At 61.4% G+C, this 57,671-nt stretch carries 49 protein-coding genes and 1 tRNA gene (1 of these 50 only partly in view); 29 read left to right on the top strand and 21 right to left on the bottom strand.

Features of this window, described 5'->3' with window-relative positions:
- Window positions 1-465 precede the first annotated feature (465 nt).
- On the top strand, window positions 466-1,479 hold the full coding sequence (locus LVD10_RS02730; protein ID WP_232942900.1) for a coiled-coil domain-containing protein: 1,014 nt from the start codon (window positions 466-468) through the stop codon (window positions 1,477-1,479).
- Window positions 1,480-1,559: 80 nt separating this feature from the next.
- On the opposite strand, the gene thpR is transcribed toward LVD10_RS02730, so the two are convergent.
- Window positions 1,560-2,189, bottom strand: a complete 630-nt coding sequence (gene thpR, locus LVD10_RS02725) for an RNA 2',3'-cyclic phosphodiesterase (protein WP_237061724.1) — start codon at window positions 2,187-2,189, stop codon at window positions 1,560-1,562.
- A 145-nt stretch (window positions 2,190-2,334) separates the two neighbouring features.
- Between thpR and LVD10_RS02720 the strand changes: the two genes are divergently transcribed.
- Entirely contained in the window at window positions 2,335-2,811 is a 477-nt protein-coding gene (locus LVD10_RS02720; protein WP_232942898.1) for an Hsp20 family protein, read from the top strand.
- A gap of 11 nt (window positions 2,812-2,822) precedes the next feature.
- Window positions 2,823-3,458, top strand: a complete 636-nt coding sequence (locus tag LVD10_RS02715; protein WP_237061723.1) for a class I SAM-dependent methyltransferase — start codon at window positions 2,823-2,825, stop codon at window positions 3,456-3,458.
- A 70-nt stretch (window positions 3,459-3,528) separates the two neighbouring features.
- Here the strand turns inward: LVD10_RS02715 and LVD10_RS02710 are convergent, their stop codons facing one another.
- Window positions 3,529-4,530: a GlxA family transcriptional regulator gene (locus tag LVD10_RS02710; RefSeq protein WP_232942896.1), complete on the bottom strand. Its 1,002-nt coding sequence runs from the start codon at window positions 4,528-4,530 to the stop codon at window positions 3,529-3,531.
- Window positions 4,531-4,704: 174 nt separating this feature from the next.
- Between LVD10_RS02710 and LVD10_RS02705 the strand changes: the two genes are divergently transcribed.
- The 11 genes from LVD10_RS02705 to LVD10_RS02655 all read left to right on the top strand — a co-directional run bounded on the left by LVD10_RS02705 (window position 4,705) and on the right by LVD10_RS02655 (window position 20,161).
- A complete protein-coding gene (locus LVD10_RS02705) occupies window positions 4,705-6,561 on the top strand; it encodes a beta-ketoacyl synthase (protein WP_237061721.1) in 1,857 nt (618 codons plus the stop codon).
- Between the two features lie 60 nt (window positions 6,562-6,621).
- Window positions 6,622-7,212 (top strand): cupin domain-containing protein, encoded by a 591-nt coding sequence (locus tag LVD10_RS02700; RefSeq protein WP_232942894.1) that lies wholly within the window; start codon window positions 6,622-6,624, stop codon window positions 7,210-7,212.
- Window positions 7,213-7,460: 248 nt separating this feature from the next.
- Window positions 7,461-9,617: a fatty acid oxidation complex subunit alpha FadB gene (gene fadB / locus LVD10_RS02695; protein ID WP_232942893.1), complete on the top strand. Its 2,157-nt coding sequence runs from the start codon at window positions 7,461-7,463 to the stop codon at window positions 9,615-9,617.
- 11 nt (window positions 9,618-9,628) lie between these two features.
- Window positions 9,629-10,804: an acetyl-CoA C-acyltransferase FadA gene (fadA, locus tag LVD10_RS02690; RefSeq protein WP_232942892.1), complete on the top strand. Its 1,176-nt coding sequence runs from the start codon at window positions 9,629-9,631 to the stop codon at window positions 10,802-10,804.
- 193 nt (window positions 10,805-10,997) lie between these two features.
- Window positions 10,998-11,082, top strand: a tRNA-Leu gene (locus LVD10_RS02685).
- A gap of 191 nt (window positions 11,083-11,273) precedes the next feature.
- Window positions 11,274-12,587 (top strand): trigger factor, encoded by a 1,314-nt coding sequence (tig, locus tag LVD10_RS02680; RefSeq protein WP_232942891.1) that lies wholly within the window; start codon window positions 11,274-11,276, stop codon window positions 12,585-12,587.
- A gap of 183 nt (window positions 12,588-12,770) precedes the next feature.
- A complete protein-coding gene (clpP, locus tag LVD10_RS02675) occupies window positions 12,771-13,412 on the top strand; it encodes an ATP-dependent Clp endopeptidase proteolytic subunit ClpP (protein ID WP_232942890.1) in 642 nt (213 codons plus the stop codon).
- 152 nt (window positions 13,413-13,564) lie between these two features.
- Complete coding sequence (gene clpX / locus LVD10_RS02670; protein ID WP_232942889.1) at window positions 13,565-14,854, top strand: ATP-dependent Clp protease ATP-binding subunit ClpX; 1,290 nt, start codon at window positions 13,565-13,567, stop codon at window positions 14,852-14,854.
- A 392-nt stretch (window positions 14,855-15,246) separates the two neighbouring features.
- Entirely contained in the window at window positions 15,247-17,652 is a 2,406-nt protein-coding gene (gene lon / locus LVD10_RS02665) for an endopeptidase La (protein WP_232942888.1), read from the top strand.
- 254 nt (window positions 17,653-17,906) lie between these two features.
- Window positions 17,907-18,179 carry a non-specific DNA-binding protein Hbs gene (gene hbs, locus LVD10_RS02660; protein WP_010132873.1) on the top strand — a complete coding sequence of 91 codons (273 nt, stop codon included), beginning with the start codon at window positions 17,907-17,909 and terminating at the stop codon, window positions 18,177-18,179.
- Window positions 18,180-18,289: 110 nt separating this feature from the next.
- Window positions 18,290-20,161, top strand: a complete 1,872-nt coding sequence (locus LVD10_RS02655) for a SurA N-terminal domain-containing protein (RefSeq protein ID WP_232942887.1) — start codon at window positions 18,290-18,292, stop codon at window positions 20,159-20,161.
- A 160-nt stretch (window positions 20,162-20,321) separates the two neighbouring features.
- On the opposite strand, the gene LVD10_RS02650 is transcribed toward LVD10_RS02655, so the two are convergent.
- Window positions 20,322-21,872 carry a LysM peptidoglycan-binding domain-containing protein gene (locus LVD10_RS02650; protein ID WP_232942886.1) on the bottom strand — a complete coding sequence of 517 codons (1,551 nt, stop codon included), beginning with the start codon at window positions 21,870-21,872 and terminating at the stop codon, window positions 20,322-20,324.
- A gap of 198 nt (window positions 21,873-22,070) precedes the next feature.
- Window positions 22,071-22,841: a hydroxyacylglutathione hydrolase gene (gene gloB, locus LVD10_RS02645; protein WP_232942885.1), complete on the bottom strand. Its 771-nt coding sequence runs from the start codon at window positions 22,839-22,841 to the stop codon at window positions 22,071-22,073.
- Window positions 22,842-23,030: 189 nt separating this feature from the next.
- Between gloB and LVD10_RS02640 the strand changes: the two genes are divergently transcribed.
- Genes LVD10_RS02640 through dnaQ form a run of 3 tightly spaced genes read left to right on the top strand, consistent with a single transcriptional unit; the run spans window position 23,031 to window position 25,011 of the window.
- Complete coding sequence (locus LVD10_RS02640; protein ID WP_237061719.1) at window positions 23,031-23,819, top strand: class I SAM-dependent methyltransferase; 789 nt, start codon at window positions 23,031-23,033, stop codon at window positions 23,817-23,819.
- A 21-nt stretch (window positions 23,820-23,840) separates the two neighbouring features.
- A complete protein-coding gene (gene rnhA / locus LVD10_RS02635) occupies window positions 23,841-24,278 on the top strand; it encodes a ribonuclease HI (RefSeq protein WP_232942883.1) in 438 nt (145 codons plus the stop codon).
- Window position 24,279: 1 nt separating this feature from the next.
- Window positions 24,280-25,011 (top strand): DNA polymerase III subunit epsilon, encoded by a 732-nt coding sequence (gene dnaQ / locus LVD10_RS02630; protein ID WP_232942882.1) that lies wholly within the window; start codon window positions 24,280-24,282, stop codon window positions 25,009-25,011.
- Between the two features lie 37 nt (window positions 25,012-25,048).
- Here the strand turns inward: dnaQ and nhaB are convergent, their stop codons facing one another.
- Complete coding sequence (nhaB, locus tag LVD10_RS02625; protein WP_237061717.1) at window positions 25,049-26,602, bottom strand: sodium/proton antiporter NhaB; 1,554 nt, start codon at window positions 26,600-26,602, stop codon at window positions 25,049-25,051.
- Between the two features lie 322 nt (window positions 26,603-26,924).
- Here nhaB and LVD10_RS02620 point away from each other — a divergent pair, with 322 nt between their 5' ends.
- The 7 genes from LVD10_RS02620 (at window position 26,925) to LVD10_RS02590 (ending at window position 34,457) form a co-directional block, all read left to right on the top strand.
- On the top strand, window positions 26,925-28,622 hold the full coding sequence (locus LVD10_RS02620) for a FimL-related protein (RefSeq protein WP_232942880.1): 1,698 nt from the start codon (window positions 26,925-26,927) through the stop codon (window positions 28,620-28,622).
- Between the two features lie 13 nt (window positions 28,623-28,635).
- A complete protein-coding gene (gene nudC, locus LVD10_RS02615) occupies window positions 28,636-29,454 on the top strand; it encodes an NAD(+) diphosphatase (RefSeq protein ID WP_237061715.1) in 819 nt (272 codons plus the stop codon).
- 17 nt (window positions 29,455-29,471) lie between these two features.
- Window positions 29,472-30,122, top strand: a complete 651-nt coding sequence (locus tag LVD10_RS02610) for a cation/multidrug efflux pump (protein ID WP_232942878.1) — start codon at window positions 29,472-29,474, stop codon at window positions 30,120-30,122.
- 21 nt (window positions 30,123-30,143) lie between these two features.
- The gene (gene sohB, locus LVD10_RS02605; RefSeq protein ID WP_232942877.1) at window positions 30,144-31,301 is read left to right on the top strand and encodes a protease SohB; all 1,158 of its coding nucleotides are present in this window, start codon (window positions 30,144-30,146) and stop codon (window positions 31,299-31,301) included.
- Window positions 31,302-31,341: 40 nt separating this feature from the next.
- On the top strand, window positions 31,342-32,349 hold the full coding sequence (locus LVD10_RS02600) for a YhdH/YhfP family quinone oxidoreductase (protein ID WP_237061714.1): 1,008 nt from the start codon (window positions 31,342-31,344) through the stop codon (window positions 32,347-32,349).
- 169 nt (window positions 32,350-32,518) lie between these two features.
- Entirely contained in the window at window positions 32,519-33,784 is a 1,266-nt protein-coding gene (locus LVD10_RS02595) for a patatin-like phospholipase family protein (protein WP_232942875.1), read from the top strand.
- Window positions 33,765-34,457: a DUF4919 domain-containing protein gene (locus tag LVD10_RS02590; protein WP_232942874.1), complete on the top strand. Its 693-nt coding sequence runs from the start codon at window positions 33,765-33,767 to the stop codon at window positions 34,455-34,457. The genes LVD10_RS02595 and LVD10_RS02590 overlap by 20 nt, the downstream gene beginning before the upstream one ends.
- A 28-nt stretch (window positions 34,458-34,485) precedes the next feature.
- Here LVD10_RS02590 and LVD10_RS02585 read toward each other — a convergent pair whose 3' ends face one another.
- The 5 genes from LVD10_RS02585 to LVD10_RS02565 all read right to left on the bottom strand — a co-directional run bounded on the left by LVD10_RS02585 (window position 34,486) and on the right by LVD10_RS02565 (window position 39,850).
- Window positions 34,486-36,741 (bottom strand): ATP-dependent helicase, encoded by a 2,256-nt coding sequence (locus LVD10_RS02585; RefSeq protein WP_232942873.1) that lies wholly within the window; start codon window positions 36,739-36,741, stop codon window positions 34,486-34,488.
- A 59-nt stretch (window positions 36,742-36,800) separates the two neighbouring features.
- On the bottom strand, window positions 36,801-38,531 hold the full coding sequence (locus LVD10_RS02580) for a SulP family inorganic anion transporter (protein ID WP_232942872.1): 1,731 nt from the start codon (window positions 38,529-38,531) through the stop codon (window positions 36,801-36,803).
- Between the two features lie 129 nt (window positions 38,532-38,660).
- Entirely contained in the window at window positions 38,661-39,089 is a 429-nt protein-coding gene (locus LVD10_RS02575) for a DUF6691 family protein (RefSeq protein ID WP_232942871.1), read from the bottom strand.
- A 3-nt stretch (window positions 39,090-39,092) separates the two neighbouring features.
- Complete coding sequence (locus tag LVD10_RS02570; protein WP_232942870.1) at window positions 39,093-39,527, bottom strand: YeeE/YedE family protein; 435 nt, start codon at window positions 39,525-39,527, stop codon at window positions 39,093-39,095.
- Window positions 39,528-39,535: 8 nt separating this feature from the next.
- Window positions 39,536-39,850, bottom strand: coding sequence for an ArsR/SmtB family transcription factor (locus tag LVD10_RS02565; RefSeq protein ID WP_255701149.1), 315 nt, complete (start codon window positions 39,848-39,850; stop codon window positions 39,536-39,538).
- Window positions 39,851-39,957: 107 nt separating this feature from the next.
- Here LVD10_RS02565 and LVD10_RS02560 point away from each other — a divergent pair, with 107 nt between their 5' ends.
- The 3 genes from LVD10_RS02560 to LVD10_RS02550 all read left to right on the top strand — a co-directional run bounded on the left by LVD10_RS02560 (window position 39,958) and on the right by LVD10_RS02550 (window position 43,170).
- Entirely contained in the window at window positions 39,958-40,839 is an 882-nt protein-coding gene (locus tag LVD10_RS02560) for an MBL fold metallo-hydrolase (protein WP_232942869.1), read from the top strand.
- An 86-nt stretch (window positions 40,840-40,925) separates the two neighbouring features.
- Complete coding sequence (locus LVD10_RS02555; protein ID WP_232942868.1) at window positions 40,926-41,339, top strand: protein tyrosine phosphatase family protein; 414 nt, start codon at window positions 40,926-40,928, stop codon at window positions 41,337-41,339.
- Between the two features lie 43 nt (window positions 41,340-41,382).
- Window positions 41,383-43,170: a SulP family inorganic anion transporter gene (locus LVD10_RS02550; protein WP_237061712.1), complete on the top strand. Its 1,788-nt coding sequence runs from the start codon at window positions 41,383-41,385 to the stop codon at window positions 43,168-43,170.
- A 37-nt stretch (window positions 43,171-43,207) separates the two neighbouring features.
- Here the strand turns inward: LVD10_RS02550 and LVD10_RS02545 are convergent, their stop codons facing one another.
- From LVD10_RS02545 to LVD10_RS02520, 6 genes are all read right to left on the bottom strand, one after another.
- The gene (locus tag LVD10_RS02545) at window positions 43,208-44,584 is read right to left on the bottom strand and encodes an MBL fold metallo-hydrolase (protein WP_237061710.1); all 1,377 of its coding nucleotides are present in this window, start codon (window positions 44,582-44,584) and stop codon (window positions 43,208-43,210) included.
- A 304-nt stretch (window positions 44,585-44,888) separates the two neighbouring features.
- Entirely contained in the window at window positions 44,889-45,734 is an 846-nt protein-coding gene (locus LVD10_RS02540) for an alpha/beta fold hydrolase (RefSeq protein ID WP_237061708.1), read from the bottom strand.
- Between the two features lie 552 nt (window positions 45,735-46,286).
- Window positions 46,287-46,721 carry a DUF4174 domain-containing protein gene (locus tag LVD10_RS02535; protein ID WP_237061706.1) on the bottom strand — a complete coding sequence of 145 codons (435 nt, stop codon included), beginning with the start codon at window positions 46,719-46,721 and terminating at the stop codon, window positions 46,287-46,289.
- Window positions 46,722-46,756: 35 nt separating this feature from the next.
- The gene (locus LVD10_RS02530) at window positions 46,757-47,419 is read right to left on the bottom strand and encodes a flavin reductase family protein (protein WP_237061705.1); all 663 of its coding nucleotides are present in this window, start codon (window positions 47,417-47,419) and stop codon (window positions 46,757-46,759) included.
- Between the two features lie 12 nt (window positions 47,420-47,431).
- The gene (locus LVD10_RS02525; protein WP_237061704.1) at window positions 47,432-47,824 is read right to left on the bottom strand and encodes a thiol-disulfide oxidoreductase DCC family protein; all 393 of its coding nucleotides are present in this window, start codon (window positions 47,822-47,824) and stop codon (window positions 47,432-47,434) included.
- 100 nt (window positions 47,825-47,924) lie between these two features.
- Complete coding sequence (locus tag LVD10_RS02520; protein WP_237061703.1) at window positions 47,925-48,257, bottom strand: hypothetical protein; 333 nt, start codon at window positions 48,255-48,257, stop codon at window positions 47,925-47,927.
- A gap of 241 nt (window positions 48,258-48,498) precedes the next feature.
- Between LVD10_RS02520 and LVD10_RS02515 the strand changes: the two genes are divergently transcribed.
- A complete protein-coding gene (locus LVD10_RS02515; protein WP_237061702.1) occupies window positions 48,499-50,073 on the top strand; it encodes a hypothetical protein in 1,575 nt (524 codons plus the stop codon).
- A 22-nt stretch (window positions 50,074-50,095) separates the two neighbouring features.
- On the opposite strand, the gene LVD10_RS02510 is transcribed toward LVD10_RS02515, so the two are convergent.
- From LVD10_RS02510 to LVD10_RS02490, 5 genes are all read right to left on the bottom strand, one after another.
- Entirely contained in the window at window positions 50,096-50,770 is a 675-nt protein-coding gene (locus LVD10_RS02510) for a haloacid dehalogenase type II (protein WP_237061700.1), read from the bottom strand.
- Window positions 50,771-50,866: 96 nt separating this feature from the next.
- Window positions 50,867-51,445: an antibiotic biosynthesis monooxygenase gene (locus tag LVD10_RS02505; RefSeq protein WP_232942858.1), complete on the bottom strand. Its 579-nt coding sequence runs from the start codon at window positions 51,443-51,445 to the stop codon at window positions 50,867-50,869.
- A gap of 402 nt (window positions 51,446-51,847) precedes the next feature.
- The gene (locus LVD10_RS02500) at window positions 51,848-54,178 is read right to left on the bottom strand and encodes a xanthine dehydrogenase family protein molybdopterin-binding subunit (protein WP_232942857.1); all 2,331 of its coding nucleotides are present in this window, start codon (window positions 54,176-54,178) and stop codon (window positions 51,848-51,850) included.
- The gene (locus tag LVD10_RS02495; RefSeq protein ID WP_232942856.1) at window positions 54,171-54,674 is read right to left on the bottom strand and encodes a (2Fe-2S)-binding protein; all 504 of its coding nucleotides are present in this window, start codon (window positions 54,672-54,674) and stop codon (window positions 54,171-54,173) included. Before LVD10_RS02495 ends, LVD10_RS02500 begins: the two co-directional genes overlap by 8 nt.
- Window positions 54,675-54,676: 2 nt before the next feature.
- Window positions 54,677-55,984: a cytochrome c gene (locus tag LVD10_RS02490; protein WP_255774493.1), complete on the bottom strand. Its 1,308-nt coding sequence runs from the start codon at window positions 55,982-55,984 to the stop codon at window positions 54,677-54,679.
- Between the two features lie 436 nt (window positions 55,985-56,420).
- Between LVD10_RS02490 and katG the strand changes: the two genes are divergently transcribed.
- Window positions 56,421-57,671 carry the 5' portion of a catalase/peroxidase HPI gene (gene katG / locus LVD10_RS02485; protein ID WP_237061697.1) on the top strand. Its footprint extends 1,020 nt past the window's final position, so only the first 1,251 of its 2,271 coding nucleotides appear in the window; its start codon is at window positions 56,421-56,423; its stop codon lies off the right edge, out of view.

The raw sequence follows: 57,671 nt of genomic DNA, 5'->3' as shown, positions 1-57,671 counted from the left end.
TGAGAGCTTCGGGACCGGAGGCCAACGGATTCGCAACGATTATTTTGCCGCCGTGCGGCTCAAGGTGTTTTACGTCCGGGCTCCAATCTCATCGAGATCAGCTTTTTGCTCCCTGTTACCCATAATGCTCCCGCCAAGAAAAAAATCAAGCGTTGCGACGGTAAAAATGTCACAAAAATGTGACCCGAAATGGTGCCCCCGGGCAGCGAAAAGTTCCGTCGCGAGGTGAGTGTTTAGTGACCGACTGCAAGCCGCCAGTCGTTGCAGTGCCGGCGGGCGCTGCGTAGAATGAGAGCCCAGTGCCCGGCGTGGGCGCTCGGCAATTTGGGGAACAAATAAAGCGATTATCCGTGACGCACTTGCCTTCCAGCAGCTGGCCTGGTTATTGCAGCTGCTTTCCCTTCGGGGGCCCGGGCGGGGCAGGGTGCGTAAAACGAGAGCAAAATAGGTAACAGGTTCTTGATTATGGTGGTAGCGAGGTACTGCAAGTGGGTTGGGCTGGCGGTTGCATTGGGTTGGGGAGCGACGGCTGTTGCCCAGACCCAGGCGACCCTGAACGCGGAGAAGAACCGTCTTGCGCGGATGGAGCAGTCGCTGGAAAACCGCATGGTGGAAGCCGAGGACTTCGAGAATGAGCTCCTCGCCTACGACTACAAGCTCGGTGAGGCACGTGACTCCCTGGAAGAGGCGCGCGAAAACTATGAACAGAGTCGTATCGAGTTGACCCGTGCAGAGCGCGAGCACAAGCGCAACGCCGACACCAACTCCGAGCGCCAGCTGCGCAAGGCGAAGCATGCCTTCAAGATGGCGCAGCGTGGCGTGGACAGTCGTTCCCGGAGGGTGGAGATCATCCAGTCCAATTACGAGGAGCTCAAGGCAGAGGAGCAGAGCGTCCAGCAGGCGATTGCCCGCAGCCGTGATCGAATCGCCGCCCAGAAGAGCAAGGTGGATGGACTGGTTGCAGCAATGCTGCAAAAAGCTGAATCGGCTCGCCGCGCAGAGAAGCTCGCGAAAAGCCAGCCCCCGGTAAAAAAACCGGAACTGCCGGAGCCGTCCATGGCAAAGGCGGCCGAGGCGCAGGATACAGGTTCTTCCGCGGCAGCCCAGGGCGAGGCGCTGGATGAAATCGATGAGGAGCTCCTGGCTTACGTAAAGCGGGAACAGGCACGCCTGAAAGAGTTGATGGCAGAGAAAGGCGAGGGGCAGGGTACGCACACCTTCAAATCCCTCACACTGGAGTCATCCCGGGGAGATCCCCATGATTTTGAGTTTCTGGGCCATAACCAGTATCGCGTCGTGGCCCCGGTAGAGGCCGGGCTGCAGACCTATGAGGTAAGTGGTTTCAGTACCCTCAAGTTCCGGCGGACCATCCCGGCAGAGGATGCGGGCAAAAACTACGTGTTTATCCTCGATGCACGCCGCCTGTCGCGGCCGCGGTTAATCATGTATCCCGAATACGCGCTGTCTTACCTGGATTGATTGCTGCAGGTGCCGGCCGGGGAATTCACCCAGGCCGTCTTGTAAAGAAGCCCGCTTTCAGCGGGCTTTTTTTATGGTTGTCAGTTGCGGGTGGCATCGTCGCCCGGAGTCGCTCGCACTTCCAGTAAGGCCTCGAACAGCGGCGTGTACTGGCTTCCACCGGGTGCCATTTCACTGCGATATAGCACCAGGTTGTCCAGCTGCACCACGAAGTCCAGCTGCTCGGCGGGAAAGCGGCCGAATCCCCGGCGGTTACGCCCCAGTGTAAAGTGGGGGCGGAAAGCGGCGCTTTCGGGTTTCATGCCAAGATCGCGCATTAACTCCCGGCAGCCGTTGTGCAGCCGGTCCAGGCCCGGGTTGCTGATCATTTCCGCGGCCAGCAGGCCGGCCCGTGGGCGTGGGAAGGGGCCCAGGGACACGACCCTGGCCGAGCAGGCGGTGGCGTTGTCGGCGATCTCTACCAGGCCCCTCTCGATGGCGGGAACCAGCTCGGGAGAGGTCTCGCCCAGGAATGCCAGTGTCAGGTGGCGGTTGCTGGCACTGGTCCAGCGGGTTTTATCCCTTCCGGGGGGCAGCAGGCGCCGTGCGTGACCAACCAGTCCATCCAGGAAGTGCTGGGTGGCGCGGTCGGGTTGGATGCCGATAAACAGGCGAACCGAGTCGCTCCCTGGCTGCCCGGGCGCGTTCTTCTCCCCTTTCCGTTTCGACATAAAAATCCCTGTTTTCCAGTCTTGAAAAGCTTACGCATGCCCCTATATCAGTTGTACGGGCAGGGTGCTCGAATGAGGCTCTCCCGCAGCGCCCGGTCTTCGGACGGGCATATCGTGAATATTGCTCTGAATTGAGGATATGACAATGCGTAATTTTGATTTTTCCCCGCTTTACCGTTCCGCTATTGGCTTTGATCGCATGGCCAACCTGTTGGATACAATGACTGCGAGCGAGCAGAACCAGCCCGCATACCCGCCCTACAATATTGAGCTTACCGGCGAGGACAGCTACCGGATAAGCATGGCGGTTGCCGGGTTTGACAAGTCAGAACTGGATATCCAGGTGGAGCAGAATCGCCTCACCGTAAGCGGCAAGCAGTCTGATGAATCGGCTGATGGGCGTAAATTCCTGCACCGCGGTATCGCGGCGAGGGACTTCGAGCGGCGCTTCCAGTTGGCCGATCATGTGAAGGTGGTGGACGCGAACCTTTCCAATGGCCTGTTGCATATCGAGCTGGTGCGGGAAATTCCCGAGGCAATGAAGCCCCGTTCGATCGAGATCGGAGAAGGCCGGTTGCTGCAGTCAGACCGGAATACCACCGGTGAAGAGCAGGCTGCCTGACACTTTTCCAGTTGAACCAGGACTGTCCACTGTGCGGCCACAGCGCCGCACAGCCCTACCACACGGATAAGTATCGACCTTACTACCAGTGCGCGGAGTGCGCACTGGTATTTGTGCCTGCGGAATTTCATCTCGGGGCCGCGCAGGAGCGTGCCTACTACGACCTTCACGAAAACTCTCTGGAAGATCCGGGCTACCGCCGGTTCCTGTCCCGTTGTGCTGTCCCCCTGCTGGAAGCCTTGCCTGCGGCATCCCGTGGGTTGGATTTTGGTTGCGGGCCGGCTCCGCTGTTGGCGAAGATGCTCTCCGAAGCGGGACACTCGGTCTCCATTTACGATGCATTCTATGCCCCCGATACCAGTGTGCTGGAAGAAAGCTTCGACTTTATCGTGGCCACAGAGGTTGTTGAGCATCTTTCCGCGCCGGGCGAAATACTGGAGTTGCTCTGGTCGCGACTCAATCCCGGTGGGCTTCTCGCCCTGATGACCAAGCTGGTGATATCACCAGAGCGTTTTGCCAGCTGGCACTATATCCGCGATCCGACCCATATCTGTTTTTTCAGTGAAAGGACATTTGCATGGCTGGCGGATCGCCTGGGGGCCCGCATGCGGCTGGCTGACCGGGATGTGGTGTTCCTGCGTAAATAGAGACACAGCCGCGGCCGCAGCAGGCGGCAGCTGTGCTGCATCACCCGCCGTGCCCGGGCACAGGGTTGCCCTACGTGTTGACCCGAAACAGTTTCGCGCGGACCGTAGTGCGGTACTCGCTGGGTGTAGTGGCGAGAAACTTCTTAAACAGCGCAGTAAAGTGGCCCATGTCCTGGTAGCCCACCTTCTCTGCAATCTCGTTGACCGACAGGTTGCTCGACTGCAGTAATTCCCGCGCCATATCGACTCTGACATTCTGCAGGTACTGGAGTGGGGTCTGCCCGGTGGCCAGCTTGAAGCGTCGGTTGAAGGAGCGCACGCTCATGTCAAAGTGTTCCGCCACTTCGCTCAGGCGTACCTCTTCGCTGCAGTGTTCCTTGAGCCACGTCTGTGCCTGTACAATTTCCTCGTCCGGGTGCAGGTGCACCGAACCCTCGGAGTAGGCGATCTCCTCGAACGGCCGGCGGATTTCGTGGGAAAAGTTACGCTCCACATGACTGGCCACGGACGAGCCGTAGAGCTGGCGGATCAGGTGGACGGTTACATCGGCCAGCGCATTGACGCTGGCTGCGCAAAAAAGCTTTTCCGCCTGGGTGATGAAGTACTGCCGCTTGAGTTTCACCTGGGGGTAGTCACTGGCAAAGCGCTCAAAGTAATGCCAGTGCGTGGTTGCCGGTTTTCCGTCCAGTAGACCCGCTTCCGCCAGGAAGCATACGCCGGTGCCCACGGCGCTGATTGCGGCACCGCCGGCGGCCTGTTTCTCCAGCCACTCCAGCAGTGCCCCGGAGCGGCGCAGGGCCGGTCGCGGATTGCGCCACAGTGCTGGCAGGTAGATGATATCGCTGTCGGGGGCATCCGCCAGCGCCGCATCGGGGGCCAGCGGGAAGCCGGAGCGGGTTTTCACCGGTTTGCCGTCGAGGCTTACGGTGAGGATACGCATCCCGCTGTCACCGTCCCCGCCGTCCAGTCCCTCGGCGCGGGCGCGGCTCTGGGCGCCGCGAAGCATTTCCAGTGGCAACACGGTTCCGGTTGCCAGCATCTGGTCGATCAGTACAAAGGTGACGGTTCGCATTACTTCTCTGAACTCTGGATACCTGAAACAAGGAAAAGCAGGCCCCGGGGATGCCGCTGGCCAGATACTCAATTTTGCTGGCCAGTATGCCCATAACGAGGCCGATTCGCCACCCCCTAAACTGACCTACCGTCGAATTTAGTCAATTTCTCAGCCTTGCAGCTGGAGGTAAGGATGCAGCGCCTACCCGTCATCACCGCATTTGGCGGTTTCAACCCCGCCGGACGCAGTTCCTTTCACCGGGGCTATCACCGCCTGGTGCTCGACAGCCTGGGAGCGTCGGAGCGCGCCGATACCCTGGCGGACCTCGCCGCATTGATGGGCCTGCGCCAGGGCGAGGAAGCCGGGCAGCCCGTCGATGCTGCACTGGAGCGGCGCGTGCTGGACGGCACCCTGGTGCGGGAGCTGGAGCAGCGCTTCTACGACTACCGCAAGTGCCACTATCACCAGCCGGCAGAGCTCAGCAACACCGAGGGTTTCACCTTCGAGATGACGGCCCGCCAGCTGCCGGACCCGTTGCCGGAAGATTGGCAGGTTGAGTCCCTGGGCGAGGGCAGGGTGCGGGTCCACTGCAGCGGGCTGTCAGTGATGCTGGACAGTTACCGGGAGATCCCGGTGGCTTCGGCGGGGCAATTGCCCACCGGTTTTGAACCCTCCCGGGAATATAACTCCAGATTCCATCCCCGCGGCCTGCAGCTTGCGATCCTTGGCGCCTCCGATGCGGTGCAGTCCCTGGGAATCGACTGGGATACGGTGGTGTCCGCGGCGGGTCCCGACAAAATCTCGGTCTACGCCAGTTCCGCCATGAGCCAGCTTGACCCCTACGGTAATGGCGGCCTGTTGCAATCCCGCTTGCGCGGCACACGGGTAAGCTCGAAGCAGCTGGCGCTGGGCCTGACCAGTATGCCTGCTGACTTTGTAAACGCGTACGTGCTGGGTAGTGTGGGTACGACCGGCGCGGTTGCCGGTGCCTGCGCCACCTATCTCTACAACCTGCGTGCGGCAGTGGAGGATATTCGCCACGGGCGTGCACGCGTGGCCGTGGTGGGTGCCGCCGAGGCCCCGTTGGTGCCCGAGGTGGTGGATGGCTACACCACCATGGGGGCGCTGGCCAATGTCGACGGGCTGCGGAAGCTGTTCCCGGGGGAAATCGACTACCGTCGCGCGAGCCGGCCGTTCGGGGAAAACTGCGGTTTTACCCTCGGTGAGGGCAGCCAGTGGGCGATACTGATGGATGATGAGCTGGCCCTGGAGCTGGGTGCCAGTATCCACGGTGCAGTGGCCAACGTATTCGTCAACGCGGATGGCACCAAAAAATCCATTTCCGCCCCCGGGCCCGGTAATTACCTCACGGTAGCCCGTGCACTGGCGGAAACCCGGGCAATTGTTGGCGAGGAGAGCCTGCGCCGGCGCAGCTTTGTCCAGGCCCATGGATCCAGCACGCCGCAGAACCGCGTCACCGAGTCCGCTATTTTCGACCGGGTAGCCGGCGCTTTCGGCATTGAAGGCTGGCCGGTATGCGCGGTCAAGGCATACCTGGGGCACACAGTGGCCGCCGCCAGTGGCGACCAGCTGATCACCAGCCTGGGTATGTTCAGGCGGGGCATCCTGCCCGGGATCACCACCATCGACAGGGTGGCGGATGATGTCCATCACCAGCACCTGGATATCTCACTGGAGCACCGCGAACGGGCGCCGGAATCCCTGGATGTCGCTTTCCTCAACTCCAAGGGCTTCGGCGGCAACAATGCCACGGCGAGCGTGCTCGCCCCGCACCTGGTGGAGAAAATGCTGGCCCGGCGGCATGGGGAGAAAGCCCTGTCCGCGGCTCGCCAGCGCAATGAGGCAGTGCAGGAACGGGCGCTGGAATACGACCGCCGCGCTTCCCGGGGCGACCTGAATGCGATTTACCGTTTCGGCGAGGGGCTGGTGGACGAGAGTGCCATCGAGGTGTCTGCGGAGCGCATGACCCTGCCGGGCCTGGAGCCCGTAGAGCTCCCTGCTGACAATCCTTTTGATGATATGTGCTAAAGCCTGTTGCTGCCGGTTGCGAATGGCGTAGACTGATCCCACGCAACAGGCAGGTGGCTTATGGCGGAAAGCGAACCGGCGGTAAAGCCGCCGGACCTCAAGGATGGAGATGACGTCGGCTCGCGACTCAAGGCCGTGCGCAGTATGCATGGCTGGTCCCAGCGGGAGCTTGCCAAGCGGGCTGGCGTCACCAATGCCACAATCTCCCTGATCGAGCAGAATCGGGTAAGCCCCTCAGTGGGCTCGCTCAAGAAGGTGCTCGACAGCATCCCCATGTCGCTGGCGGAATTCTTTACGCTGCAGTTCGACGACTCCTCCCAGGTTTTTTTTCGTGCCGATGAAATGCCGGACATGGGTACCGGTGTGATCCAGTACCGGTTGGTGGGCGCGGGGATCCAGGGGCGCGAAATGTCCATTCTCTACGAGGTGTACCCGCCGGGCGAGGACACCGGTCCGGAGATGCTGAGCCATGCGGGCGAGGAGGGCGGGGTCATCGTATCCGGCCAACTGGAGGTAACGGTGGGCGCCGAGGTTGCCGTCCTGGGGCCCGGGGACGGCTACTATTTCAGCAGTCGCAGGCCGCACCGTTTTCGCAATCCCGGGGACTGCGACTGTATTCTCGTCACTGCCAATTCACCGCCCAGTGTCTGATCGGTCTCGCCATTGGCGCCGGTGCCTTTTGCCAGCGTCGATACTGGTTGGTGAATTTCTGAACTCTGATACTTGTGGGGCCATCCAATTTGTAAGAAATGGTATTCAAACGAATGTTTGAATCTGGCTATACTAGGGCTGGCTGACCGAAATGGAGTGAGGCGTCACTGCCTGGCGTACGCTTCACCCGGTCACAGAAAAACTTCGACCCCGGGCCGACCCGTGCCCTGAATCCAAGAGGTCAATCAATGTTATTTAAAGGCAAAGCGCTAACTGTGCAGATGCTGGACAACGGCATCGCCGAGCTCAACTTCAATCTTGAAGGGGAGTCTGTCAACAAATTCAATCGCCAGACTGTGGGGGAGCTCTCCGAAGCACTGGACGCGATTGAGGCGGCGGACGGCCTGAAAGGCGTGCTGCTCACCAGTGGCAAGGGTGTATTCATCGTCGGTGCCGATATCACCGAATTTGGCGGCGCTTTCTCGGCCGGCCCGGAAGGCATCGCCGACCTGATGAACAAGAACAACGAGAACTTCAACCGCCTGGAGGACCTGGGTGTGCCCACCGTGGTGGCCATCAACGGTTTCGCCCTGGGCGGTGGTTTTGAGGTTTGCCTGGCGTGTGATTACCGGGTTATGGGTGACCAGGGCAAGGTTGGCCTGCCGGAAGTCAAGCTGGGCCTGATCCCGGGTTGGGGTGGCACCGTGCGCCTGCCGCGCGTGGTAGGTGTGGATGTTGCGGCCGAGTGGATCGCTGCCGGCAAGGAACAGAAACCGAATGCGGCCCTCACCGCCCACGCCGTGGATGCGGTGGTTGCCAATGACCAGCTCAAAGACGCTGCGCTCAAGCTGCTGGGTCGCGCCATTGACGGCGAGCTGGATTACCAGGCGCGCCGCGAGATCAAGAAATCGCCCATCCCCCTGAATGACACCGAGGCCATGATGGCCTTCTTCACCACCAAGGCTTTTGTTGGTGCGCAGGCCGGACGCAACTACCCCTCACCGGTGAAGGCGGTTGAGTCCATCGAGCAGGGCTACAAGGTGGACCGCGATGAGGCCCTGAAGATTGAGCAGCAGAAGTTCATCGAGTGCGCCCAGACCGATACCGCCGAATCGCTGGTGAACCTGTTCCTGAATGACCAGAAGATTGGCAAGGTTGCCAAGGGCTGGGAAAAGAAAGCCGATAAGAAGATTGAGCGCGCCGCCGTGCTCGGTGCCGGCATCATGGGAGGCGGTATCGCCTACCAGTCTGCCTACAAGGGCACGCCGATCAAGATGAAGGACATCGAGCAAAAGGGCATCGACCTGGGCCTGAAAGAGGCCAACAAGCTGTTGACCAAGCTCGTCGACCGCGGACGCATGACGCCGGCAAAAATGGGCGAGACCCTCAACCGCATCGAGCCGACCCTGAGCTACGACGGCTTCGACGACGTCGACGTAGTGGTCGAGGCAGTAGTGGAAAAGCTGAAGGTCAAGCACTCGGTGCTGTCCGAGGTGGAAGGCAAGGTCAGTGACGACACCGTGATCGCTTCCAACACTTCGACCATTTCCATCGACAAGCTGGCCGAAGCCCTGAAGCGCCCGGAAAACTTCCTCGGCATGCACTTCTTCAACCCGGTGCACAAGATGCCGCTGGTGGAGGTGATTCGGGGTGAGAAGACCTCTGACAACGCCATTGCCCGCGTGGTGGCGTTCGCCAACAAGATGGGCAAAAAGCCGATTGTAGTGCGTGACTGCCCCGGGTTCCTGGTGAACCGTGTCCTGTTCCCGTACTTTGCCGGCTTCTCCATGCTGGTCCGCGACGGTGCCGACTTCCAGGAAGTCGACAAGGTCATGGAGCGCTGGGGTTGGCCGATGGGTCCGGCCTACCTGATGGATGTGGTTGGCATCGATACCGGTGTCCATGCCGAGGAAGTGATGGCAGAAGGTTTCCCGGAGCGCATGGGCAAAACCTTCAAAGCTGCATCCGATGTCATGTACGAGGCCGGGCGCTACGGCCAGAAAAATGACAAGGGCTTCTACAACTACGAAGAAGACAAGAAGGGCAAGCCCAAGAAGGTGGCTACCGATGAGGCCTACGAGCTGCTCAAGCCGCATGTGGCCGAGCGCCGCGAGTTCGACAAGGACGAGATCATCGAGCGCATGATGGTCCCCATGGCTACCGAGCTGGCCCGTTGCCTGGAAGAAGGCATTGTGGATTCACCGGCCGAGGCCGATATGGCGTTGATCTACGGCATCGGCTTCCCGCCCTTCCGCGGTGGCATCTTTGCCTGGCTGGACAAGGTCGGTATGGATGAATTCGTGAAGATGGCAGACAAGTACGCCGAGCTGGGTGAGCTGTACAAGCCCACTGAGCGCATGCGCGAAATGGCCGCCAACGGCACTACTTACTACGGCGACAAGTGAGGAGAGTTTCGATGAGTTTAGATCCCAGAGATGCCGTAATTGTCGATTACGCCCGTACGGCCATGGGCCGTTCCAAGAATGGCGTTTACCGCAATGTGCGCGCGGACGATATGTCCGCGGAGCTGCTGAAGAAATTCCTGCAGCGCAACGAGAAACTGGATCCGGCTGAGATTGATGACCTGATCTGGGGCTGCGTGATGCAGCGTGATGAGCAGGGCTTCAACGTGGCTCGCTTTATCCTGCTGCGTGCCGGCCTGCCGCACACAATTCCGGCGCAGACCGTGAACCGCCTGTGCGGATCCTCCATGTCCTCACTGCACACTGCTGCCGCCAATATCCGTGCCGGCGTAGGCGATGTATATGTGGTTGGTGGTGTCGAGCATATGGGCCACCTCAATATGATGGAGCATGTCAGCCCCAACCCGATGCTGGGTCGCCATATGGCCAAGGCTGCCGGCTCCATGGGCATGACCGCCGAATACCTGGCGATGATGCACGGTATTCAGCGCCAGCAGATGGATGAATTCGGGGCCCGTTCGCACCAGCGCGCTGCCGCTGCCACCAAGGAAGGCAAGTTCAACAGGGAGATCATCGCCATCGAGGGGCACGACGAGGACGGCGTACCCTTCCTGGTGGAGACTGACCAGACCATCCGCCCGGATACCACAGCGGAGGGGCTGGCGCAGCTCAAGCCGGCGTTCGATCCCAAGCATGGCCAGGTGACCGCCGGTACTTCCTCGCAGATTACCGATGGCGCATCCGTCATGCTGGTAATGTCCGCCGAGCGCGCCAAGGCGCTGGGGCTGGAGCCTATTGCCAAGGTGCGCGAAATGACCCTGGCGGGCGTTGATCCCTCCATTATGGGATACGGGCCGGTGCCTTCCACCAAGAAAGCGCTCAAGCAGGCGGGCCTCACTATCGACGACATCGACAAGGTGGAGTTGAATGAGGCCTTCGCGGCACAGGCTCTGCCGGTGCTGAAGGACCTGGACCTGCTGGACAAGATGGACGACAAGGTCAATCTGTATGGCGGCGCCATCGCCCTGGGTCACCCGTTTGGCTGCTCCGGGGTGCGGATCACCGGTACGCTGTTGTCCGTGATGCAGAACGAGGGTGGTAACCTGGGTGTGTCGACCATGTGTATTGGTCTGGGCCAGGGCATCACCACGATCGTCGAGCGGGTCTGATAGATCCAGCCAGACGTGGAGAGGGCGCCTTCGGGCGCCCTTTCTGCATGTGGGGGCTGCGTGGCGGCCCGGCGAGGCCCCAATTTGTTGAAGCGCCCCGGTGGCTGTGGCACAATCTGCTCCCCCTGTCGCGGGGCCCTCGGGTCAATGCAGTAAAATGCATATATATCAATGAGTTAGCGGCAGTGGCCACGGGGACGTGGTGGAATTGGTAGACACGCCAGATTTAGGTTCTGGTGCCGCAAGGTGTGGGAGTTCAAGTCTCCCCGTCCCCACCAAGCAATGTTAAGCGCAGTCCGTTTGCCGGCCCTGGATCAGTGGCGAGGCGCGGGCTGTTTGTATTTGGCGTATACCGGGCCCGGTGCTCCCATGCTCCGGCCCGCGCCTGAGAGAGGTCGACCGGGTGAGCCCGGCGGCCATCACGAGCTGGCGCTGCGGCGCGACTACAGAGAGTCTCACGAGGATTAAGATGCAGGTTTCCATCGAAACAACTTCCGGCCTGGAGCGTCGTCTGACCGTCAACCTGCCGGCGGAAGTCGTCGATAAAGAAGTGGATAAACGTCTCCAGCAGGCGGCCAAAACCGTACGTATGAACGGTTTCCGCAAGGGCAAAGTGCCGATGAAAGTTGTTCGCCAGCGCTACGGTGCCGGTGTGCGCCAGGAAGTCCTCGGTGAGGTGATGAGCCGCTCTTTCTACGAGGCAGTGCAGCAGGAGCAGGTTAAGCCTGCCGGCCAGCCGAGCATTGAAGCCAAGCAGACCGCACCGGGTGAGAACCTGGAGTACGTGGCGACCTTCGAAGTCTACCCGGAAGTGGAGCTGGCTGACCTGGCCGAGATCACTGTCGAGCGTCCGGTAGCCGAAGTGACCGACAAAGATGTCGACAACATGATCGACGTACTGCGCAAGCAGCAGTCCGGCTGGAAGGAAACCAAGCGCAAGGCCCAGAAGGGCGACCGCGTTGTGATCGATTTCGTCGGTCGCAAGGACGGCGAGGAGTTCGAGGGCGGCAAGGGCGAGGATCACCAGCTGGTGCTGGGATCCGGCCAGATGATCCCGGGCTTCGAGGACGGCATCCTGGGCATGAAGCCCGGTGAAGAGAAAGAGATTGAGGTCACTTTCCCGGAAGACTACCAGGCGGAAGAGCTGCGCGGTGCTGAAGCGACCTTCACCATCAAGGTGAAGTCCTCCGAGAAGCCGGAGCTGCCGGAGCTGGATGAAGAGTTCTTCAAGGCCTACGGCGTCGAGGAAGGCGGCGAAGAGAAGTTCCGCGAGGAAGTGCGCAACAATATGGAGCGCGAGCTGAAGAACGCGGCTCTGAACAAGGTCAAGACCCAGGTAATGGACCAGCTGGCCGAGAAGCATGAGGTGGAGATCCCGGCTGCTCTGATCGCTGGCGAGGTACAGACCCTGCGCAACCAGATGGTTCAGCAGTTCGGTGGCCAGATCAAGGCTGAAGACGCGCAGAAGATGCTGCCGGATGCCATGTTCGAGGACCAGGCCAAGCGTCGCGTGGTGCTGGGCCTGGTAGTCGGTGAGATCGTCAAGCAGAATGAGCTGAACGTCGATGCCGATCGCGTGAAGGCCAAGGTGGAAGAGCTGGCCTCTACCTACCAGCAGCCCGAGGAAGTGGTCGAATACTACTTCAGCAACCGCGAGCTGCTGTCTGGTGTCGAGTCTGTCGTCCTGGAAGACCAGGTAGTGGACTTCGTCCTGGACAAGGCCAAGGTCGAGGAAGTGAAGAGCTCCTACGACGATGTGATCAAGCCCCAGCAGCAGGGCTGATCGACCCCTTTACCGGTGGTCGCATCTCGCGACCACCGGCTCCCTCCTTCCCCTTTTTCACCGACTGGCTTTCTTGCGCCCGACCGGTTAAGCTCAGAAAAACCCGATTTTCAGTGGCTGGTGGATTTCCCGCGCCAGTTGCGCATCTCGCCTTACACGCCAAAAAAGGAAGCGACGGTATTTATGGCACGTTTTGATAATTCCCATTCCGCGATTGAACCTTCAGCCTCCGGCCTGGTGCCGATGGTGGTAGAGCAGACTGCCCGCGGTGAGCGTTCCTTCGATATTTATTCCCGTCTTTTGAAGGAGCGGGTGATCTTTCTCGTGGGTCCCGTGGAAGACCACATGGCGAACCTGGTGGTGGCGCAGCTGCTTTTCCTGGAAGCGGAAAACCCCGACAAGGACATTCACCTCTACATCAATTCGCCGGGGGGATCGGTGACTGCAGGCCTGTCGATCTACGACACCATGCAGTTCATCAAGCCCGATGTGAGCACCATGTGCATCGGCCAGGCCTGCAGCATGGGGGCTTTCCTGCTGGCATCTGGCGCCACCGGCAAGCGCTTTGCGACTCCCAATTCGCGGGTAATGATCCACCAGCCCAGTGGCGGTGCCCAGGGGCAGGCCAGCGACATCCATATTCACGCGCAGGAAATCCTCAAGATTCGCCAGCGCCTGAACGAACTGATGGCGCACCATTCTGGCCGCAGCATCGACGAGATAGAGCGCGATACCGAGCGCGACAAGTTCCTGAGCGCGGATGAGGCCAGTGAGTACGGCCTGGTGGACGATGTCCTGTCCCGCCGCCAGGGGCTCGAAAAGTAGGGGTGACCGGGCGGCCGGCGATCTGGTCCGCCTTATCGTCCGTATTCCCGAATGACAAAAGGCTTGAAAAACGCGCCGAAAGGCAGCATCTTGCTATAGAACCACGTTAGAAGCCGGGTCACCGGCTGGCCGACTGAGCACGGAGTATTTTGATGACCGACCAGAGCAGTGGAGAAGACAACGGTAAACTGCTGTACTGTTCATTCTGCGGTAAGAGCCAGCAGGAAGTACGCAAGCTGATCGCGGGACCGTCTGTCTTTATCTGCGACGAATGTGTCGAACTTTGCACCGATATCATCCGTGAAGAGGTGCAGGAGAGTTCGGAAGGCCCCGAGGGTCGCCTGCCTACGCCCAAGGAGATCACCGAGATCCTCGACCAGTACGTCATTGGTCAGGAGCGCGCCAAGCGCGTGCTGGCGGTCGCGGTTTACAACCATTACAAGCGTCTCCGCAGCAAATCCGGGGTGAAGGGCAAGGACGAGGTTGAGCTGAGCAAGTCCAACATCCTGCTCGTGGGCCCCACCGGTAGCGGTAAGACCCTGCTGGCCGAGACCCTGGCCCGTCTGCTCAACGTGCCATTCACCATTGCCGATGCGACGACCCTGACCGAAGCCGGCTATGTCGGTGAGGACGTGGAAAATATTATCCAGAAGCTGTTGCAGAAATGCGACTACGACGTGGAGAAGGCGCAGCAGGGCATCGTTTACATCGATGAGATCGACAAGATCTCGCGCAAGTCTGACAACCCGTCGATCACCCGTGATGTTTCCGGTGAGGGCGTACAGCAGGCCCTGCTCAAGCTGATCGAGGGTACCGTGGCGTCAGTTCCCCCGCAGGGTGGCCGCAAGCACCCGCAGCAGGAGTTCCTGCAGGTGGATACCGGTAACATCCTGTTCATCTGTGGCGGCGCATTCGCGGGTCTCGACAAAGTGATTCGTGACCGCTCTGAGAAGGGTGGTATCGGTTTCAGTGCCGAGGTCAAATCCAAGGACAGCAACAGCAACTTCGGTGAAATACTGCTCGACCTGGAACCCGAGGACCTGGTGCGTTATGGCCTGATCCCCGAGTTCGTAGGTCGCCTGCCAGTCACCGCGACGCTGGAAGAGCTTGATGGCCCGGCGCTGGTGCAGATCCTGACCGAGCCCCGCAATGCCCTGACCAAACAGTATTCGAAGCTGTTCGAGATGGAAGGGGTGGAGCTCGACTTCCGGCCCGACGCCCTGGACGCGGTCGCCGCCAAGGCCATGGAGCGCAAGACTGGCGCCCGTGGACTGCGCTCGATCATGGAGTCCGTTTTGCTCGAAACCATGTATGACATTCCATCAATGGACAATGTCGCCAAGGTGGTGATCGACGAAGCGGTCATCAAGGGAGAATCCGCGCCACTGCTGGTGTACGAGAGCAACGAATCCACTTCACAGAAGGCGGCACCGGAAGAGTAACCGGTGCCGCAAGCCGAAAAGCCCCGTCCGGGGCTTTTTTTATGCCCGCTCGATTTGTGTGGTTAATTGATCCTGTCAGTACTGCAATCCGTATCCCGACAAGTGGCTGCTGCGCGAGCAGGGTGGGTGGAATGACGCGAGGAGTTTTGCGGCCTGTGGGGAAGGGTGAGATATATTCCCGTTAATCGGCAACTATCCCTATATTATTAACGGTCAGGGCAAGCTGGTGGGCAGCCGGGAGTGGCTGGGGGAAATTTCCCCGTGACCGGCCCTTGTAATGTGGCCAACTTTACCCCATCTCTAGCCTATCCCGCTGAAAGGCGGACCAAGTTTTGCGTTGCAGCCATCCGTGGCGCGACTGAATAGCCAGTGATCGGGCCGAGAGGAGTTCTATGGATCAGCCATCCGACACCAAACAAGAGTTTCCGCTGCTGCCGCTGCGCGATGTTGTCGTCTATCCGCATATGGTGATTCCGCTGTTTGTGGGCAGGGAAAAATCTATCGATGCGCTGGAAGAAGCCATGCGCACCGACAAGCAGGTGCTGCTGGTCGCCCAGCGCCAGGCATCCGAGGATGATCCAGGTGCCGAAGACGTTTACCGCGTCGGCACTGTGGCGAGCGTGCTGCAGCTCCTCAAGTTGCCCGATGGTACCGTCAAGGTGCTGGTGGAGGGCAGTCACCGTGTCAATATCCTCGACATCACCGAGGGAGATGGGCACTACCGCGCCAGCGTAGAGACGCTTGAGACCGAGGAACTGCCGGAAGCGGAGGCGGAAGCCCTGGTTCGCTCTGCCATGGGGCAGTTTGAGCAGTACGTCTCGGTCAGCAAGAAGGTTCCGAATGAGGTAATCACCTCCCTGTCTGGAATTGACGAGCCAGGCCGGCTTGCCGACACCATTGCAGCGCATATGTCGCTGGAGTTGGGGCAGAAGCAGGAATTGCTGGAGACGTCCAGTGTGAAGGAGCGGCTGGAAACCCTCCTGGGCCTGATGGATTCCGAGATCGACCTGATCCAGGTAGAGAAGCGGATCCGTGGCCGCGTCAAAAAGCAGATGGAGAAGAGCCAGCGCGAGTACTACCTGAATGAGCAGATGAAGGCCATTCAGAAGGAGCTTGGCGAAATCACGGAAGAGCCGAACGAGATCGAGGAACTCGAACACAAGATTGCCGAGTCTGGCATGAGCGCGGAAGCGGAGAAGAAGACCCGCGCCGAGCTGGCAAAGTTGAAGATGATGTCGCCGATGTCGGCCGAGGCTTCGGTACTGCGCAGTTATATCGACTGGATGCTGAGCGTACCGTGGAAAAAGGCCAGCCGTGTCCGCCATGACCTTAAGAAGGCCGAAGAAATCCTGGACAAGGATCACTACGGTCTCGAGGAAGTAAAAGAGCGTATCCTCGAGTATCTCGCGGTGCAAAAGCGGGTCAAGAAAGTGAAGGGGCCAATCCTGTGCCTGGTGGGCCCGCCCGGGGTAGGTAAAACCTCGCTGGGTCAGTCAGTTGCCCGCGCCACCAATCGCAAATATATACGCATGGCATTGGGTGGGGTGCGCGATGAAGCGGAAATCCGTGGCCACCGCCGCACTTATATCGGGTCGCTTCCCGGTAAGCTGATCCAGAAAATTTCCAAGGTCGGGGTGAAAAACCCGCTGTTCCTCCTCGACGAGGTGGACAAGATGGGTATGGACCAGCGTGGCGACCCGGCGTCGGCACTGCTGGAGGTTTTGGATCCGGAACAGAACAAGACCTTCAATGACCATTACCTGGAGGTTGATTACGACCTGTCCGATGTCATGTTCGTCTGTACGTCCAACTCCATGAACATCCCCGGGCCGTTGCTCGACCGTATGGAGGTTATCCGGCTGCCCGGCTACACCGAGGACGAAAAGCTTAATATTGCCCAGCGCTACCTGGTGCCGAAGCAGCGCAAGGCCAATGGCCTGAAGGAAGACGAGTTGCAGCTGTCGGACGACACTGTAAAGGACATCATCCGTTACTACACCCGTGAGGCGGGTGTGCGCGGACTGGACCGGGAGATCGCGAAAATCTGCCGCAAGATCGTCACCGAGCATGTGCGGAAATCCACCACCAGCAAGGCAGTAGTACAGCCGGAGGAGCTGGAAGACCTGCTGGGCGTGCGTAAGTACGACTTTGGCCGGGCGGAAGAGGAAAACAAAATTGGCCAGGTTACCGGCCTGGCATGGACGGAGGTCGGTGGTGAGCTGCTCACCATTGAATCCTCTGCAGTGCAGGGCAAGGGTCGCGTAATCAAGACCGGCTCCCTCGGTGATGTGATGCAGGAGTCCATCCAGGCAGCACTGACAGTGGTCCGGGCCCGCGCGCAGTCACTGGGTATCGCGCCGGACTTTAACGAGACGCGCGACCTCCATATCCATGTGCCTGAGGGGGCCACACCGAAAGATGGGCCGTCAGCGGGTATTGCGATGTGTACGGCGGTGGCTTCGGTACTGACAGGTATCCCGGTTCGATCCGATGTGGCCATGACCGGCGAAATTACCCTTCGCGGTGAAGTGTTGCGAATCGGCGGGCTGAAGGAAAAGCTGCTTGCCGCCCGTCGCGGTGGTATCCGGACGGTATTGATACCGGCGGATAACGAGCGGGACCTCAAGGACATCCCAGACAATATCCTCGAGGACCTGGTGATCAAGCCGGTCAAGTGGATCGACCAGGTGCTGGACCTGGCCCTGGAGCACAAGCCCCAGTCCCTGACCGATGAGGAGTACTCAGCACTGCAGAAGCGCGCCGAGGAGCGTTCCCAGCGCCAGGTACAGACGCACTAAAAAATGTTCGCGAGGTGGCGCCTGAAGCCACCTCCGCGTTCGCTTAAAAAATAATCTGACTGCAGTTCAGTCGCCCCATTTTCATACCCAACTGCCCTGAAACCCGCGTGATTCCTTGACCCGCTATCGGGCAGTTGGTATAACACGTGGCTTATTGATCGGCGCGCAAATCGCCGATAGCCAAGGCTCGAACGCAGAGGGATCCCGGCATGGGGTCCCCGATACATATCTAGAAAAGAACAGAGGGATTAAGCGTGAATAAGTCCGAACTGATTGAAGCAATTGCCGCATCTGCAGATATTCCGAAGGCAGCAGCTGGACGTGCTCTGGACGCGATGGTAGACAGCATCACTGACGCCCTGAAGAAAGGCGATCAGGTTGCACTGGTAGGTTTCGGCACTTTCGCCGTTAAAGAGCGTGCTGCACGCACCGGCCGCAACCCGCGCACCGGCGACCCGATCGAAATCGCCGCTGCCAAAATCCCGAACTTCAAGGCCGGCAAAGCCCTGAAGGACGCAGTAAACTAAGAGGCCTGGGACCCCAGAGGTTCACAGCTTCAAGGAGGCGTATCGCTGGGATGCGCCTTTTTTGTTTCTGATTCATATAAATTTCACAGAGTTATTTTTCGGAGCTGAGCATGCTTCAGTCCATGCGCGACAACCTGAAAGGCACGGCGGCGATTATTGTTGCCGGTTTTTTCGGTTTTATTATGGTCATTGGGGGAATTGATTTTTTCACCGGTGCCAGTGGTGGTGCCACCGATGAAGTGGCGGAAGTCAATGGTGAAAAGATTACCAACCTGGATCTGCAACGTGCGATCCAGAATCGCCGCAATATGATCATGAGCCAGTATGGCGACAATGCCCCTGCGGACCTGCTTACCGACGAGCGCCTGCGTGGCCCCGTACTTCAGCAACTGGTCACCAGTTCGGTCCTGCGCCAGGCAGCCCAGGACAGTGGAATGGTCATGAGTGCCGCCGCTGTCGACAGGGAGACTGTGCAGATTCCGGCATTCCAGGTGAATGGCAAATTCGACCCGCAGGTGTTCCGGGATTCCCTGCGCCGGATGGGCTATAGCCCCGCCAACTTTCGCCAGGTGATGGAGCGTGACCTGGTCCTGCAGCAATATGCAGACGGTGTCAGCGGTACAGCCTTTGCCACGCGCGCCGACGCCGAGCAGGTGGTCGAGATTTCCATGGAGGAGCGCGATTTCGATTATGTGGTACTGCCGGTGGCCGGAATGCTTGAGGGCATTGAAGTAGCTGACAGCGAAGTACAGGAGTACTACGACCAGAACCAGGCTCAGTTCCAGCGGCCGGAGCAGGTTGCGATCGAGTATATCGAGCTGAAGCCCGAGGTTTTCGCCGGGAATATTGAAGTGTCGCCCGAGAATGTGCGTGCCCAGTACGAGCAGGAAGCCGCTACCTTCCAGGCCAGTGAGCGTCGCCGCGCGGCACACATCCTGCTGGAGGAGGCCGATGAGGCCAAAGTAGCGGAGATCCAGTCAAAGCTTGATGCTGGTGAGGACTTTGCCGAACTGGCCAGGACTTACTCTGATGACGTCGGCTCCAGCGAAGAGGGCGGCGATCTCGGGTTCACCGACGGCGAGGTTTTCCCGGAGGCTTTTGAGGAGGCACTGGCGCAACTGCAGGAAGGCCAGGTTTCCGGCCCGGTGACCACCGATGCCGGCACTCATTTCATCAAACTGCTGGAGATTGAAGGCGCCGAGCCCCCGACTTTCGAGGAGCGCGAGGCCGCCATTACCGCCCAGCTGCGCAATGCCGAGGCGGAACGCGAATTCGTTGCCGCGCTGGGCCGTCTGGCGGACCTGGCTTACAACGCGGAAACCCTGGCCGGACCCGCCGAGGAACTGGGGGTACCGCTGCAACAGGCACCGCTGTTTGGTCGCGAAGGTGGTCCCGGCGTCGCAGCCAACGAACAGGTGGTTGCGGCGGCATTCGCACCGGAAGTCATGCTCGATGGCAACACCTCGGATGTATTGAACCTGACCGAAGATCATTCTGTAGTATTGCGGGTTACCGAGCACCAGCCTGCCGGTATCTATCCGCTGGCGGAGGTTCGGGAGCAGATCGTGGACCTGCTGAAGCGTGAAAAGGCAAGCGCCCAGTTGGCGGAGAAGGCTGAGGCGATCGGCGAGGAGCTCCGTTCGGGCAAGCCATTTGACGAGCTCGCAGAAGAGCGCGAACTGGCACTGGAAACCAGCGACAAGACTCGCCGTGGTGGCTTCGGCCAGCGTGGTGAGATCGTCGAGGCGGCGTTTGCCATGCCGGAGTCCGGAAAGGTAAAGACCTTTGCCACCGGCAGTGGGGACCAGGTGGTGCTGCAACTGCGCGATGTGCGGGAGGGCGACCTGTCCCGCCAGAGCCCCGAGCAGCGCTCGGCGCTGCTGCAGCAGCTGGCGGCCATGAGTGGCAGTGCCGAACTCGCGGCGGTGCAGAAGTACCTCGCCGAGCAGGCTGATATTGAACTGGTGGAGGCGTCGGACTGACGCCAGGGCAAAATCCTGCCAGTGTGAAAAACCCGGCTCCGGCCGGGTTTTTTTATGCCTGGAGGCCCGCCGGCTGTTGCGCTGTTGCGAATTGCTGCGCGAGTGGCATGCAATAAAAAACCCGGCCGGAGCCGGGTTTCAGTCAGTTGGCCTGGAGTGCTCAGCCGCTGCTGGCGCCGTTGACGAACAGGGTCAGCTGCTGGCCGGGCTGGAGATAGCTTGATCTGCTCAGCTTGTTCCAGCGCAGGATGTCATCGATCTCAAGGCTGAATTTCCTGGCGATGCGGTAGAGCGAATCGCCGCTGCGTACCCGGTAGGAAAGTTTCCGGGTAGCAGAGCCGCTGGATCCCGCACCGCTGTACGCCACCAGGTTGCGGCCCGGGCGCAGGGTCTCGCCAGTGGCCATATCATTCCAGCTGGCCAGCTGGCGCACGCTGACGCCCAGGGTGCGGGCAATGCCCCACAGGGTATCGCCGGGGCGCACGGTATAGTTGGTCTTGCGGCTGCCGGAACCGCTCTTGCCGCCACCCACACGCTGGTCCAGCGCGTAGGCGTACTGGCCGTTGGCTCCGGATGCCCGGGGGATCAGCAGGGTCTTACCCGCACGGATATTATTGCCGCGCAGGTTGTTGGCCTGGCGGATCGCCTCAATTGAGGTCTCGTAGCGGCGGGCAATAGTCGAGAGGTTGTCGCCACGCACGATGCGATAGCGCTCCCAGCTGACCCGTTGCTCTTCAGGGATCTCGGCCAGGGCGGCCACGAACTGGTCCCGTTTGGAGATCGGGATCAGCAGCTGGTGGGAACCGTTGGGGTCGGTCGCCCAGCGGCTGAAGCCCGGGTTCAGCAGCTGCAGCTCTTCAATTTCGATATCCGCCAGTTGTGCCGCCTGCGCCAGTTCGATCTGGCTGCCCACATCAACCGCGGTGTAGTAGGGCTCATTGGCGACGTCGTGCAGGGGGACCCGGTAGTGGTCGGGGCGGGAGATAACCTCCGCCAGTGCCAGCAGCTGGGGCACATATCGCTGGGTTTCCCGCGGCAGTGGCAGGTCCCAGTAACTGGTGCCCTTACCGCGACGGGCGTTGCGTTCACGGGCCCTGCGCACGGTGCCTTCGCCGGCGTTGTAGGCCGCCAGGGTCAGTGCCCAGTCGCCGTCAAACTTTTTGTTCAGGTAGGCAAAGTACTTGATGGCTGCCCGGGTCGATGCGGCCACATCACGCCGGCCGTCATACCACCAGTTCTGGTGCAGGCCGAAAGATCGACCGGTGGCGGGAATGAATTGCCACATCCCGGAAGCGCTGGCATGGGAGTAGGCAAACGGGTCGTAGGCACTCTCGACAATGGGCAGCAGCGCCAGCTCCATCGGCAGGTTGGCGGCTTCCAGTTGCTCGGCAATATGGAAGATATAGCGCCGCGAGCGCTCGGTAACCCGGGCCATGTAGCCTTCGTTCCGCGAATAGTAAGCGATGTAGTCGCGGACTTTGGGATGCTCGGTGTGTCGCGCCAGGTTAAAGCCGCGCCGCAGACGGTCCCAGATATCGACCGGCGGCAGGGCCTTCTCCATTGTCGGCGTCGGGTCTATTGGTTCTGCCTGTACATGGGTTCCTTCCCATTCCTCTGGTGAATTCCCCTGCTGCGCATCTTGATCCTCAATTTGCGCGCAGGCCCCCATTGTTGCTGCCAATACAGCAACAGCCAGTTTTTTGTGAACCATGCCGGTTTCCGCAAGTTTTGTGCATTCTGAGAGCCCAGGCGTTTAAATTGCTATTGGACCTGAGCTTTTCTTTCTAATGTTCTGATTCTAAAGAGCTGTTTAGGTTTCGGTCAATGGAAACTGGCTAGTTTTTGCGCAAAATGCATTGATTAAGGAATAAACAAACTATTTTGCTGCCATATGGAAGGATCGGGTTGGTTAAAAATTATCCTTCCACTGGCGCAGGCTGGCAAACACTTCGACCTCGCCGGGGTTGTCGTCGGCGCCGTGATTGCTCGCGCAGCGAGCGAGGGCGGGAATATGGCAGCGCAGGAAGGGATTGGTGGCCAGCTCCTCACCGATCGTGGAGGGCAGGGTAACGCGATCGTGGGCGCGCAGGGACTCTGTCTCTGAGATGCGTTTCTGCAGGGTGCTGTTGCCCGGCTCGGCCGCCGAGGCAAAGCGCAGGTTGGCCAGGGTGTATTCGTGTGCGCAGTAGACCAGGGTCTCGGGTGGCAGGGCACCCAGGCGGGAAAGTGAGGCGTACATCTGTTCAGGCGTGCCCTCGAACAGGCGTCCACAACCCCCTGCGAACAGGGTGTCGCCACAGAAGAGATGATGGTGCAGGCCGCCGCCAGTGTCGTCGTCCATCAGCAGTGCCAGGTGATCCAGGGTGTGCCCGGGTACGGAGATCACACGCACCGGGCAGCCCAGCACGCGGAACTGGTCGCCGTCCTCGAGGCTGTCGGTGACGCCCTCGATGGAGCCGGGCCCGAAAACCGGGCAGTCATAACGATTTTTCAGCTCTGCCACACCGCCGGTATGGTCCAGGTGATGATGGGTGATCAGGATACCTGCGAGACTGTTCGAGCCAAGGGCGTCGATGACCGGGCGTGCATCGCCGGGGTCCACCACCCAGTGCTCGCCGTCCCGTTCCAGGTGCCAGATGTAATTGTCATTGAACGCCGGGATGGGAGATATTGTGAGCATGGTTCTCGCCGGTTAATCTTGGATGGGTAACGATAACATAGTGTAACGGGTGTGCCGTGGCGATGGTGCCGAGCACACTGTTGTCGCAAATCCAGTTCTTCCGGGAACAGGTTGCGCCCTCTCAGGTCCTGTGCAAGCCTGTTGCGGCTGGCGTCCGGGACGGGAACTAGAAATGCACGCGGGGAACCAATGGGAAACAAGTCACGAGGCAGGCAGGGTACCGGGGCGAGCAGCCTGGCGCAGTCCTGCGCCGACGTTGCCCGGTGGTTCGAGAGTGGCCTGGGGCAGGAAATCCTCTCCCAGGAGCTGGCCCTGGCACAGCCGCTGGTAGAGGGCCTGTTTGGCTATCACCTGATGCAGGCGGGTGTGACAGATACTATCGACTTCGCCGCCTGCAGCCGTATCAATCACTGTTTCAGGCTGACCCCGACACCGCGCCAGCGCGGTGCCGCACTGGTGGAGTTTGAGCAGCTGCCGCTGCCATCGGAATCGATTGACGTTGCGGTGCTTCACCATTTGCTCGATTTCTCCGAACATCCCCACCAGGTACTCCGTGAGGCCGCGAGGGTACTGATACCCGGTGGCCACCTGGTGCTGTTGGGGTTCAACCCGTTCTCGCTGCTCGGGGCGTCACGCCTGATCTTTTCCCGCGCTGCCATGCAGCAGGGTAACCACCTGCGGGCCGCGCGGCTTGAGGACTGGATGAACCTGCTGGACCTGCAGGCAAGCAGGGTCGAGCGGGGCTTCTTCCGCCTGCCACTGCAGCACCGGGAACTGCTCGCCCGCACCGCCTGGATGGAGCGGCTGGGCGCGCGCTGGCACTTGCCTTGGGGAGGGTTTTACATCATAGTCGCGCGCAGAGAAGTGGCGCGCATGCGAACACTGCGCATCCAGTGGCGCGGTGAGCGCAAACCTGCACTGCGCCCAGTCCCCTCAAGCCCGCGTGTGGCCGCACGCCGGGGCCATTCGAAACGCTGAACCCGGAAAAAAACAGTCACATTGAAACAAGTAACAATCTATACCGATGGCGCCTGCAGGGGTAACCCTGGTCCCGGCGGCTGGGGCGCATTGCTGATTCATGGCGACGCGGAAAAAGAGCTCTACGGTGGAGAGGCCCATACGACCAACAACCGTATGGAGCTGTTGGCTGCAATCAAGGCACTGGCAGCCCTGAAGCAGCACTGCCGTGTCGACCTGCATACCGATTCCCAGTACCTGCGCCAGGGCATCACCAGCTGGATTAATTCCTGGAAGAAGAATGGCTGGAAAACCTCGGCCAGGAAACCGGTAAAAAATGCCGACCTGTGGCGCGCCCTCGACGAGGGAATTGCCGGGCACGAAGTGCACTGGCACTGGGTCAAGGGGCACGCCGGTGATCCCGGTAACGAGCGGGCCGACGAGCTGGCCAACCGCGGAATAGACGAACTGGAGAGTTGAGATGCGTCAGGTTGTCCTGGATACAGAAACCACCGGCCTTGATCCCAAGAGTGGTCACCGGATTATTGAAATCGGTTGTGTCGAGCTGGTCAATCGCAAGCCTACCGGGCGTCATTACCACCAGTACATCAATCCGGAAAGACAGGTGGATGACGGCGCGATTGAAGTGCACGGCATCACCAATGAATTCCTGCACGACAAGCCGGTGTTCGCCAAAATAGCTGACGAGTTCATGTCCTTCTGTGAGGGTGCTGAGCTGGTCATCCACAATGCCCCCTTTGACGTCGGCTTTATTGACTGGGAACTGAAGCTGCTGGGCAGTCCGCGCTGGCAGAGCGTAGCGGCGCACTGCGGTGTGCTGGATACGCTGACCATGGCGAGGGAAAAGCACCCTGGCCAGAAGAACAGCCTCGATGCACTGTGCAAGCGCTACTTCGTCGACAACTCCCAGCGAGACCTGCACGGCGCGCTGCTGGACGCGGAGATCCTGGCCGACGTCTACCTGACCATGACCGGTGGGCAGACGGACCTGGCCCTTGCCCAGGGCGGTGACCAGGGCACCGAAGGGGAAGCGGGGCAAGACAATCACCAGCTGGCTCCGGGGGCTATTCGCCGCCTGGCGGCCGACCGGCAGCCTCTCACAGTAGTTGCGGCGTCCGCGGAAGAGGTGCAGGCGCACGAGGAGATGCTTGCGCTGCTGCAGGATAGCGCCGGAACCCATTACTGGAAGTGATCCCGCTACCGGGAGCCGGATTACCGCGGCCGGCGGCTCAGCCAATAACCCAGACCATACAGGCCAGGGCCACCGTACTCAGTACCAGTGTGTAGGGCAGTGCCATCAATACCATGCGACCGTAGGACAGCCGGATCAACGGCGCCAGGACGGATGTCAGCAGGAACAGGAAGGCTGCCTGGCCGTTTGGTGTCGCCACGCTGGGCAGGTTGGTACCTGTGTTGATGGCGACCGCCAGTTTCTCAAAATGCGCACGGCTGATTTCGCCCGCCTCCAGCGCACCCTTGACCTCATCGATATAGACTGTTGCCACAAAGACATTGTCACTGATCATCGACAGTAGGCCATTGGCGATAAAAAGCATGGATGGCTGTCGCTCCTCATCCATGGCCAGGACCCAGTGGGTGACCGGCTCGAACAGGTGTTGCTCGTGGATCACCGCGACGATGGCAAAAAACACCACCAGCAGCGCGGTGAAGGGCAGGGCTTCTTCAAAAGCGTGGCCGATACGCGGTTCCTGCACCACGCCGTTGGCGGAGGTAAGCAGCACAATAACCACCAGGCCGATAATGCCCACCTCGGCCACGTGGAAAGCCAGGGCGAAAACCAGCAATATGGCCACGCCCCCCTGTATCCATAGCTCCGCGACATCGCGCTTCGCGCGTTTCCTTTCCTGCTCGTGGGCGTACAGGTCCAGCACCTCCCGCACGGCCGCCGGCAGTCGTGCGCCGTAGCCGCAGATTTTCATATTCTCCACCAGAACGCAGGTTGCAAGGCCTGCGAACAGTGTGGGAATGGTTACCGGTGCCATCTGCTGGAAGAATTGCAGGAACTCCCAACCGGCCTTTTCCGCAATGAGCAGGTTTTGCGGTTCACCGACAATGGTGCACACGCCGCCCAGTGCGGTACCCACGGCACCGTGCATGATCAGGCTGCGCAGGAAGGCCCGGAACTGGTCCAGGTCCTCGCGATGGTACTCAACCACATGCTCGTCGGATGAATGATCATGGCTGTCGTGGTGGTGCGGGCGATTGCTTGCGACCCGGTGGTATACAGAGTAGAAGCCCACGGCAACCGCGATCAGTACCGCCGTGACCGTCAGTGCATCCAGGAACGCGGACAGCGCAGCCGACACACCGCAGAAAAGCAATGCCAGCAGGGTTTTCGAGCGGACCCTGAGCAGGATTCTGGTAAAGAGGAATAGCAGCAGGCTTTTCATGAAATAGATGCCCGCTACCATAAACATCAGGAGCAGCAGGACTTCAATATTGTCCATGACTTCATGAAAAACCGCGTCGGTGGACGTCATTCCCAGAACGACGGCCTCGATGGCGAGCAACCCGCCTGACGGCAGCGGGTAGCATTTCAGGGCCATTGCCAGTGTAAAAATAAACTCCCCGATCAACACCCAGCCGGTCACGAAGGGGCCGGCGAGTAACAGTAGCAACGGGTTGCCCAGCAGGAAGATGATAATAGTGAGCTTGTACCAGTCGGGTGCCTCGCCGAGGAAGTTTTCAGCGAAGGCGCGCCCGAGCCCGTCGCCGGTGTGACGCTTGGCGGGATCAGGGGCGCGGGCGGGCTGGCGGGTCATCAATCCGTATCCTTCCCCGGGCCCTGGCGTGTCGCAGGGCTGGTTGTTGCCGGGCTTTGAGAGCTTGTGCCAGTGACGCTGTTCGATGGCGACTGGCTGGGCGGCGAGATGCCCCGGGAATCCCGGAACAGCCTGATTTCACCAGGGGCTACTGCCTGTCAATTGATGCAGGGGCGGAAATGTCGATTGATCGATGGAAATAGCCACCCCGATAGTGGAATCTCGATGAGTTTAGTATAAATTGGCCAGCCACCACGGGCCGGGAAGCCTGTAGGCGGTCAGAAAATAATCATGTTGATGAGATAAAAGGCGACATTAAGCAGTGACAGAATCGCGCGAAATCAATGTAACCTCGGTGAACCTGGTTAAGGAAGAACTGGTGACGGCCGTCGACAGTGCCGCTGCGCAGCTGGACCAGTTTGCGGTGGACCCGGGAAACCGCCAGTCGCTGGAGTCCTGTATGGGGGCGGTGCGCCAGATTTGCGGCGTGCTGCAGATGGTGCAGCTCAAGGGGGCGGAGCTTCTCGCCCAGGAAATGCTCGGCGCCCTCAATGAGTTGGAGGCCGCCACCCAGCAACCCCCTACGGAGGTGTTGGAAGCACTGAGTACCTCCTTCTATGTGATCACCCGTTATCTTGATTTTGTGCAGCACCGCGGTGTTGCCCGTCCGGAGCTGTTGATTCCCTACATCAATCACCTCCGGGCCGCCCGCAATGAGCCTCCTGTGCCGGAGAGCCATTTCTTCCAGTGCCGCCTGGAGGGCAATGTGCCCGGGGCGGTGTCGTCTGCCGTTATGTCAGAGGACCTGCGCAATTTCGTTCGCCGGTTCCGGCACATGTACCAGGTGGGCCTGCTGGCGCTGTTGCAGGGCAAGCCCTGCCAGCCTGCCTATACCATGATGGCCCGCGCGCTGCAGCGTGTCGCCAGCGTATCGGCGGGCCGGCCGATCGGTAAGCTGTGGGCGGTTGCCGGTGCGGCACTGGCCGGGATGGCTTCCAGCAAGATGCATATCAGCCGCTCGCGGGTAATGGTTTTCAGCATGTTTGACCGACGCCTGCGTGCCCTGCAGCGGGAGGGCGACAAGGCCCTGGACCAGGCACCGCCCGGGGTGTTGCTGAAGGAAAGCCTGTACTGGCTGGCATTATCTTCGCCGCGGGGGCAGGGCGGACGTATCCTGGAGGCGTTCAATGTGTCTCCGCTCGGTTACGGTGAAGCGGAGCTGGAGCGTGAACGCGCCAGCCTAGGGGGGCCCGGGGCCACTGCAATTGCCGCCGTGGCAACGGCGCTGGACGAGGAGCTCGCCGGCGTGCGCCGCATGCTGGATGATGTGGAGACCCTGGGCGTTGCCGGCCTGTGCGAGGACGAGGGCCTGATGGGCGACCTGCAGCGAATCTCCAGTATCCTGCTGATGCTGAACTTCCACAAGGTGGGTTCGGGCCTGGGCAAGGCCGTACAGGAGTTTCGCTCTGATGCCCGCGTCAGCGGAGCAGCGGGCGAGGCCGCGCTGCAGAAGCTGACCCAACAGGTGCTGCAGGTTGATAATGCCATTCGCGCGCTGCGCCAGAGTTCGAGCATTGATGTGGATGAGTTCGGCCATGCGGATGCCGCGGTGGAAATGAGCCAGCTGGCGGAAGCCGAGATGGCGGTCCTGAAAGAGGCCGAGGCCGGGCTCTCCCTGATCAAGCGTGCGCTGGCGTCCTACGCCGAGTCAGACTATGACTACGGGCATATCCGCAATGTTTCCACCACCCTGAACTCGGTTCGCGGCGGCCTGATCGTGCTGAACCTTTCCCGTGCTTCCGGTGTGACCGAGCGACTGATCGATTTTGTCGAGACAGTGATGCAGCAGCGCGAGGCGGTGCCCGAGATCGAGCAGGCACTCGATACCTTTGCCGACGCCATCATCAGTCTCGAGTATTACCTGGGTGAGGTGAAGATGCACCGCAAGGCTGATCCCGAATCACTGAAGCTGGCACTCGAGAGCCTCGAGGCGCTGGGTTACCCGGTGGAGGCGGCCTGAACGGTCGCGCGCAGTGAACCAAAGCTTTGTCCCCGCGGCCCAGCCGGGTCCCCAACCCCAATTGTCGTGCCATATCGTGGTTGCCGGCGGCCAGCTCCTGTGTGCCGGCAGCTCCTTTGTTCACGCCCACCTCGACCTGCCCGCAGACCTCTTGCTCGCCTCCCACTATCTCGGTGAATTGTCAGGACAAGCCTGTGGGGTCCACCTGCTCTCGGCCCGCATCGACGTGCCTGGTAGCGAGTGGCGTGGCCTGCGGTCCCTGCTCGGGATGGTCGATGAGGAAATGTTCTATCTCGCCGGGCGCGCGATGCAGGTGGCCAACTGGGATTCAGACCATCGCTACTGCGGTCGTTGCGGGTCGGCCACTACGCTGTCCCCGGGAGGGGAGCGCGCGCGTGTCTGCCCCGAGTGCCAGTTGTCGGTATACCCGCGGATCTCACCCTGTGTCATCATGTTGGTGACGCGTGGGGAAGAGTGCCTGCTGGCCCGGCATTCCCATCACCGGCATGGCCTCTTTACCGCGCTTGCGGGCTTTATCGAGCCCGGGGAAAGCGCAGAACAGGCAGTGGCGCGGGAAGTGCATGAAGAGGTGGGCCTGCGGGTTGGCCACCCATACTATATCGGCAGCCAGCCCTGGCCCTTTCCGGGGCAGTTAATGCTCGGTTACACCGTTCCCTGGGTGGCCGGCGAACTGGCACCGGACCTGGATGAAATCGCCGAGGCGCACTGGTTTCATTACCGTGACCTGCCGGCGGAGATACCGCCCCCGCAGACCCTGTCAGGGCAGCTGATCCGGGGTTTTGTCAGTGCGGCAAACGCGAAGTCAGATTAAACGGAGCATTGAAAATCATGTATATCGCCATCACCTTCCTGATTGCGCTGATCGCTTTGCTGCTGGTTTTCTGGGGTGGCAAGGTGCTGTTGAAGGGCACCTGGCTACTGGGCTTTATTCGCGGCACCGTGGGGCTGGCGCTGCTCGGCGCGGCCCTAATGATCGTGCTGGTGGCGGCGGACGTATACAGTTACCGCAACCTGGCCGATGAGCACAGTGTCGGCACCGTGTCATTTGAGGAACTCGAAGAACAGCAGTTCATGGTGAAGTTTGCCGACGCCGACGGCGTCACCCAGGAATTCCAGCTGAGCGGTGACCAGTGGCAGCTGGACGCGCGCATGCTCAAGTGGAAGGGGCCGCTGTCCCGCTGGGGCATCAAGCCGGCGTATCGCCTCGATCGCCTCAGCGGGCGCTACCTGACGCTCCAGGATGAACGCGAAAAACAGCGCACGGTACACCAGCTTAACGGCAGTAATTACGGGGTCGACGTCTGGAAGCTGCTGCGGGATATCGACCCGCGCCTGCCCCTTGTGGACACGGTCTACGGCAGTGCGACATTCCTGCCAATGGAGGATGGCGCTGTCTACGAGGTGAAGATTTCCCATACCGGGTTGCTGGCGCGACCGCTCAACAAGCAGGCCACGTCCGCCATGGAGCAGTGGCAGTAAACGGATTAATCTGGAGTTTCAGTGGAATTTCTCAGTGAGTACGGCCTGTTCCTGGCCAAAGTGGTAACGATCGTGGTGGCCCTGCTGGTCATCATTGGTTTTATTGTCGCCAACCGCGCCCACCTTAAAGAGCAGGTGCAGGGCCATATCAGCGTCACGCACCTCAACGATCGCTACGAGCAGATGAAAGAGGCCCTGCTGCACGCGGTACTGGACAAACACGCTTTTGCCCAGCGCAAGAAGCAGCAGGCCAAAGAGCAGAAGGCGCGTGACAAGGCACTGGCCAAAAAGCACAAGGCGGAAAAGAAAGGCAAGGGTGGCAATGCCCCGGAGCTTGCCGATATGCCGGAGCAGGCTGAGGCAGACGCGGAGGCCGGGCAGCCCGGGAAAGCTGCAGCCCCGGGTGCCGCGGCAGAGCCTGCGCGGGTTTACGTGGTGCATTTCGATGGTGATATCAAGGCCAGCGCACTGACCAACCTGCGCGAGGAAATTACTGCCATCCTGCAGGTGGCTGACAAAGGTGATGAGGTCGTGGTGGTGCTCGAGAGTCCCGGCGGCATGGTGGCCAACTATGGCCTGGCGGCCAGCCAGCTGGCACGGGTGCGCGCCGCGGGAATCCACCTGACCATCGCCGTGGACAAGGTGGCCGCGAGTGGCGGTTACATGATGGCCTGTGTCGCCGACCGAATTATCGCGGCGCCCTTTGCCATGGTGGGCTCCATCGGTGTACTGGCGCAGCTGCCGAATTTCAACAAGCTGCTCAAGCGCCACGATGTGGACTACGAGCTGTTCACAGCCGGGGAGTTCAAGCGCACCGTCACCATGTTTGGTGAGAATACCGCAGAGGGCCGGGAGAAGTTCCAGAGCGACCTGGAGGAAATCCACGCGCTGTTCCAGCATTTTGTGGCGGAGTACCGCCCCGGCCTCGATGTCGCAAAAGTGGCCACCGGTGAAGTCTGGTTCGGCCAGCGTGCGATTGACCTGGGCCTGGTGGATGAGCTGAAAACCTCCGATGAGTATCTCACCGGGCGCTCTGCGGACGCCGCGTTGTACGAGGTCGAATACAAGGAAAAGACCAATATCGCCAAAAAGATGGGGCTGGCTGCACAAAGCGGTGTCGAATCAGCGCTGATGCGCTTCCTGTCGCGGTTGGCAGCCTGGCGCCACCAGGCCCAGTAAGCCCCTGCAGCCGCTGGACCCGAGGAGGAGGGAGTAGCCCATGAACCAGCAAGCGCAATTCCGTGCGATCCGGGTGGAGGAAGTTGCCCCGGGCAAGTTCGACCAGCTGGTGGTAAAAAAAGCGGTCAGTGAGCTGCCGGCGCATCCGTTGCAGCTCGCTGTGTCGCACTCTTCCCTTAACTTCAAGGACGCACTCTCGGCCTTCGGCAGCCCCGGGGTTACCCGCGAGTACCCCCACACCCCGGGCATCGACGCGGTAGGTACTGTCGTGTCAGATCGCAGTGGCACCTTCAGTGAGGGACAGCAGCTACTGGTGACCGGCTATGACCTGGGCATGAACACCGCCGGCGGGCTGGCCGAGCGAATCGCCATCCCGGTTGAGTGGGCATTGCCCCTGCCGGATGGCCTCACCGCGCGCGAGTCGATGATCCTTGGCACGGCCGGTTTGACCGCGGGCCTGTGTGTGGAAAAGTTACTGGAAGCCGGCGCCCGTCCCGAGCAGGGCGAAGTACTGGTTACCGGCGCCACTGGCGGAGTGGGTTCTATTGCCGTCGCCCTGCTGGCGCACCTGGGGTTCCGGGTTGCGGCAGTCACCGGGAAACTCGAGTCCGCCGATTTCCTGACCGGGCTGGGGGCGTGGAAAGTGCTGGACCGCGAGACCCTGGCGCCCTTCGCCAACAAGGCAATGGCCAAGCCGTTGTGGGCCTGGGCGGTGGACACGGTTGGCGGTGAGACCCTCTTCAATGTCATCAAGTCACTGGCCTATGGTGGCGGGGTAGCAGCCTGTGGCATGGCCGCCGGTGCCCAGTTCCAGGCCAATGTGTTCCCGTTTATCCTGCGAGGCATCAGCCTGCTCGGGGTGGACAGTGTCGAGCTGCCCTTACAGAGGAAGGCGGCTGTCTGGGAGCGGCTGGCGAGCGACTGGTATATCGGTGAGCAGCTGGCGCGAATTGCCGAGGATATATCCCTGGAGCAGGCCCCGGAGTTTCTCGCCCGCCTGCACCGCGGCCACGGTATCGGGCGCTATGTTGTTGATATGGCGCTCTAGCCGCTTCAGGTTGCGGGTGCCAAGGTGACCGGTTGAGCCGGTCGGTAATCGAAATGCCGCGGCCGGCTGCTATTCTCTGTAGTCCGGCAGCATGAGCCAGGCGGCTGCCCATGAGCACCGTGAGGTTCGGCGGTAACTTTTCCCAGTTCGGGTTTATTGGTAAGCAGCGTTGTCCTCAGAGAAAGAAATTCCGCGTCTCACCCACCAGGCCAGTGCCCTGGTCCTGTCCGGCGGTGGTGCCCGCGCGGCCTACCAGGCCGGCGTGCTCAAGGCGCTGGGCGAGCTGGTGCCGGACGATACCCCGCACCCCTTCCAGATCATCTGTGGCACTTCCGCAGGTGGCGTGAATGCGCTCCTGCTGGCGTCACACCCGGGGACCTTCAAGGAGTCTGTAGACCGCCTTTGTGACCTGTGGCTGGGGCTGTCCGTGGACGATATCTATGGCAGCAGCTGGCGCAGCCTGCTCGGTAACATGTTTTCCATCACGCGTTCGCTCTTTAACCAGGGCGTGGGCCGGCAGAAGCCCCTGGCACTGCTGGATAACTCGCCGCTGCGGGAACTGATCGGGGAGGTTATCCAGTTCGACAATGTGCAGCGCAAAATCGATGAGGGGCAACTGCGGGCTGTCTGCGTCAATGCGATGTCCTACAGCGCCGGTGAGTCCGTCAGCTTCTTCCAGGGCGCCGACGACCTGCGCGAGTGGCGCCGTTTTCGCCGCTATGGTGTGCGCACCCGCCTGACGGTGGATCACCTGATGGCTTCGGCGGCAATCCCGACACTATTTTCCACCGTGAAGATCGGCAATGAGTATTACGGGGACGGTGCCGTGCGCCAGCTGGCGCCAATCAGCCCGGCCTTGCACCTGGGGGCCAACCGGGTGTTTGTCGTGGGGGTGTCGGACAATCGCTCGCCGGTGCACTGGGGCAAGCGCAAGATCAAGGCCCCGCGCCATTCACCGTCCATCGCCCAGATAGCCGGGCAATTGTTCAACGCGGCCTTTATCGACAGCCTGGAAGGGGACCTCGAGCACCTGGATCGCGTCAACCAGCTGCTGGAGTCCGTGTCCGACAGGGAGCTCGCAGGCCTTGCGCCGTTGCGACCGGTGGACTCTGCAGTGATCGAGCCATCGCAGAGTCTCGACCGGCTGGCGGGGCGTAAAGTCCGCTACCTGCCACCGGCGGTACGCTGGCTGTTTCGCGCCACCGGTGCTACCACTTCCGGAGGAGGGGCCTCAGCCGCCAGTTACCTGCTGTTTGAGAAACCTTTTATCGGCGAGCTGGTCGAGCTTGGGTACCAGGACGCGATGTGGGAGCAGGAAAAGTTGCGCCAGTTCCTGCAACCGCAGGTGGAAATGGCGGAGACTGAACGCAGGGGATTGTTCGGACTGAGAGTTAAACCGGCAACGGAATCAGCAAATGGCAATACGCACACATAAGAATTTTGTACTGATGGCACTTCTCGCCTGGATGGGGCTGTTGACGGCCTGCAGCGCACCCACTGGCGGCTCCGGTGATGGCGCGGCGCCCGCGGATACGGCGCCGTCCATGCCCCTGACGGAGTACGAGCGCCTGCTGGGCGAGGCCAAGAGCCTCTCCTTCACACTCGATTTCAATGCGTTGCGGCGGGCCTACGTCGAGTCAGCGGACTACAACCCCCATGGCGGGGTGCGGCTGGACGGCCTGGCGGAGGCCTACAGCGCCGTGGAAAAAGCCGAGTTTGGTGAGTGCCTCGGGCACGTGGACCGGGTGCTGGAAGGCAATTACATGAGCCTGGAGGCGCACATGATCGGTGTGCTGTGCAGTGGCCGCAGTTCGGATTTCGCCCGTGAGGACCGCCACCGCTACATGGTGGAAGGCTTGATGGAGGCGATCGAGAGCAGTGGCGATGGCCTCAGCCAGGAGAGTGCCTTCCACACCATCACCACGTCAGAACTGCGTGGCTATGTGCGCCTGAAGGGGCTCCAGGTGCTGGACCAGTCGATTGTCTACGACCGTCAGGGTGTGTATGACAAGATGCAGGTCCGCGACCCGGAATCCGGGGATGAATACGATCTCTATTTCAATGTCAGCCGCCAGTTCGCCCACACTGCGGCCAACAGCGGCAACTGACTAGCACCAACCAGCGCCAGGCGCCGGTTTACATCAGGAAGGGGGCCAGGCGCTCCCAGTCGAACCGCCGCGATTGGCTGTCGCTGAACAGTATCTCCACCCGGTCGTCTTCCCAGCGAACCACCCGCCCGTGACCCAGCTTGCGGTGTCGGATTCCTTCCCCCGCTTGCGGCCGCCGCACTGCTGCCGGTGGCGCCTCGATATCCGGGTTGTAGTCCATTGCCTCCATGTAGCGTAACGCCATCCGGGAGACCGGTACCGGGCTCTCCAGGGCCGGGGGCCGCAAGCGGAGGCCGCCGGCCACCAGGAGGCTCAGGGGTAACTGCATCTCCTCGATCATCAGTGACGGCTGTTGCTCGTCATTTTCTGTTCCCGTGCCGGGCCCGGTAGCGGCTTTCTTCCCATCGCGCTGTTCAATCACCGGTTCTGGCGCGAGCAGGTAGAGCTGTCGCCGGGCGCGGGTCATGGCCACGTACAAAAGGCGGCGTTCGCTTTCCAGTGAGGCGGGCGTGCTGAAGTCCCGCTGCGGCTGGTAGGGCATGTTGTGCCGGGTCAGGGAGGGGATGATCACCTGGTCCCATTCCAGCCCCTTGGCCTGGTGCATGGTGGTGATCTGGACTGCGTCGGCGGTACTCTGCGTGCCTTCCCGGTGCTGGCGCTGGAGTTCCTGCAGGTGGCCCAGGGCCTCTTCCGGTGGTTGCTTCAGCTGGTCCAGGTACTGGCAGAACGCCACTACCGTCTGCTGTCGTTCCTCTCCCTGCTGGGGGGTGAAGCTGTCGTCGGCAATGCCCGTGAGAAAATCCAGCGCCCCCAGTTGGCGGCGCAGCAGCTCACCGGCATGGCCGCGCCAGTTCTCTATTTCCGTTAACAGGCGGGCCCGCTGGTGCAGGCGCTTCAACTGCGGCTTGCTCAGGGAGTCCGGCTCCATGGCCAGCAGGTGGTTGCCCCAGCCGCTGGATTGCTGTGCCAGTTGCGCACAGAGCGGTTCGAGTACACGCCGGGCAATCCGGATATGGGGCGCGGTCAGCCATTCGTACAGCCCCTGGCGCCGCCGCTCGGGGGGGAGCGTGGCGAAGCGACCGGAAGCGATATTGAGCGCCCAGAACAGCGGGCGCAATTCCCGGCGCGACAATACGGTGTTGCGGGCACCCGAGCGGTAGGGAATGTTGGCTGCCAGCAGTGCCAGCTCGATCGGTGCCGCCACCGACCACAACCGTACCAGGATGGCGACTTGCTCGAGGGGCTCGCCGCGCTTGCGACAGCGGCGCAGGTGGTCCACCAGCCAGCGGGTTTCCTTTGCGGTGTTGACCAGCTCGATGTTGGTATCCCGCTCCCCGTCTGCAGAGATGCAGAAGATATCGGCGCGCTCGCGGTTGTTGCCAATGCAGTGGTTGGCAGCCAGCGACAGGGCGTGGCCGTAGCGGAAGGTGCGGCTCAGGCGGTAGACGTTGGAGGGAGGGAAATCCCCATCGAAATAGCTCAACAGATAGGCCGGCTTTGAGCCGCGCCATTCATAGATGGTCTGGTCGGGGTCGCCGATGGCGATCACGTTGCCGGACTTGCCGTAAAGCACCCGCAGCAGGAAGTGCTGCACCTCGTTGATGTCCTGGTATTCGTCCACCAGGATATCCTCATAGTGGCTGCCGTACTCTGCGGCGATCTCGGGGCTGAGGCTGAGCAGGATCGCGGGGTCGTAGACCAGGTCGGAGAAGGTGACAGCCTGCTGTTCGCGGCGCCACTCCTCGAAAGCGCGAAACACCTTGAGGAAGTACATGTACTCGTCGCCCAGTTTCAGTTCCTGGAAGGCGCTCAGGTCCCCGGTGAGAATGGTCTTGGTGTAGTCGATAAAGAATTCCGCTGCTTCCACCTCGGTCTGCTTGCGTGCGCGGATGTCCTCCAGTTCCTCCGGCGGGGCGCATGCCTCGATGGCCTTCCAGATCTGCAGTTGCACGGTGGACTGGGGCAGGGGCGAGAGATTGGCCGGGGCAATATGCCCCCGGGCAATCATGCGCTGGTACAGGCGGTAACCCAGGCTGTGGAAGGTCTGCACCCCGGGCACGGGTCCGTCCACCAGCTGCTGCAGGCGTGCGGCAAAATCCTCCCGCGCACTGCGGTTATACATCAGTACCAGCATACGCGCGGGGGCTACCCCGGCCTGCAGCCGGTTGCGTATATAGTGGAGCAGGGCGGTGGTCTTGCCCGACCCGGCCACGGCAATAATCTTGGCGTGGCCGCCGGGATGGTTGGCGATGGCCTGCTGTTCTTCCGTGAGCGATGTCGACATGAATACCACTGGCTCAAATACTGGATATTTTGCCAGTATCCGGCCGGTGGGTACAGGGCTCAGGCGGGGGCGGTGCTGCCGTCCTGCCGGTCGCGCCGGCGCAGTGCCAGTTCTGCGATGTAGGACGACAGGAATACACGCCCGCTGAGTTGCTCCAGGAACCGTGAGCGGCTCAGGCGATCCAGTACCGGCCCCTTTACTTCAGTCAGGTGCATATGGATATCCCGCGCGCGCAGGTCGCGGTTAATCTGCTGCAATCGCTCCAGCGCGGTACCGTCAATCCGGCTGACCGAGGACAGGATCAGCACCAGGTCGCGGGTGTCCGGGTTGCGCTTCAGCTCTGCCAGCAGGCGTTCTTCCACCGCATTGATATTGCTGAAGAACAGGCTTTCGTCGATACGCAGGAACAGGATACCGGGTTGCGTTTTCACCGTATGGCGCAACACATTGCGGAAATGCTCGGTCCCGGGCACGCGTCCCACAACGGCGATGTGCGGTCGGCTGGTCCGCCAGATCAGAGTGGCGAAGGACAGGCCGATACCGATGCCGATGCCCGCCTCCACGCCGAACAGCACCACGCCCAGAAAAGTCCCGGCCATGGCCACGCCATCGGTACGGTCGTAGCGCCAGTTATGCAGGAAGCCGGGCAGGTCGATCAGGCTGCTGGCCGCCACGATGATGGTGGCGGCGAGAACACTCAGTGGCAGCATCTCAAAGGGTGTGGTGGCGAACAGGAGCACCAGTGCCAGGATGCCGGCGGCGATCACCCCGCTCAGTGGCGACTTTGCACCGCCCTCATCGTTAATGGCTGTGCGGGCGAAGCTGCCGGTGACGGCAAAGCCGCCGGAGAAAGCGCTGAACAGGTTGGCGGCGCCCAGGCCGCGCAGCTCGGCATCGGCATCCAGCCGCTCGCGCCGGCGCAGGGCGATGGCGTGGGCGATGGATAGGCTTTCCACAAACCCCAGCAGCGCAATGATCAGCGCCGGCAGCAACAGGCGGTAGGTCATGCCCCACTCCGGTGCCGGCAGGCCGATTTCCGGCAGGCCCGAGGGAATGGCACCCACCACGTCCATCTGCCGGTCCCATTCCAGTAGCCACGACAGCGCGATTGCCACCGCCACCACCACCATCGGCGCCAGGCGCGCAATCAGTTTTGCGCGTTTCTTCTTCATCCCGGCACGTCGCAGCAGGTAGGACAGCCACAGGCGTGCCGCGCCCAGCAGGAGCAGGGCAACGATCCCCACCAGCGTGCCCGGTGAGACCACATACGGCAGCTGCTCGACGGTTTCCGGCATCATCTCCAGCGCCGTGTCACCTTCGGCCTCAATCCCCAGCAGGGGGCCCAGCTGGCCGATGATGATCAGTGTGGCGGCGCCGGATACGAAACCGTGGATGACCGGGTGGGAAAGCAGGTTGGCCAGGGCGCCCATTCGCAACAGGCCCATCACGAACAGGAAAATGCCGCTCAGTGCGGCGAGGGTGACCGCCCCGAGGATCCAGTCGGGACTGCCGGGTGACGCCAGCGGGGTGAGTGCAGAGGCCGTCATCAGCGCCAGTACCGCCACCGGGCCCACCGAGAGTGCGGAACTGGTCCCGAACATGGCGTAGCCCACCAGGGGCAGCAGGCTGGCGTAGAGGCCGATATGGGGGGGCAGGCCGGCCAGGGCGGCATAAGCCAGGGCCTGTGGCACGATCATCATGGTCGCCACCACGGCGGCGAGCGTGTCCCCCGCCAGCCACTGGCGCTCGTAGTTTCTCAACCAACTGGGTACGAGGGTGCTCGCCCGCATGTTGCCGCTGTTCCGTTATCTGTCGGTGCCGGGGAACGGGTACTGTACTCCAGACCCTCTGCAAAGATAGACCTGATCCCCGGCGGCGTTACGGGCGGACTGGCGGCCCGGCAGTTCCCGGCCCGGTGATCAGGCGGGCTGGGCCTGGCGCCGGAAAAGCCGGAAGGCAGTCATTCCCGCCAGCATGGCGACAGTAAACACCACCGCCTTCAACTCGCCAGCACCGGTGGCGACTACCGCGGGACCGGGACAGAAACCCGCAAGGCCCCAGCCGGCGCCGAAAAGCAGGCTGCCCACTACCAGCGGGCGGTCGATGGCATTGCTGCTTGGCAACTCCAGCGCCTCTCCCAGCAGGGATTGCTGCCGCCCCTTTGCCCAGGCGAACACCGGCAGGCCCACGGCGATGGCGCCCACCATTACCAGAGCCAGCGACGGGTCCCAGTTGCCGGCCAGGTCCAGGAAGGCCAGCACTTTCTCCGGGTTGGCCATCTGCGACAGTAGCAGGCCCAGGCCGAAGATAAGTCCGGCGACAAATGCGGTGATTGTGGTCTTGTTCATGGATCAGGCTCCCAGCAGGTGGCGGACAACAAACACGGTGACAAAGCCCGCGCCCATAAAACAGAGGGTGGCGACCAGGGATCGCGGCGACAGCCGCGACAACCCGCAGACCCCGTGGCCGCTGGTGCAGCCGGAGCCATAGCGGGTGCCGATGCCCACCAGCAGGCCAGCAGCCACCAGTACCGGAAGGCCGGCCTCGATACGAATCGGCGGCAGGTCCCGGAACAGCAGCCACAATGTTGGTCCGCCCAGCAGGCCCAGGGTAAAGGCCAGCCGCCAGCCGGTCTCGCCCGGCTGGCGGGCCAGCAGCCCGCCCAGGATGCCTGAGATGCCGGCAATACGGCCGTTGGCCACCAGCAGCAGGGCGGTCGCCAGGCCGATCAGTGCACCGCCGGCCAGGGCTGACCAGGGTGTGAATGCATTCCAGTCAATAGTCATGGATTGGGTTACTCCGCACAGTAGAGTTCATACAGGGTTTGTAGCAGCGTGAGGACCTTCGGGTCGGCAATGCGATAGAACACATGCTTGCCTTCCCGGCGGGTGGCCACCAGTCCCTCCCGGCGCAGCACGCCCAGCTGCTGGGAAAGGCTCGGCTGGCGAATATCCAGTCGTTCCTCCAGGTCGCCCACACAGAGCTCTTCCTGGCTCAGCTGGCACATCAGCAACAGCCGGTCCGGGTTGCCCAGTGAGCGCAACAGTGCCGAGGCATTGCCCGCCGAGGCGCGCATCTTGTCGAGGCTGATGGTCGATGTGTCGGGCATGGGAGGGTCCACCTGGCTGCCGCTATGATTTACAGGTTTATATTATATTGATTTATATAATATTGAAAAGTATATTGTGGCCGTAATTCAGAAGTTGGAGGCAAGCAATGACTGCCAGAACAAGCCGACCGCAGGTCAAATCCTTCCTGGACCGGGATACTGAAACCTGGAGCTATGTGGTGTACGACCATGCCGGGGGTTCCGCGGCTGTGGTAGATGCCGTGCTGAATTTTGATGCGCCCTCCGGCCGCACCAGCACAGGCGGTGCCGACGAGATCATCGAATTCGTACGCGCTGAAAAGCTGACGGTGGAGTGGATCCTGGAGACCCACGCACACGCGGACCACCTGGCCGCGGCGCCCTATATCCGTGACCAGCTGGGCGGTAAGATTGCCATCGGTGACCATATCCGTGAGGTGCAGACCATCTTCCGTGACGTGTTCAACCTGGAAAAGGAATTCCTGGTGGATGGCAGCCAGTTTGACCACCTGTTTCATGACGGCGATACCTTTACCATCGGCGAGCTGGAGGGACGGGTGATTTACTCCCCCGGCCATACGCCGGCGGATATGGCCTGGTTGATCGGGGACGCGCTGTTTGTCGGCGATACCCTGTTTATGCCGGATGTCGGCAGTGCACGCTGTGATTTCCCGGGCGGCGACGCGTGCAAACTCTACCAGTCAGTGAAAAACCTGCTGGAGCTGCCGGAAGAGACTCGCATGTTCATGTGCCATGACTACCCGCCGGAGGGCAAGCGTGAGCACCAGTGTGAGACCACGGTGGGAGAACAGCGGCGCAGTAATATTCACCTGCGCGACGGTATCAGCGAGGATGAGTTCGTCAAAATGCGCACCGAGCGCGATGCGACGCTGGGTATGCCGCGCCTGATCATCCCGTCGATCCAGGTCAATATCCGTGCCGGCGAAATGCCACCGGTTGAAGACAACGGCGTCGTCTACCTCAAAGTACCGATTAATATCCTCAGGTAAACGGGACAGTTGCCGGGGAAGAAACCGGTGAAAACAGCCTGAACAATAATTTCCGGCGGGCCGCGGGCCCGCCTGTGGAGGTATCGATGGAAATCAAGCAACTGGACCAGCAGGTCAGTGTATCGGACCAGTGCAGCCCCGAGGCCATGGCGCAGCTGGCCGCGGCAGGAGTGCAGGTGCTGGTGTGCAACCGCACCGAAACCGAAGCCGAGAACGACCCTTCATTTGCTGAACTGGAGCAGGCGGCGAAAGAGCAGGGTATGGCGTTTGTCGCCATTCCATTTATGCGCGGCCAGATGACTCGCGAGCATTGTGAGCAGTTCCAGCAGGTGCTGGCCGGCGGGCAGCGGGTGCATGCCTTCTGCCGTACCGGTAACCGCTCCACCAATCTCTGGGCCGGGGCAAAATGCCTGGGCGGGGACGAACCGCGGGATCTGGTCGATCGCGCCCGCGCCGCCGGTTTTGATGTGTCCGGCGTCGTGACAGCATTTGCGCCCTGAGCCGGGCGCGCAAGAGCAGTACTGATACCGGGTAATCTGGAATATGCAATTCAGGCCGAGCATCCTCACCAGGTCCCTGCCGATACTCGATTGGCTGCGGGATTACGACGGCACCACATTCAGCCGGGACTTTCTCGCGGCGGTGATCGTCACCATCATGCTGATCCCGCAGTCACTCGCCTATGCGCTGCTGGCCGGCCTCCCGGCGCAGGTGGGGCTCTACGCGAGTATGGTGCCGCTGGTGGCTTACGCGGTGTTCGGCACCAGCCGGACCCTGTCCGTCGGCCCGGTGGCAGTGGCGTCGTTGATGAGTGCGGCGGCCCTGGGCGAAGTGGCGGTGCAGGGCACTGGCGACTACCTGGTGGCTGCGGCAGTGCTGGCCCTCCTGTCGGGCCTGTTCCTGACCCTGATGGGATTGCTGCGCCTGGGGTTCCTGGCCAACTTCCTCTCGCACCCGGTCATCTCCGGTTTTATTACCGCCTCCGGCCTGCTGATCGCCCTGAGCCAGTTAAAGCACCTGCTCGGGGTCAGTGCGGATGGGGACACGCTGATGAAAATGGCGGTTTCCCTGGTTGGGGAAATTGACCAGGTCAACCAGTACACCCTGGGCACCGGGCTGGCGGTGATTATCTTCCTGTTGTGGTCGCGCCGCGGCGCGGTGCGATTGCTAGGCCGTCTGCCGCTGTCGTCGCACGCCGCGAGTATGCTGGTAAAGGCGGCACCGGTGGTGGGGGTGATTGCCACCATCGTGGTGGCGGCCAGCTTTGGCTTTGAGGGCAGGGGTGTTGCCCTGGTGGGGGAGATCCCGGGAGGGTTGCCCGAACTGTCGTTACCCTGGCCCTCGCTGGCCCTGGTGGAGGCGCTGCTGGTTCCCGCCATCATGATTTCCATCATCGGTTACGTGGAGTCGGTGTCGGTGGGCAAAACGCTGGCGGCAAAACGCCGGGAAAAAATCGATGTGAACCAGGAGCTGGTGGGGCTCGGCGCGGCCAACCTGGGTGCGGGCCTTTCGGGGGGGTTTCCGGTTACCGGCGGTTTCTCCCGCTCGGTGGTCAACTTCGACGCGGGCGCGGTGACGCAGATGGCCAGCATCCTCACAGCGATCGGCATCGCCCTGGCGGCACTGTTCCTGACGCCGTACCTCTACTACCTGCCCAAGGCCACTCTGGCGGCAACCATTATCGTTGCGGTCCTCACCCTGGTGGACTTTTCCATCCTGCGCAAGACCTGGAACTTCAGCCGCAGCGACTTCTTCGCGGTGCTTGTCACTATCGTGGTGACCCTGCTGTTCGGGGTGGAGGCGGGGGTTTCCTGTGGTGTGGGCGCGTCCATTGCCCTGTTCCTGTTTCGTACTTCGAAGCCCCATATTGCCGAAGTGGGCCTGGTGGAGGGCACCGAGCATTTTCGCAATATCCGTCGCCACAAGGTGCTCACGGTACCGGAGATCCTCACCATCCGTGTCGACGAGAGCCTTATGTTTTCCAATGCCGCCTTCCTGGAAGAGCGGATTTACGGTGACCTGGCGGTAAACCGGCAGGTGCGGCATGTGATCCTGATGTGCAGTGCCATCAACGAGATCGACTGGAGTGCGCTGGAAGTGCTGGAGGCCGTCAACCACCGTCTGGATGAGCTGGGTATCGGCCTGCACCTGTCGGAGGTAAAGGGACCGGTGATGGACAGCCTGAAGCGCACCGGCTTCCTGGCCCACCTGTCCGGTAAGGTTTACCTGACGCAGTTCCAGGCCTTTAATGCGGCCCGTGCCCAGGTGGTGAGGGGGTCGGCATCTTGCGACCTGGCCGACGAAGCGGCAGCGGGCTCCGAATCGGCCTGAAGCCGGGAGCCGCTGGCCACTGCAGCAGACTTGGCACTCAGCCGGGCTCGACAACGTTGTGGCCGGCTGACTGCCAGGCGCCCATGGAGCCCAGGAATACATCGACATTCTGGAAACCGGCGCGTAGCAACACCGACGCGGCGACAGTTGCCCGGGCACCGCTGGCGCACATGACGGTGTAATGCCGGTCCCGGGCAAGCCTGTCCATCTCCTGTGGCAGTTTGCCTACGTAGATCGTTTCGGCACCCTTGATGATGCCCTGTTCCACTTCGCCCTTGCCACGCACATCCAGCAGGGCCCAGTTGGCCTCTCCCTTGTCGATCCTTTTCTGCACGCCATCCGCGTCGATTACCTGCACGCGCTCGAAAGGGCGCGCGCCTGCCGCCCAGCCGGGCATGGCGGCATCCAGGTAGCCGAGGATGCAGTCGTAGCCAATACGCGCCAGGTTACGGGCCGCCTCTTCAGCCTGGGCCGCACTGTCCGCAACCAGTATCAGCTCATCGTTTTCATCCAGGAACCAGCCGGCAAAGGCCGTGATCATATCCACGGGCAGGGCGAGGCTGCCGGGAATATGGGCACCGAGGAAAGGCGCGATCCCCCGGACATCCACCAGCGTCCCCTTGCGGGACAGCTCCTCGAACGCCTGCATGTCCAGCACCCGTGGGGTAACGACGGATGCGACGGGCGCGGCGCCCTCGAGATTCAGGCGCTCCATCACACGGAAATAGGGCGGCTGGTAGTGGTGCTCATTGACTTTGCGCTTTACGAACTCGTCCCGCTTTTCAATTCCCAGCATCGGGTTGTTCCGGCGCTCGTAACCAATCGTGGAAAAATCCCGGTCGGCCATATTGTCGCCGCATACAGAACCGGCGCCGTGAGCGGGGTAGACAATCGCCTGGTCGCCAAGCCCTGTAATTTTCTTCAGACTGTCATAGAGGTTGCCGGCCACCTCCTCGGCGCGATCGGGATAAAAATCCGTGCGCCCGACATCGCCGACAAATAGTGCGTCGCCAGTGAAGACGCCCACTGCTTCATCGCCGAAGTTGTCGTCGTAAATTGCAAACGACAGACTGTCGTCAGTGTGTCCCGGCGTTTCCAGCACCGCAACTCGCATGTGGCCAAAGGTAAAAGAGTCGCCCTCTCGAACGGTATCGGCATAGACAACGTCATCTGCGGGATTGGGGCCGTGGTGGACCGGGGCGCCGGTGATGCCCGACAGGATGGGGGCGCCGGAAATGAGGTCCTCGTTGCGGTGGGTTTCAAAAATATGGGTAATTCGGCACCCCTTTTCGCGGGCCATCTTTGCGTAGATTTCGCAGTCGCGGCGCGGGTCGATGACAGCTGCTTCGCTGCCATCGCCGATCAGGTAGGAAATCTGTGCCAGGCCGGGTGACTTGATCGATTCGACAAACATTGGACCTCCAGTAAGTGGTCGGTGTCGGGTTCGCGGCCGGTGCGAACTCGCCCGCGGAAAATGTGCCCAGTAGCCTAATAAACTGCAGGGAGCATGTGCAAACAGGATGATTTTTCCGGAGAGTCGATGTAAAAGTTTAATTCAGGTATCGGCACACGCTGCGAACTACTGCGCTGCCGGCTTAAACCGCTGCTGGAGAGCGTCCCTCTATGGCCGCTCCCATACACCCGGTAATTAGGGCGATTGAAAAATACAATGAAAAGGGCCCGCCAGCATGACGGGCCCGAGTGACTCGTGCGGGAGCCTAGGAATGTTCCGGCGTGGAATTTTCGCTCGGTGAGGACGCCGCTTCCCCCGCGTCGATTTTCCGGAGGAACTCGAGCATCTTTTCGTTGACTGCTTGCGGCTGCTCCAGTGCCGTCAGGTGCCCGGCCTTGGCGATCATCTCCAGTCGCGCCCCCTCGATACTGTCGGCAATTTCCCTGGACAGGTGTGGTGGCAGGGAGCGGTCGTCGTCGCCGACAATCACAAGTGTCGGCTTCTCTATCAGTCCCAGTCGGGAAAGCAGTGAGTCGCGCCTGCAGAGGGCATTGACGCCGTGGGCAATGGTAGGCATTGGTACGCGGGCAAATTCTTCCTGCCATTCATTTACCAGGTCGCGCTTGTTGACGAGCGTGAAGTCACCGAACATCAGCTTGTTTACCTGCGGTAACAGCAACCGGATCCCGAAGATGCGCGCCGCGAGAACCATGAGGCGGTAGCGAAGCTGTTTGAGCATTTTTTCCGGCCCCGCGTGGGTATCCATAAGGATAAGGCCCCTGACCCGCTGTGGTGCCTTGACCGCCGCCCGTAGTGCGATCATGCCGCCGATGGAGAGGCCCGCCCAGATGGCGCTGTCGATCCCCTCACGGTCCAGCACCGCGAGCGCATCCTCCATCAGGTCGTAGATACTGAACGGTTGCTGCGGAACTGATGACTTGCCGTGGCCGCGAATATCCACGGTGATGACGGTGTAGTGCTCGGCAAGTGCCTCCACCTGCTCGCGCCACATGGCGCCCGAGCACAGGAAGCTATGGAGAAGTACCAGGGCGGGCCCGCTGCCCTGGATCTCGTAGTGAAGGGCGAGGCTGTCTCTCTGAACGACTGGCATGGCTGCATCCTTTCTCTGTGTGTTTTCGACATGATATCGGGTCCGGTTACCGGTTGCCTGTTCTCCTGCAGCCGCCGGTCCATTACCCGGAATCAGGGCACGGGCACGGCCGCCAGCAGTATCATGCCGGGACAGCCGCTGGGCATCTGCGAACGCCGTCGTGGTGGCGAAGCACCGGGTATTTGTGGCCTGCGCGGAAATGATGATCGGAGTGGCGCGAAAGCTCAAACAGCGACACGTGCCCACTCTGATGGCTGGCGCTCCAGGAGTGCGCCGGCGTCACCCCTCCGTTGCGACCGCATGCCAGCTGCCCGTGGCAGGGCCCGTAGTGCTTAATGTAGTTGACAGTTTCAGGCAGCAGGAAGCCTGTCAACGCAGCGAGCACGAAATACAGCAGTGCCCTGGTACCGGACCGCGTGCCGAGGACGATCCACAGCGCGGGCTGGACCAGTTGGCAGGGCACTTTGTGGCTGTTCAGGCCAAATGGTGATTGGCCGCGCCAGCGGAGAGCCGGGCAACTCAGTCGGCATCCGCGCGGCGCTATCGGGTCCGCTACTGTCTTATCTCCTGTCGGCGCATGGGCATGCTGTCGATACGTTCGAAGAGCCCCTCAAGGTCGAGTTTCCGGTAGCGCACCTTCACCGTCCCGTCCTTGCCGATCAGGACCACTGTGGCACCGGGGATTTCGTCGCCAAAATAGCGCTGTGCCAGTGCCTCTCCGAACCCGGGTGCCAGCGGTCCGGCATAGTTGGTCTCGATCGCCGGCGGCGTCAGCCGAAACCACACCAGGTCGCGCTCGGCTGTTTCGACGCGCGCCTCGCGCAGCCGCTGCGGGTAACCAGCAGTTGCGGGGACGCCACTGATCAGTAGTACCCGCTTGTGCGACACGAGCGACGACAGGTCCTTGAGCGGCGGGGGACTGGCGGCAGCTCCGGCTGCCAGCAACAGTGCCAGCACGGCGCCCATCAGTAAGATTGATTTGTTCACACCGCCTCCTCGCATAATAAGCTATCAGCGCTATGTTAGTCCCGGTCGCCTGCACTGCCCAGCGGGCGCACCGGCCGGTCCGGTTTGGCGTACTGCAGCCGGTCCAGGCGCCGGGTGCGGTGGTAGCTGTCCAGGCCGCTCACCGCCACCGTGCCCAGGCGTTCGATATCGATATAGCCATCATTGCGGACGGCCTCGCCCTCTACCTCCAGGTACTCGATTTCCCCGATAACCATCACGGTTCCATTTACCTGCAGGGTCTGGTGCTCTACCAGGCGGCAGGCGAAGCGCAGGCGGCTCTCGGCGACAAACGGGGCGGGGCACACCGGGCAGGTAGCCACGCCAAGGCCGGTGGCGTCGAATTCAGATACCTCCCGCGGGTAGCGGGCGGAAGTCTGGTGGGCCTTCTGCCACATGTCGTCATTGACCTGGTTGACGGTGAACCAGCCGGTGGCCAAAAGATTCTCCAGGGTATGGCGCTCGACACTGTCCGGCCGGTTGATAAAGGCGATCAGGGGCGGGTTGGCCCCCAGGTGCACTATCGAGCTGAACATCGCCAGGTTGGGGTGGCCGCTGGCATCGGCAGTGCCGATCAGGTTGGCGCTCTTGAAGCCGGAAAGGCTGTTGACCAGGTTTACCCGGTACAGTTTTTCCAGCTGGTCAAAATCGGCGCGGTGCCAGTGTCTGGTCTTTTGCAATGCGTCCCCCGGTCATTTGCAGTGGTCGTCGGGGCAGCGGCGCTCCCCGGTCAGTAGTTGAGCGACGCGGTCACGGTGCCGGGCAAAGAAGCGATAAGCCAGGTTGCTGAAGGGGCGGATCGGCCTCCAGCGCAGCCAGCGGACCCAGTGCCCCTTGCCTACACGGGACCAGGTCTCCACGGTCACATCGAGACCGATGATCACACGTCCATCAGGTAGCTGCGCATGCAATACTGCCATTGCGCGTTCACGGTCGATCTGCGGATAGCGTTCGCTGAAGTCGGCCGAGTTGATGTCGATGAAATTTACGCGATGCCGGGTGTCCCAGCGGCGCAGGTGGCGGATTTCCCGCATGCACAGTGGGCAGCGACCATCGTAAAACATCGTGAATCGGTTATCGGCCAAGGTATCCCCGCGCTTTCCTGTTCTGTGCCGCTCCCATTGAGTTTATATACGCACGCGAGAGTAGCCGGGATCAACCCGCGCCTGGCGGCCTGCCGGCGCATCACGACTGGTTCAACAGGTGCGCGAAAGCGGCAAGCAGCACAATAATCATGGGCATCCACAAAACGGGCGAGGCCAGCCGGCGCAGCGGTTTGTTTGGGGCGTGCCGGAAGTTAGCCCGTTCGGACCAGCCATAGAGCCAGTAGCTGGCCACAAAGACGATGGCGCTGGCCAGTACGGTCAGTAGGGCGAAAGCTGGTTCGACAGAAATTTCACCTGCACCAAAGGCGGCGCTGGCAAGGTGCCCGGCCGCCGCGGCAATGGGGATAACCGCCATGGACAGTCCCCGCCTGATTTTCGACTGGGGGTGCACTTGTTCCTGTCGTTTTCGCATGGGCAAACCACTTTTCGTGTGAGGGGGCAGGACCCGCGAATTTACCAAAGCCCAGTGTAAGTAACCGGGTAGTTGATGGCAAAACCCGGGCCGGCTGCGTTGCTCCGGGCACATTCCAGCGTGCTGCGGGAGCAAACGTGCGCCAATGATCCCGGGATCGCGGGAACGGTGGCCATCCCGATCTAGGCTTTAGGTGTGGAACGCCAGTTGCACTCCAACTGAAGTAGGGAGATATCGGCGTATGGACAGGGCGGGCAGAATTGGTTGGCTGGGGCTGTTTTTGATTGTCGCTGCCGGGGGGGCGCCGCCCGTCACGGCGGAATCCCTGCTCGTGGACAGGCCCTGGATCATGCCGTTCGACGTGAACCAGCGCTTCCGGCCGCAACTCCCGGGCAATACACCGGCCGGTGACCCGAGCCAGCTGGATATCTATGAATTTGCCTGGCAGAGCTTTATTGCCCTGAACTGGCCCTATCGCGAAGGTGGCCTGCGCGGGGAACCGGATCCGCGGGCGCGCCCGGCCCCGATCTCGAATACCTACGATCCCGAGCGTGTCGTGGTATGGGAAACCTATATGTCGCCGGAGACCGTATTCGTCCACCCGCAGCAGTGGCCGGTGGAGTGGGGGCAGCCGGACTTTACCGGCCTGCAACGGGTGGCCCGCCCCCCATGCTACGTGGGGGATTACGCCTACGGTAAGCCCTTTGCCCCGGGTATCAACCAGCCATACACCAACGCCAATGTACCCACCGGCCCGGTGGTGGACCAGAACCGCCGCTACCTGCGGGTCGAGGTCACCCAGAGCCAGCCCTATTTCACCTATATCAAGCAGTTCGGTTACTACGATGCCGATACCCAGGCGCAGGTGGTGCAGGATTACATCGACTACGCCGATGCCAACAATGCCGCGCCGCCGCTGGCAAAACACCCGGGTGACCCGGCCCGGCGTTATTTCCAGCGGGTGCCGGAGGGAACCGAATTTTATATTGATGCATTGCCTCCCTGGGCACAGCAGGGCATGACCGAGGTGAAGGCGGCCTGGAAGGTACTGAAGACCGAGGGTGAGGATGCCGATATTCCCGGCCGCTATTTCCGCCGGGTGCTGCAGTTCCCGTTGCCGGATGGCTCCCTGAGCGAACCCACGTTGATGGGGCTGGTGGGGTTCCATATTCACCGGGTGACGCCGTTTGGTCACCTGCCATCCACTTTCGAGCATATCGATAACGTAAAAGTGGGCAGGAAGCTGTTCGATACACTGCCGCAACCGGCGCGCCCGGCCCTCAATCCCGGTGGGGTCAATGGCCGCCCGGCCCGCTATCCCAATGGCTACGAGGTGAACGGCGAGGGCGGGGTGGCCAATGTTATCCCGTTACCGTACAAGGCGGGCGAAGCATTGGTACCGCAGCAAGAGCGGGAAATGGTCAATGTCTCCAGGGTAACCCCGATCCCGCCGGATGTGCAGCTGGTGAATTACAAATACCAGGCGCTGCTGAAGGACAGCGTCTGGTCCTACTACCAGTTGATCGGGACCCAGAATAAGAACCTGCGTGAGCCCAACCCGCACCTGGGTCCCGGTATCCCGGGGCCGCAGCACTCCAATGTGCAGAACCTGGTGAACACCACCCTGGAAACCTATACCCAGAAGGGCTTCAGCTGTGCCCGTTGCCACCTGAACGCCTTCCCGCACGGCGTGGAGAGCTTCCCGCCCTACGAGGCGCGTTTCGAGAACCTGCACGTGATGAGCTTCCTGCTACTGAATGCCAAGCCCGGCAGCCAGCCCCCGGGAAACTTCCAGTGCCTGGAACCTGGGTATTGAGTGGACGCAGCTGGCAACCCGCTCAGGCGGGGCTGAGCACTGCGCGCACAGCCTCTTCAAGGTTTGCCACACAGGCCCGCGGCGTGGCCATCAGGGCATGGTAGGTAGTGTCCTGGCGCCTGACCCAGACTGCATTGAGTCCGGCTTCAATGGCGCCATTGGTGTCCCAGGCATGGGCCGCGACCAGGGTGGCCTGCTCCGGTGCAACGCCCGCCCGCGCAGCGGCCTGCCGATATACCTGTGCCATGGGTTTCCATACGCGAAATTCCTCGATGGAGACGATATCGTCCACCAGAGATTCGAGTCCCGCCTCCTGTACCAGCTTCTCGGTATTGTCCCGTGAGCCGTTGGTCAGCAGTATCGCCCGGGTATCGGCGCTTGCCCGCACCCGCTCGAGCGCCGGGCGCACATCCGGGTGCGCGGGCAGCCGTGAGAATTCCCCCAGGATGCGCTCGACCCGGTCATCGTTCACAGGACTGCCGGCGTTGGTGAGCACAACTTCCAGGGTCGCGCGAGCTATCGCCGGGAAGGGCTGGAACCTGCCGGCGGCCGACAGGGCAAAAGCATCCCGCAGCAACTGTGTGAAAAATAGCGGTGCTGTCTGCTCCGGCAGGCCCAGCTTGGAAAAGCGGTCGTGCAATGGAGCCAGAGAGAACAGGGTTTCTATCACATCAAAAAAAATAACGCGGCCGGACATTGTGGCTCCCGTTTTCCAGTTCACCTGGGTATTGCCCGGGCTTGACTGCAGCTACGCGGGCAGTGAGCAGGCTGGCAGGGCTTCCAGGCATGCCTGTCAGTCAAACAACCAGTGTCGAATGAGCTTTGTGTAGCGGGGCATGATCACATAGACCATCAGGAACACGATACTCCCGGTGAGCACGAAAGTGTCCAGTAGCCGGTTTTCGGGAGATCCTGCTGCACGCAATGCCGGCAAAATCAACAACGGCATGCCGAGTACCAGGGGATAGATTACCGACCAGGTCGCGAGGAACTGCTTCCAGCGGGTGGGTAACTGCGCCCTGGCGCCACTGGGGGTGAACCAGAAATCGAGACCACTGCTGATATAAAAATCATCGCCCTCCAGTAACAAAGGCTGGACCTGGTCTATCAGCCGTTGCCGATCCCCGGAGTCCATCCATGCCTGCAGGTGTGCCTTGGTGTCGAAGCGGATCACCACGGTAAAGGTGGAAGTGATTCCGGGGATCGGACGAATGATACTCCAGTCCAGGTGACCCGGATATGCTTTGCACTTGGGTGCAATTTCATCCAGCCACTGCTCATAGGCAGCCTGGTGTTCTTCGCACACACGGTGGGTGATTACTGCAGTTGCTCCCGGGTCCTCCGTATCTTTCGATCCTGATTCTATTTCCATTGGACGTTAAGCCCCGTTCAAGGTTCGTGGATTTGGGAGGCAATGTCCCGCCCCCGGGGAAAATCCTGACCAAACAGGGGGGAGCACAGTCGGTTATAGAGTGATTTTCCGGGGAGTTGCATGTAGCAAGGCCTGGCTCCCGTCCCACTGGGTACATATAGCAAGAATATGTCGCATCAGTAGCGTGTGGTGGCTCCCTGATGAATTAGCAGCCAGTGATGCTTTCCCGCAAATGCCGTATCGCTTCCGCCGATCGGCAACCAGGAAATTGCACTAAATTTGCTAGCAGGGCCGTGGGTTCTGCAGGTGCACACTTACCTGTCCCGCAGCGGAGGCGGGGGAAACAGGCGCCGGCAGGCACGGGAGATAGCTGTTGCCGATTACCGGGCCAGCTGGAATGACTCAGGCATCGGCCTTCTTCTGCAATTCCGCCAGTACTGCCTCCGGGCGGATTGGGATCTCGCGCATGCGCACGCCCACCGCCGCGAAAATGGCATTGCCGATTGCGGGACCTACTACCGTGGTGGCGGGTTCCCCCAGGCCCACAGCGGTTTCGGTACTGTCCACAAACTCCATCTCGATTTCGGGGACATCGCGCATCCGCAGCGGGGTGTAGGTGTTCAGGTTGTTATCCACCACGTTGCCATCCCTGAAGGTGGTGCCCTCGTAAAGGGCCATGCTCATGCCCCAGAGGGCTGCGCCCTCAACCTGTGCACGGGCGCCGTCGGGATGCACGATGGTGCCGGCATCGGTCACCAGGGTGAGTTTTTCCACCGTAGGGCGACCGCTCTCCCGGTCCACCCGGACGCGGGCCACACAGGCGGTCCAGGTGGGCATGTTGCGTTCCTGGCCGTAGGTGGTGGCCACACCGAGGGCGGTGTCCGCCGGCATCTCTTCGCCCCAGCCGGAGATTTCCCGTACCCGCCGCAGCACATTGGCCTGGCGCGCGGCACCGCCCACCGAATTGGGCGCGCTGCCGGCATTGCGGCCCTCGGCCTTCAGCCGCTGCAGGCGAAACTCCAGCGGATCCTCGCCGGCCTTGTGTGCCGCCTCGTCGATGGCACTCTCCAGTGCCCAGTTGACCCAGCCGGAGCCCACCGCGCGCAACCACCCCGGGCGGAAAGTATCGTTGGCCAGGTCATTGGGGATGGCCCTTACCCGGTGCCCGTCCATGCTGTACCAGTGCAGGGCGCCCTGGATGGCGAAGGGATCGTACTTGCCGTTGACCCCCTCGGCCATAAACCCCGGTGCCATCACCTGGGTGGGCCAGCCGGCGGTGGCGTGGTGCTCCATCGCCGTGATCCTGCCGTCGTCGTCAAAGGCCATGCGTACCCGTTGCACCGACGGCGAACGGATGGAATCGAACAGCGTGTCGTCCTCCCGGGTGAGGACCATTTTTACCGGCCGGCCCAGGGCCTTGGCCGCCAGGGCGGCGGGCACGGCGTAGTCCCCGTTCAGGCGCCGCCCAAAACCACCCCCCAGCATGTAGGTGCGCATGACGATACGGTCTTCGGGCACCCCGAGCGCCTTGGACAGCACAGGCAGGATCAGCGACTGCCACTGGTTGCCGGTATGGATCTCCCAGCGTCCGTCTTTTTCCCTGGCGACGGCATTGACCGGCTCCAGCTGGAAGTGCAAAACCCCGTGGGTGATATATTCGGATTCCAGGGTGTCCGCGGCATTGCTGAAGGCGCCGTCCACGTCTCCCTCGTCCAGCACCAGTACCCCCTGGTCGGCGGTACCGATGAGCTCGCGGCCGCGATCCAGCAGTGCCTGCTCATCCACACCGGCCGTCTTGCCGGCAGACCAGTCCACCTTGATCCGATCCACCGCCAGGTTGGCGGCATGGAAGCTGTCGGCGATCACCATTCCCCAGCCGGGCACGGTGCCGGAAGGGTCTTCCAGTGTAATCGTCTGGCGATAGCCGGGTATCTCCTTCGCGGCGCTGTCATCGATGCTCTTGATGGCGGACCCATAGCGGGTCGGGGGGATAATGGGGCGGCCGTAGACCATGCCCTCAAGGCTGGCGTCCAGGCCATATAGGGTGCTGCCGTCTGCCTTGCCGGGGATATCCAGCGCCCGGGTTTGCCCGCCGATAATGCGCCTCTCGGAGGCTGGCTTTATCGGCATCTGCTTGAGCTCCTCGTCGGTGAAACTGCGGCTGATATTGCCGCTGCTGACAAGGTCGGCATAACTGATGGAGCGGCCCCCGCCAATAACCCGGCTGTTGCGTGCCCGGCACTGATCCGGGGGAACACCGAGTTTTTTCGCCCCCTCTTCGATCAGTACCTGGCGTCCGGCGGCTCCGGCCCGGCTCAACGGGGTGAAACTCTGCCATACAGACCAGCTGCCGCCGGTCACCATGTAGCCCCATTTGGGGTCGCTGTCCACGTGGTGCAGTTCCACCAGGTCCCAGTCGGCCTCCAGTTCGTCGGCGACAATCCGGGCCAGCGCGGTGCCGATATGCTGGCCCATCTCGGCCTTGGCGATATTGACGATGATGCGCCCGTCCGGCTGGATCTGGTACCACACGGTGGGCTCGAAGGCACCATCGGCCACGGCCCTGGCCGGATTGGCGAGGCCCAGTGGCGAGCGGGCGAAGGCCAGAGTCAGGCCGGCACCGGCCATACCGATGATAAATCCCCGGCGCCCGGGGGAGGGCAGTTCGGTGTCCGCGTTATCCCTGGTATGCCCCGGGCCCTGCTGGTTCCTGCCGGTCAGGTACTTAAGCATGGCTGGCCTCCCGGTCTTCATCGTTACCCTGCGGCGCGGCGGCCCGGAGGCGACCTGCTGCCATCCTGATGGCCTCGCGGATGCGGATATAGGCCATGCAGCGGCACAGGTTGCCGCTCATCACCTGGTCGATCTGTTCATCGGTGGGATCGGGGAAATCGCGCAGCATGGCCGCCGCCTGCATGATCTGTCCAGGCTGGCAATAACCGCATTGGGGCGTCTGGGCCTCGACCCAGGTCTCCAGCAGGGGGTGGCCGTTTTCCGCCAGCCCCTCGATGGTGGTCACCACGGTATTCTCCACGCTGCTTACCGGGGTGATACAGGCGCGTGTGGCACGGCCATTGACATGCACGGTACAGGCACCACAGAGGCCGATACCGCAGCCGAACTTGGTACCGGTAAACCCGATATCGTCGCGGATGACCCAGAGGAGCGGGGTATCTGCCGGGACATCGACCGTCACCGGCTCGCGGTTGATCTTGAACTTGATAGCCATGCTTATTCCCCTGCCTGTTGCGCTTCGGTTACCTGCGACTGCCGGTGTAATTCGCGTAATTCTTCCACCCGCTGCCGGAGGTTTTTCCATTCCGGCAGGCCCGAGCGCCGCCGCAGGAACTGGGCCAGCGCTACCAGGTCGCTGTCGCTCAGGGCCGCATAGCCCGGCATCACCAGGACAGGGGTGCCACTGTCTGTGCCAATGCCCTCGAGCACCACCCGGATCAGGTTAGTGGGGTCCTCGGCGGTTACTGCACTGTTGAGGCTGAGTTCTGCACGCGCTGCCATCGGTTTATCGGCAGAGTTGTAGTGGCAGGCGGCGCAGGCACCGACGTAGAGCATCTCGCCAGCGCTGTGGTCCGTATCGGCACGCTGTTGGGCCGCGGTGATGATTTCGGCGGGCTGAACCTGTTCGGTGCTGTTCTCTTCCCCCGAGAGGGAAACCAGGTAGGTCGCCAGCGCCCGGATATCATCGTCCGCGGCGCGGTTCAGGCCCCGGTGCACGACTTCACCCATGGAACCCACTGCGACCCCGTGATTCGCGGAGAGCCCGCTGCGCAGATACTGGTACAGCGCTTCCTCGTCCCAGTGCACCGGCACCGGCTGGCTCGCGTCCAGCGCCGGTGCATACCAGTTGTCCACCAGCGCCCCGGCGTAGGCCCGGTCCTTCTCCTCGGCGCCCATGGCGTTCCTGGGGGTGTGGCAGGCACTGCAATGGCCGAGGCCCTTGGCCAGGTAGGCGCCCCGGTTCCACTGGTCGCTCTGTGCCGGGTCCGGTTGCCAGGGCTCCGGATCGAAATACATCAGCTTCCAGCCCCACTGCAGGAACCGCTGGTTAAAGGGGAAGCGCAGGGCATTCTCCGGTGGGGTGTGGTCCACCGGCTCTCGCGTCATGAAATACGCGTAGAGGGCGTCCAGGTCCTCGTCGGTGACATTCTTGTAGTGGGTGTAGGGAAAAGCGGGATAGAGGTGCGATCCGTCTGCGGACACGCCCTCGCGCATGGCCCGGAAAAAATCCTCGCGGGACCAGCTGCCGATACCCTGTTGGGGGTGGGGAGTGATATTGGTGGAATAGAGTGTGCCGAACGGGGTGGGAAAGTCGACGCCGCCGGCATAGGGTTTGTCCGCTGACACTGTGTGGCAGGTACTGCAGTTGCCTATGCCGGCGAGTACCTCTCCCGTTTTTACCAGGGCGGGGTCAAACTTGCCTTGGTCTCGCTCGTCATTTGCCGAAGGGGGTGTCCGCCAGCTGGCGAGAGCAATCCCGGCAAAAAGAAAAATACACACCGCTAAAGACAGGCGCTTGGCCATGGTAAGTGCTCCCTGGCATCCGGGTATTCGATTGGACCTGATTCGCTCTGTGGCTCCCTGGCGGCCCGGAACCTAGTGGACCTTGCATCGTTTTATCAATATTTCCCGGGTTCGCTGGTGTCCGGGCCACTGCTACATCGTTACCGACACACGTAGCCGTAGATTGTTACGTCACCTTATAGCATGAAAACGGCAGTGGAAATGTCGTGTATGGGTCCATTCAAACTTCTGGCATCCATATCTACATGCTGCCCCTGTCCGTTGAACCGGGTGCCCGACTACACCAGTGTTGGTGTCATTGATTTAACCTATGACATTCATTGGCGTCTATTGCCGCCTGAATTTTCTTTTGCTGCTTCTTTCAGCTCTCTCGTCCGGAATCTTTCTTATATTTCTTACCGGTATGCAGTCTGCTATTCCGGAGGAGAACACCGCCATGTTTCATAAAACGATATCCCGTTGCGGGGCGTTTGCATTAGCACTCGCATTGCTGAACCCATACGGACCGGCACAAGCCCAGGATCCACCACAACCCGGGCAACCGAAATCCAACCAGTTCTGGTGGCCCGACCAGCTCGACCTGTCGCCCCTGCGAGCCCATGGTGAGGCGTCCAATCCATTAGGCGCCGATTTTAATTACGCCGAGGCGTTTAACAGTCTCGACCTCAAGCAGGTCAAAAGCGATATAGAAAAGACGTTGAAAACCTCGCAGGACTGGTGGCCGGCAGATTACGGTCACTATGGCCCGTTAATGATTCGTATGGCCTGGCACAGTGCCGGTACCTACCGCGTGGCGGATGGTCGTGGCGGCGCCGGCGGGGGCCAGCAGCGATTCGATCCCCTTAACAGCTGGCCCGATAACGCCAACCTGGACAAGGCGCGACGCCTGCTGTGGCCAGTCAAGCAGAAATACGGTGAAGCGTTGTCATGGGCCGACCTGATGGTGCTTACCGGTAACGTGGCACTGGAGTCCATGGGCTTCAAGACCTTTGGCTTTGGTGGTGGCCGCGAGGATGACTGGGAGCCCGACCTGGTGTACTGGGGGCCCGAAACAAAGATGCTGGAGCACAAGGAGCGCTTCAAGGATGGCGGGAAACTCCAGAACCCCCTCGCCGCCACTGTGATGGGCCTGATCTACGTCAATCCCGAAGGGCCGGGCAGCAATGGTGATCCGCTGGCTGCAGCCGAAAAAATCCGCTTGTCTTTTGGCCGCATGGCCATGAACGACGAGGAAACCGTGGCACTGATTGCCGGTGGCCATGCCTTCGGCAAGAACCACGGGGCCGTCAAGCCCGACTGTATCGGCCCCGAGCCCGCCGCGGCGCCCATCGAGGCGCAGGGCTTCGGCTGGAAGAACAAGTGCGGTGAGGGCAAGGGCAAGGATACCTTCACCAGCGGCCTGGAGGGCGCCTGGACAGTCAGCCCGATCAAGTGGAGCAACAATTACCTGCAGAACCTGTATAACTTCGAGTGGAAACAGGTCAAGAGCCCGGCCGGGGCAATCCAGTGGATTCCCAAGGATGAGAATGCCAAGAACCTGGTACCGGATGCCCATGACCCCAATAAGCGTCATGCGCCGGTGATGCTGACCACGGACCTGTCACTGAAAAGGGACCCTGCGTACCGCAAGATCTCCGAGCGCTTCAAGAACAACCCGGAAGAGCTGGAGGAGGCCTTTGCCAAGGCC

This window comes from Microbulbifer zhoushanensis (genome assembly GCF_021729055.1).
Classification (GTDB): Bacteria; Pseudomonadota; Gammaproteobacteria; order Pseudomonadales; family Cellvibrionaceae; genus Microbulbifer; species Microbulbifer zhoushanensis.
Note: the sequence above shows the minus strand (reverse complement) of the source record. Positions and strands in the feature narration are given on the sequence as shown.

Coding starts and splice junctions, on each gene's coding strand:
- LVD10_RS02730 (WP_232942900.1), top strand. CDS start 466: ATGGTGGTAGCGAGGTACTGCAAGTGGGTTGGGCTGGCGGTTGCATTG.
- thpR (WP_237061724.1), bottom strand. CDS start 2,189: ATGTCGAAACGGAAAGGGGAGAAGAACGCGCCCGGGCAGCCAGGGAGC.
- LVD10_RS02720 (WP_232942898.1), top strand. CDS start 2,335: ATGCGTAATTTTGATTTTTCCCCGCTTTACCGTTCCGCTATTGGCTTT.
- LVD10_RS02710 (WP_232942896.1), bottom strand. CDS start 4,530: ATGCGAACCGTCACCTTTGTACTGATCGACCAGATGCTGGCAACCGGA.
- LVD10_RS02705 (WP_237061721.1), top strand. CDS start 4,705: ATGCAGCGCCTACCCGTCATCACCGCATTTGGCGGTTTCAACCCCGCC.
- LVD10_RS02700 (WP_232942894.1), top strand. CDS start 6,622: ATGGCGGAAAGCGAACCGGCGGTAAAGCCGCCGGACCTCAAGGATGGA.
- fadB (WP_232942893.1), top strand. CDS start 7,461: ATGTTATTTAAAGGCAAAGCGCTAACTGTGCAGATGCTGGACAACGGC.
- fadA (WP_232942892.1), top strand. CDS start 9,629: ATGAGTTTAGATCCCAGAGATGCCGTAATTGTCGATTACGCCCGTACG.
- tig (WP_232942891.1), top strand. CDS start 11,274: ATGCAGGTTTCCATCGAAACAACTTCCGGCCTGGAGCGTCGTCTGACC.
- clpP (WP_232942890.1), top strand. CDS start 12,771: ATGGCACGTTTTGATAATTCCCATTCCGCGATTGAACCTTCAGCCTCC.
- clpX (WP_232942889.1), top strand. CDS start 13,565: ATGACCGACCAGAGCAGTGGAGAAGACAACGGTAAACTGCTGTACTGT.
- lon (WP_232942888.1), top strand. CDS start 15,247: ATGGATCAGCCATCCGACACCAAACAAGAGTTTCCGCTGCTGCCGCTG.
- LVD10_RS02655 (WP_232942887.1), top strand. CDS start 18,290: ATGCTTCAGTCCATGCGCGACAACCTGAAAGGCACGGCGGCGATTATT.
- LVD10_RS02650 (WP_232942886.1), bottom strand. CDS start 21,872: ATGGTTCACAAAAAACTGGCTGTTGCTGTATTGGCAGCAACAATGGGG.
- gloB (WP_232942885.1), bottom strand. CDS start 22,841: ATGCTCACAATATCTCCCATCCCGGCGTTCAATGACAATTACATCTGG.
- LVD10_RS02640 (WP_237061719.1), top strand. CDS start 23,031: ATGGGAAACAAGTCACGAGGCAGGCAGGGTACCGGGGCGAGCAGCCTG.
- dnaQ (WP_232942882.1), top strand. CDS start 24,280: ATGCGTCAGGTTGTCCTGGATACAGAAACCACCGGCCTTGATCCCAAG.
- nhaB (WP_237061717.1), bottom strand. CDS start 26,602: ATGACCCGCCAGCCCGCCCGCGCCCCTGATCCCGCCAAGCGTCACACC.
- LVD10_RS02610 (WP_232942878.1), top strand. CDS start 29,472: ATGTATATCGCCATCACCTTCCTGATTGCGCTGATCGCTTTGCTGCTG.
- LVD10_RS02600 (WP_237061714.1), top strand. CDS start 31,342: ATGAACCAGCAAGCGCAATTCCGTGCGATCCGGGTGGAGGAAGTTGCC.
- LVD10_RS02590 (WP_232942874.1), top strand. CDS start 33,765: ATGGCAATACGCACACATAAGAATTTTGTACTGATGGCACTTCTCGCC.
- LVD10_RS02585 (WP_232942873.1), bottom strand. CDS start 36,741: ATGTCGACATCGCTCACGGAAGAACAGCAGGCCATCGCCAACCATCCC.
- LVD10_RS02580 (WP_232942872.1), bottom strand. CDS start 38,531: ATGCGGGCGAGCACCCTCGTACCCAGTTGGTTGAGAAACTACGAGCGC.
- LVD10_RS02575 (WP_232942871.1), bottom strand. CDS start 39,089: ATGAACAAGACCACAATCACCGCATTTGTCGCCGGACTTATCTTCGGC.
- LVD10_RS02570 (WP_232942870.1), bottom strand. CDS start 39,527: ATGACTATTGACTGGAATGCATTCACACCCTGGTCAGCCCTGGCCGGC.
- LVD10_RS02565 (WP_255701149.1), bottom strand. CDS start 39,850: ATGCCCGACACATCGACCATCAGCCTCGACAAGATGCGCGCCTCGGCG.
- LVD10_RS02560 (WP_232942869.1), top strand. CDS start 39,958: ATGACTGCCAGAACAAGCCGACCGCAGGTCAAATCCTTCCTGGACCGG.
- LVD10_RS02555 (WP_232942868.1), top strand. CDS start 40,926: ATGGAAATCAAGCAACTGGACCAGCAGGTCAGTGTATCGGACCAGTGC.
- LVD10_RS02550 (WP_237061712.1), top strand. CDS start 41,383: ATGCAATTCAGGCCGAGCATCCTCACCAGGTCCCTGCCGATACTCGAT.
- LVD10_RS02545 (WP_237061710.1), bottom strand. CDS start 44,584: ATGTTTGTCGAATCGATCAAGTCACCCGGCCTGGCACAGATTTCCTAC.
- LVD10_RS02540 (WP_237061708.1), bottom strand. CDS start 45,734: ATGCCAGTCGTTCAGAGAGACAGCCTCGCCCTTCACTACGAGATCCAG.
- LVD10_RS02520 (WP_237061703.1), bottom strand. CDS start 48,257: ATGCGAAAACGACAGGAACAAGTGCACCCCCAGTCGAAAATCAGGCGG.
- LVD10_RS02515 (WP_237061702.1), top strand. CDS start 48,499: ATGGACAGGGCGGGCAGAATTGGTTGGCTGGGGCTGTTTTTGATTGTC.
- LVD10_RS02510 (WP_237061700.1), bottom strand. CDS start 50,770: ATGTCCGGCCGCGTTATTTTTTTTGATGTGATAGAAACCCTGTTCTCT.
- LVD10_RS02505 (WP_232942858.1), bottom strand. CDS start 51,445: ATGGAAATAGAATCAGGATCGAAAGATACGGAGGACCCGGGAGCAACT.
- LVD10_RS02500 (WP_232942857.1), bottom strand. CDS start 54,178: ATGCTTAAGTACCTGACCGGCAGGAACCAGCAGGGCCCGGGGCATACC.
- LVD10_RS02495 (WP_232942856.1), bottom strand. CDS start 54,674: ATGGCTATCAAGTTCAAGATCAACCGCGAGCCGGTGACGGTCGATGTC.
- LVD10_RS02490 (WP_255774493.1), bottom strand. CDS start 55,984: ATGGCCAAGCGCCTGTCTTTAGCGGTGTGTATTTTTCTTTTTGCCGGG.